This window comes from Polyangium jinanense (genome assembly GCF_028435365.1).
Map to the genome: position 1 here is coordinate 1 of NZ_JAGTJJ010000077.1, position 46,374 is coordinate 46,374.

Annotated in this window: 41 protein-coding genes and 1 tRNA gene; 26 read left to right on the forward strand and 16 right to left on the reverse strand. The window is 68.1% G+C overall.

What is annotated here, in order from left to right; genetic code table 11:
* The coding region (locus KEG57_RS49395) for a DUF1731 domain-containing protein (RefSeq protein ID WP_272459837.1) at positions 1-106 on the forward strand (106 nt) is incomplete at its 5' end.
* Positions 107-432: 326 nt separating this feature from the next.
* On the opposite strand, the gene KEG57_RS49400 is transcribed toward KEG57_RS49395, so the two are convergent.
* Both KEG57_RS49400 and KEG57_RS49405 read right to left on the reverse strand, forming a co-directional pair.
* Positions 433-2,298: a HEAT repeat domain-containing protein gene (locus KEG57_RS49400; RefSeq protein WP_272427100.1), complete on the reverse strand. Its 1,866-nt coding sequence runs from the start codon at positions 2,296-2,298 to the stop codon at positions 433-435.
* The gene (locus KEG57_RS49405) at positions 2,295-3,773 is read right to left on the reverse strand and encodes a hypothetical protein (RefSeq protein WP_272427098.1); all 1,479 of its coding nucleotides are present in this window, start codon (positions 3,771-3,773) and stop codon (positions 2,295-2,297) included. Before KEG57_RS49405 ends, KEG57_RS49400 begins: the two co-directional genes overlap by 4 nt.
* Before the next feature lie 50 nt (positions 3,774-3,823).
* Between KEG57_RS49405 and KEG57_RS49410 the strand changes: the two genes are divergently transcribed.
* On the forward strand, positions 3,824-4,423 hold the full coding sequence (locus tag KEG57_RS49410) for a phosphatase PAP2 family protein (protein ID WP_272427096.1): 600 nt from the start codon (positions 3,824-3,826) through the stop codon (positions 4,421-4,423).
* On the opposite strand, the gene KEG57_RS49415 is transcribed toward KEG57_RS49410, so the two are convergent.
* The 4 genes from KEG57_RS49415 to KEG57_RS49430 are packed head-to-tail and all read right to left on the reverse strand — an operon-like array spanning position 4,344 to position 8,635.
* Positions 4,344-6,545: a bifunctional serine/threonine-protein kinase/formylglycine-generating enzyme family protein gene (locus KEG57_RS49415; protein WP_272427095.1), complete on the reverse strand. Its 2,202-nt coding sequence runs from the start codon at positions 6,543-6,545 to the stop codon at positions 4,344-4,346. The two genes, KEG57_RS49410 and KEG57_RS49415, sit on opposite strands and share 80 nt — an antisense overlap.
* Positions 6,546-6,567: 22 nt before the next feature.
* Positions 6,568-7,368, reverse strand: a complete 801-nt coding sequence (locus KEG57_RS49420) for an HvfC/BufC N-terminal domain-containing protein (protein ID WP_272427093.1) — start codon at positions 7,366-7,368, stop codon at positions 6,568-6,570.
* Positions 7,361-8,236 carry an MbnB/TglH/ChrH family RiPP precursor modification enzyme gene (locus tag KEG57_RS49425; protein WP_272427092.1) on the reverse strand — a complete coding sequence of 292 codons (876 nt, stop codon included), beginning with the start codon at positions 8,234-8,236 and terminating at the stop codon, positions 7,361-7,363. The genes KEG57_RS49420 and KEG57_RS49425 overlap by 8 nt, the downstream gene beginning before the upstream one ends.
* A 3-nt stretch (positions 8,237-8,239) precedes the next feature.
* Positions 8,240-8,635, reverse strand: a complete 396-nt coding sequence (locus tag KEG57_RS49430) for a hypothetical protein (RefSeq protein ID WP_272427090.1) — start codon at positions 8,633-8,635, stop codon at positions 8,240-8,242.
* 358 nt (positions 8,636-8,993) lie between these two features.
* Between KEG57_RS49430 and KEG57_RS49435 the strand changes: the two genes are divergently transcribed.
* Positions 8,994-9,608 (forward strand): outer membrane beta-barrel protein, encoded by a 615-nt coding sequence (locus KEG57_RS49435; RefSeq protein WP_272427088.1) that lies wholly within the window; start codon positions 8,994-8,996, stop codon positions 9,606-9,608.
* Positions 9,609-9,670: 62 nt separating this feature from the next.
* On the opposite strand, the gene KEG57_RS49440 is transcribed toward KEG57_RS49435, so the two are convergent.
* Entirely contained in the window at positions 9,671-10,657 is a 987-nt protein-coding gene (locus tag KEG57_RS49440) for a DUF72 domain-containing protein (RefSeq protein WP_272427086.1), read from the reverse strand.
* 313 nt (positions 10,658-10,970) lie between these two features.
* Here KEG57_RS49440 and KEG57_RS49445 point away from each other — a divergent pair, with 313 nt between their 5' ends.
* The 8 genes from KEG57_RS49445 to KEG57_RS49480 all read left to right on the forward strand — a co-directional run bounded on the left by KEG57_RS49445 (position 10,971) and on the right by KEG57_RS49480 (position 19,980).
* Positions 10,971-11,528 (forward strand): hypothetical protein, encoded by a 558-nt coding sequence (locus KEG57_RS49445; RefSeq protein ID WP_272427085.1) that lies wholly within the window; start codon positions 10,971-10,973, stop codon positions 11,526-11,528.
* A gap of 59 nt (positions 11,529-11,587) precedes the next feature.
* Entirely contained in the window at positions 11,588-12,760 is a 1,173-nt protein-coding gene (locus KEG57_RS49450; protein WP_272427084.1) for a methyltransferase domain-containing protein, read from the forward strand.
* 263 nt (positions 12,761-13,023) lie between these two features.
* Entirely contained in the window at positions 13,024-15,348 is a 2,325-nt protein-coding gene (locus KEG57_RS49455) for a SpoIIE family protein phosphatase (RefSeq protein ID WP_272427083.1), read from the forward strand.
* A gap of 22 nt (positions 15,349-15,370) precedes the next feature.
* A complete protein-coding gene (locus tag KEG57_RS49460) occupies positions 15,371-16,288 on the forward strand; it encodes a slr1658 superfamily regulator (RefSeq protein WP_136928627.1) in 918 nt (305 codons plus the stop codon).
* A 48-nt stretch (positions 16,289-16,336) separates the two neighbouring features.
* Positions 16,337-17,326: a PP2C family protein-serine/threonine phosphatase gene (locus KEG57_RS49465; protein ID WP_272427082.1), complete on the forward strand. Its 990-nt coding sequence runs from the start codon at positions 16,337-16,339 to the stop codon at positions 17,324-17,326.
* On the forward strand, positions 17,323-17,829 hold the full coding sequence (locus tag KEG57_RS49470; RefSeq protein ID WP_272427080.1) for an ATP-binding protein: 507 nt from the start codon (positions 17,323-17,325) through the stop codon (positions 17,827-17,829). Before KEG57_RS49465 ends, KEG57_RS49470 begins: the two co-directional genes overlap by 4 nt.
* A complete protein-coding gene (locus KEG57_RS49475) occupies positions 17,826-18,233 on the forward strand; it encodes a hypothetical protein (protein WP_136928624.1) in 408 nt (135 codons plus the stop codon). Before KEG57_RS49470 ends, KEG57_RS49475 begins: the two co-directional genes overlap by 4 nt.
* 256 nt (positions 18,234-18,489) lie before the next feature.
* Entirely contained in the window at positions 18,490-19,980 is a 1,491-nt protein-coding gene (locus tag KEG57_RS49480) for an ATP-binding response regulator (RefSeq protein WP_272427078.1), read from the forward strand.
* A gap of 8 nt (positions 19,981-19,988) precedes the next feature.
* Here KEG57_RS49480 and KEG57_RS49485 read toward each other — a convergent pair.
* A tRNA-Arg gene (locus tag KEG57_RS49485) sits at positions 19,989-20,062 on the reverse strand.
* A 129-nt stretch (positions 20,063-20,191) separates the two neighbouring features.
* On the opposite strand from KEG57_RS49485, the gene KEG57_RS49490 reads away from it, so the two are divergent.
* Positions 20,192-21,766: a L,D-transpeptidase gene (locus KEG57_RS49490; RefSeq protein ID WP_272427077.1), complete on the forward strand. Its 1,575-nt coding sequence runs from the start codon at positions 20,192-20,194 to the stop codon at positions 21,764-21,766.
* A 30-nt stretch (positions 21,767-21,796) separates the two neighbouring features.
* On the opposite strand, the gene KEG57_RS49495 is transcribed toward KEG57_RS49490, so the two are convergent.
* From KEG57_RS49495 to KEG57_RS49510, 4 genes are read right to left on the reverse strand one after another with little or no spacing between them, the layout of a single operon-like run.
* A complete protein-coding gene (locus KEG57_RS49495) occupies positions 21,797-22,483 on the reverse strand; it encodes a class I SAM-dependent methyltransferase (RefSeq protein WP_272427075.1) in 687 nt (228 codons plus the stop codon).
* 37 nt (positions 22,484-22,520) lie between these two features.
* The gene (locus KEG57_RS49500; protein WP_272427073.1) at positions 22,521-23,537 is read right to left on the reverse strand and encodes a D-cysteine desulfhydrase family protein; all 1,017 of its coding nucleotides are present in this window, start codon (positions 23,535-23,537) and stop codon (positions 22,521-22,523) included.
* Entirely contained in the window at positions 23,534-24,037 is a 504-nt protein-coding gene (locus KEG57_RS49505) for an acyl-CoA carboxylase biotin carboxyl carrier protein subunit (RefSeq protein ID WP_272427071.1), read from the reverse strand. The genes KEG57_RS49500 and KEG57_RS49505 overlap by 4 nt, the downstream gene beginning before the upstream one ends.
* A 12-nt stretch (positions 24,038-24,049) precedes the next feature.
* Positions 24,050-24,424, reverse strand: a complete 375-nt coding sequence (locus KEG57_RS49510; RefSeq protein WP_272427070.1) for a hypothetical protein — start codon at positions 24,422-24,424, stop codon at positions 24,050-24,052.
* A gap of 112 nt (positions 24,425-24,536) precedes the next feature.
* Here KEG57_RS49510 and hutH point away from each other — a divergent pair, with 112 nt between their 5' ends.
* The 5 genes from hutH (at position 24,537) to KEG57_RS49535 (ending at position 32,059) form a co-directional block, all read left to right on the forward strand.
* The gene (hutH, locus tag KEG57_RS49515; RefSeq protein ID WP_272427068.1) at positions 24,537-26,093 is read left to right on the forward strand and encodes a histidine ammonia-lyase; all 1,557 of its coding nucleotides are present in this window, start codon (positions 24,537-24,539) and stop codon (positions 26,091-26,093) included.
* A gap of 88 nt (positions 26,094-26,181) precedes the next feature.
* Positions 26,182-26,496, forward strand: coding sequence for a hypothetical protein (locus KEG57_RS49520; protein ID WP_272427067.1), 315 nt, complete (start codon positions 26,182-26,184; stop codon positions 26,494-26,496).
* A 68-nt stretch (positions 26,497-26,564) separates the two neighbouring features.
* Entirely contained in the window at positions 26,565-29,474 is a 2,910-nt protein-coding gene (locus KEG57_RS49525) for a protein kinase domain-containing protein (protein WP_272427065.1), read from the forward strand.
* A 273-nt stretch (positions 29,475-29,747) separates the two neighbouring features.
* A complete protein-coding gene (locus KEG57_RS49530) occupies positions 29,748-31,127 on the forward strand; it encodes a sensor histidine kinase (RefSeq protein ID WP_272427064.1) in 1,380 nt (459 codons plus the stop codon).
* Positions 31,124-32,059: a response regulator gene (locus KEG57_RS49535; RefSeq protein ID WP_272427063.1), complete on the forward strand. Its 936-nt coding sequence runs from the start codon at positions 31,124-31,126 to the stop codon at positions 32,057-32,059. Before KEG57_RS49530 ends, KEG57_RS49535 begins: the two co-directional genes overlap by 4 nt.
* A gap of 220 nt (positions 32,060-32,279) precedes the next feature.
* Here KEG57_RS49535 and KEG57_RS49540 read toward each other — a convergent pair whose 3' ends face one another.
* Both KEG57_RS49540 and KEG57_RS49545 read right to left on the reverse strand, forming a co-directional pair.
* Positions 32,280-32,813 (reverse strand): hypothetical protein, encoded by a 534-nt coding sequence (locus tag KEG57_RS49540; protein ID WP_272427062.1) that lies wholly within the window; start codon positions 32,811-32,813, stop codon positions 32,280-32,282.
* On the reverse strand, positions 32,810-34,393 hold the full coding sequence (locus KEG57_RS49545; RefSeq protein ID WP_272427061.1) for a hypothetical protein: 1,584 nt from the start codon (positions 34,391-34,393) through the stop codon (positions 32,810-32,812). The genes KEG57_RS49540 and KEG57_RS49545 overlap by 4 nt, the downstream gene beginning before the upstream one ends.
* A gap of 147 nt (positions 34,394-34,540) precedes the next feature.
* Here KEG57_RS49545 and KEG57_RS49550 point away from each other — a divergent pair, with 147 nt between their 5' ends.
* The 6 genes from KEG57_RS49550 to KEG57_RS49575 all read left to right on the forward strand — a co-directional run bounded on the left by KEG57_RS49550 (position 34,541) and on the right by KEG57_RS49575 (position 41,176).
* Positions 34,541-35,158, forward strand: coding sequence for a hypothetical protein (locus KEG57_RS49550; RefSeq protein ID WP_272427060.1), 618 nt, complete (start codon positions 34,541-34,543; stop codon positions 35,156-35,158).
* Positions 35,159-35,219: 61 nt separating this feature from the next.
* A complete protein-coding gene (locus KEG57_RS49555) occupies positions 35,220-36,632 on the forward strand; it encodes a serine/threonine-protein kinase (RefSeq protein ID WP_272427059.1) in 1,413 nt (470 codons plus the stop codon).
* A 91-nt stretch (positions 36,633-36,723) separates the two neighbouring features.
* Complete coding sequence (locus tag KEG57_RS49560; protein ID WP_272427058.1) at positions 36,724-38,898, forward strand: hypothetical protein; 2,175 nt, start codon at positions 36,724-36,726, stop codon at positions 38,896-38,898.
* Positions 38,895-39,530 (forward strand): hypothetical protein, encoded by a 636-nt coding sequence (locus tag KEG57_RS49565; protein WP_272427056.1) that lies wholly within the window; start codon positions 38,895-38,897, stop codon positions 39,528-39,530. Before KEG57_RS49560 ends, KEG57_RS49565 begins: the two co-directional genes overlap by 4 nt.
* A 615-nt stretch (positions 39,531-40,145) precedes the next feature.
* Entirely contained in the window at positions 40,146-40,481 is a 336-nt protein-coding gene (locus KEG57_RS49570; RefSeq protein ID WP_272427055.1) for a helix-turn-helix domain-containing protein, read from the forward strand.
* Positions 40,482-40,840: 359 nt separating this feature from the next.
* Entirely contained in the window at positions 40,841-41,176 is a 336-nt protein-coding gene (locus tag KEG57_RS49575; protein ID WP_272427054.1) for a helix-turn-helix domain-containing protein, read from the forward strand.
* A 105-nt stretch (positions 41,177-41,281) separates the two neighbouring features.
* Here the strand turns inward: KEG57_RS49575 and KEG57_RS49580 are convergent, their stop codons facing one another.
* Both KEG57_RS49580 and KEG57_RS49585 read right to left on the reverse strand, forming a co-directional pair.
* On the reverse strand, positions 41,282-41,704 hold the full coding sequence (locus KEG57_RS49580) for a hypothetical protein (protein WP_272427053.1): 423 nt from the start codon (positions 41,702-41,704) through the stop codon (positions 41,282-41,284).
* 19 nt (positions 41,705-41,723) lie between these two features.
* Positions 41,724-44,216, reverse strand: a complete 2,493-nt coding sequence (locus tag KEG57_RS49585) for a peptidase U32 family protein (RefSeq protein WP_272427052.1) — start codon at positions 44,214-44,216, stop codon at positions 41,724-41,726.
* A gap of 69 nt (positions 44,217-44,285) precedes the next feature.
* On the opposite strand from KEG57_RS49585, the gene KEG57_RS49590 reads away from it, so the two are divergent.
* Genes KEG57_RS49590 through KEG57_RS49600 form a run of 3 tightly spaced genes read left to right on the forward strand, consistent with a single transcriptional unit; the run spans position 44,286 to position 46,251 of the window.
* The gene (locus KEG57_RS49590) at positions 44,286-44,549 is read left to right on the forward strand and encodes a chorismate mutase (RefSeq protein ID WP_272427051.1); all 264 of its coding nucleotides are present in this window, start codon (positions 44,286-44,288) and stop codon (positions 44,547-44,549) included.
* A 46-nt stretch (positions 44,550-44,595) separates the two neighbouring features.
* Positions 44,596-44,931, forward strand: a complete 336-nt coding sequence (locus KEG57_RS49595; RefSeq protein ID WP_272427050.1) for a YciI family protein — start codon at positions 44,596-44,598, stop codon at positions 44,929-44,931.
* A gap of 3 nt (positions 44,932-44,934) precedes the next feature.
* Positions 44,935-46,251, forward strand: a complete 1,317-nt coding sequence (locus KEG57_RS49600; protein ID WP_272427049.1) for a globin domain-containing protein — start codon at positions 44,935-44,937, stop codon at positions 46,249-46,251.
* Positions 46,252-46,374 lie beyond the last annotated feature (123 nt).

Consider the following 46,374-nt stretch of genomic DNA (forward strand, 5'->3'; position numbering starts at 1 on the left):
GGTCACGACGGGGCAACGTGTCGTGCCTGCACGCGCCAAGGAGCTCGGCTACGTGTTTCAGTACCCGTCGCTCGTTCCGGCGCTCGCGTCGATCCTGACGCCGTAGGGCGGCCTCTCGAAGCGCCTCGCGCTTCGCCGGGGAGATGACCGTCTTGGATCGTTCTCCCCGGCGAAGCGCCTCAAAAGACGCCGGCCGCCGGGAGTCGCCGAGAAGTCGACCTTGTCGAGCAGCAACTTCCCGGGGGCCGGGACGGCCTGTTGAGACGCTCCCCCCGAAGCGCGCCGTCCATGAGTCCATGAATAGGCCATCTTCGTCTCCGGATCGCTCGGGACGAGTTGGATTCCCGTGTCCGGTCTTGACCTGACGTCCCCGTACGAGACGTACGCGGGTACTGGAATTCGAGGGCTGGTAGGGCCCGTTTCCATTCGAAATCAGCCGATTCCGCGGCTCCGGAGCACCTCGCGGACGGCGGATTGCGCTGCGCTCGAAAGGCCGGGCAGGGAAGACTTCGCGACGTCCACGAACTTCATGCCACGCGCCCTCTTGAGGGCTTCGATCGCCGCCTGACGCTCGTCGCGACCATCGTGCTCGATCACGCCGAGCAGCATCTCGGCGGCCTCCAGCGTGTCGATACGCGCGAGCGCCTTCACCGCGGAGGCGCGCACCACGGGGCTCTGCGACTCGCGGTAGATGCGCGCGAGCGGATCGAAGGCGTGCGGGAAGCGCAGCTCTTCGAGCGCCTTCGCCGCCTCCTGGACGACGCCACCCTCGGCGTCGACGAGCGCCTCGCGCAGCGTGATGAACGTACGCTTGTAAAGGAATCGCGAGAGCGCGCGGACCACGGCGATCCGCACCTCGCGCTCGGGCCTCCGGAAGAGGGCCTCGAGCGGCGAGAGGATCGTGTAGAGCTCGACGAGCGCGAGCTGCTCGGCGAGCGTGGAATAGAGCTGGCTCTGCGCCGTCCGGCCCGGGGAAGCCTCCTCCTCGGCCTCGATCGCGAGCGCCGTGAGCCGCGCGAGCATGGCGCGCCTTCGCGTCACCTCGGACCACGCAGACGGGTCGAGCACGACGTCGCCCGCGGACTGGCTCGCGCTGCCGCGTTGCTCCCACTCGACGAGATCGACGTGCCAGACCTCGGGGAAGCCGACCTCGTGGCGCAGGTGCGCCGGCAAGGGCTGGCTCTCGATGCGGAGGTCTTGCGCCTCGACGTAGCGCTTGCGCGCGTTCGTGTAGTGCTTGCGCCGCGCCTCTTCGAGATCGAGCGCCGCGAGCTTCTCGTACACCTGGCCGACCTTGCCGTACTGCCCCGCCTCGCCGAGGGCGATCACCGCGGCGAGCAGCGCGTTCTCCGCGATGGAAGGCGGCGCGCCGCGCGCCGTCGACGCCGCGGCGACCTCCTGCCAGAGGCGCGCCTGCGCGAGCGTCCCGAAGTTCGCCACCGCCGGAAGCCCTTCCTTCCGCGCGTACGCGCTCATCTCGCGCGCGAGCGTGGCCGCGGCCGAGACCTCCTTCTGCTTCTCCGCCGCGGAGAGGGCCTCCTCGTACGATTGGAGCGCGTAATATCGCAGGTGATCCTCGCGCAGGATGCGGATCACGTTCACGTAGCCTTCCAGCACGTGCTCGAACTCGCCGCTCTCCCGGCCGATCGCGATGAGCACCTGGTAGCAGTCGAACGCGCGCTCGCGCTGGCCGATCGTCTCGTACCGATCCGCCGCTTCCTCGAGCAAGTGCACCGCCGCCACGACGGCCTCGCGCGCGGCCGCGGGTTCGCCCGTGCGCATCGACGTCCGCGCGAGGTTGAACCGCGCGAGCCCCGCCGCGTAAAAGTCCCCGCCCGACGCGCCGAGGATCTGCGACAGGCGCGACCAGAGCGCGCGCGCCCGGTACAGATCGCCGCCCCGCTCCCGCGCGATCGCCGCCTGCGCCACGAGGCCCGCCGACTCGTACTCGTCCGCGGCCTTCGCATAAAGCGCCTGCTTGCGTGACGCGTCCTCGGCCCGATCGGCCCACGCGAGGTAGGTGCGCGCGCGATCGATCCCCGGCACGCGCCCGCTCGCCACGAGATCGCGCTGCCCCTTCTCGCTGCCCGTGTACCAGTCGAGCGTGAGCGCGCCGCGCAGATCGCCGATCGCGACGAGCACCTCGCGCAGATCGCGGACCGCGCCGGCGTACTCCTCCTCGCGCGCGATCGTCTGTCCGAGCGCCGCGACGAGAGAAATCCTCGCGCGCCCGAGATCACCCCGCGAGCTCGCCGTCCGCGCTTCTTCGCGCAGATCCGACACCGGTCGGCCGCTCACGCTTCCGCCCCTTTCGCCGCGCCCTTGCTCGCCTCGTCCCCGGAGGACGCCGTCGTCTGATCGAGGATCGACCGCGCCGCGTTCGCGCGCGCCGAGCCGCTCGACAAGGTCGCGTGGTCGACGACCCAGTGCGCGTCGAGCAGGTCGAGGTAGTCGAGGTCGAGCTTGCCGCCCGAGGGCAGGATGAACACGGCCGCGATGTGCGCCGAGCGCCGCACCGCCTGCACCATCTCGCGCGGGATGTAGAGCGCCGCGTGCGTGAAGAGGTGCACGACGGGCGAACGTGGATCGCGGTGGCGATGAAGATCGAGCTCCGTCGCGAGCTCCGCGAACACGCGCGCCGGGTTTCGCCCGCGCTCGCCCTTGAACGAGAGCACGTGCGCCGTCGGCAGTTTGTCCCCGTGCGCTCGATGGATCTCGTAGAGCCGCGCGTCGAAGAACCGGAACGCCACGTCCTCGCCTTCGAGCAAGAGCTTCTTCGCCGTGGCGATCGCCATCCCGCGCGCGAACGTTTGCCGGTCGCCGCGCATCGACGCCGACGCGTCGACGAGCAGGTAATGCACCCGCTTCTGCTCGTCGCGGCTCTGCTCCCGCGCGTAGTAGAGCACCTCGTTGTCGAGCAGCCTCCGCGCGAGCTCGAGGTCGTCCCAGGCGAGCTCCGTGAGCACGAGCCCGTCGATCGACCCGCGCGTCCCGATGCCCGAGTAGCCGTGCGCCGCCGTCGTGCCCGCCGCGGGCCGCGTCTTCGTCTCCAGCACGCTCGGCAGGATCTCCAGCGAGAAGTTCACGATGTCGTTCGCCTCGGGCGACTCCAGCGCCGCGAGCAGATCGACCTGCGTGAGCGCGCCGCCCGCGCCCTCGGCGCCGAGCATGCCGAAGAGCCGCAGCGTGTCGAGGTCGAGCGCGTCCGTCATCGTCAGCACGAAGAGCCGCGAGACCTCGAGCGCCGAGAGCGCCGACGCCTCGAAGCCGCGTCGCGCCGTGGAGAAGAGCTGCGGGAGCTGCGGCTCGATCCGCTCGAAGAGCGACGCGTCCATCGGCACCGCCGCGCGATACGCCGGCGGCACGTTCACGCGCGACGCGACCGCGCCGAGCAGCCGCGAGAGCAGCACGATGACGAGGTCGTCGCTCATCTTGAGCTCCGGCGCGCGCCGCGCCGCCTCGCTTTGCCCGAGCTCTTCGAGCATGCGCCGGTAGCCGTCGAGGAGCCGCAGGAGATCCGGCATCCCGCGCGCGATCGACGAAGGCTCGCAGCGCGGACCGATCTCCACGTGGTCCCGCGAGGTCGCGAAGAGCAGACCCACGTCGTGCACGAGCGCGAAGGGCAAGACGACGCCGAGCCGCCCGAGGCCCTCGTGCCACTTCACCGCCCGGAGCGCGAGCACGGTGCTTCCTGGGCGCACCTGGGACAACGCGAGGGAGCCGAGCGGCCCCGTCACCGACGTATCGCCGAGGAGATGGTCCGGGACCGGCACGGCAGACAACCTAGCAGGCACCAGCGCCCAGGGACTATATCCTCCCGGACTTGAGCCCCCTCGACGTGATCTCCGCGGCCGACGAGGCCCTCCTCCGCGCCGTCCGCGGCTCGCCCGCCTGGGCCACGCCCCTCTTCGTCGCCGTCACCTTCGTCGGCGGCGGCTGGGGCATGTTCGCCCTCGTCCCCTTCCTCGCCCGCGAAAAGACCCGCGCCACGACCACGCGCCTCATCGCCGCGCTCGTCGTCACGAGCGCCCTCGTCTCCACCGTGAAGGCCGTCGTCGGCCGCGTGAGGCCCTGCGACGCGCTCGCCGCCTGCGAGCCCGTCTTCATCACCTCGCCCGGCGGACACTCCTTCCCGAGTGGACACGCGGCCGGCTCGTTCGCCTTCGCCGCGTTCGTCGCCTCCGTGCGCCCGGTGTTCGCCGTACCCGCGTTCGTCTTCGCCGCGCTCGTCGCCTGGTCGCGATGCTTCCTCGCCGTGCACTACCCGAGCGACATCCTCGCGGGCGCGCTCCTCGGCATGTCGATCGGCTTCGTCGCGGCGCGGCTCCGTTTTCCCTTGGACCTCAAAGGTTCATCACGCAGCGGAAGCCGATCACCGGCGTCGTCGCGTCCGGCACCTGGTGGAACCGGAACGCCGGATTGAGCCACTGCTGCACGCCGCCGTTGAAGCCGCCGCCGCGGATCGCCTTCCTGTCACCCGCGGGCGCGCCCTTCGGGTTGATCTGCTCGTCCTCGGCCTTGTACGTCTCGTACCAGTCCGCGGTCCACTCCCACACGTTGCCGACGAAGTCGTCCGCGCCGAAGCGCGTCTTGCCCTTCGGGAAGCTGCCGACGGGCGCCGTGCCCGGGAAGCCGTCGTCGATCTCGTAGAGCGTGCCCGTGAGCTTGAGGCCTTGCGCCTTCTCCCACGCCGCCCACTCCTTACCGCCCGCGTTCATGTGCCCCGCCGCGGCCTCGTCCGCGCCCCAGGGGAACTTGCGACCGTCGGAGCCGCGCGCCGCGTACTCCCACTCGGCCTCCGTCGGCAGGCGCTTCTTGCGCCACTTGCAGTACCCGTCGGCCTGGTACCAGCTCACGCAGTTGACCGGGTGGTTCTCGCGGCCCGCCTTGCCGAACGTGCAGAACTCCGCGTACGCCTCGCGCTTCTTCTCGTGCTCGTCGTCCGTGCTCCCGGCCGTCTTCGGCCAGTTCGGCGCGACCTCCGGTCGTTTGCATTCGCCGACGTCCGAGCACTCCTTGTACTCGGCCGACGTCACCTCGTGCAGGTCGACGCAGAACGTGTCGATGATGACCTTGTGCGCCGGTTGCCAGAGCTTGAACGACCCTTCGTCCGAGCCCATGAAGAACTTGCCGCCGGGCACGAGCACCGTCCCTGCCGGGCACTCCGTCGGCCGCGTCGTCGCTGCGATCGCCGACGAGCTCACCACCGGCGCCGCGCTCACCACCGGCGCGGACGAGCCCGTGGTCGACGTTCCGCCCGAGGGCTTCGTGAACATCTTGTACGCCGCGAAGCTACCGCCGAGCAGCGCGATCGCCGCGATCGCGGCGAACGCCATGAGCCCCTTGCCCTGATCCGCGGCCGGCGCATTCACCGGCCCGCTCGGCGCGGCCGGCGGCGTCGCCAGCGATCCCGGCGGATCCTGCGTCGTGCGTTGCTGCGCGCCCTGCGGCCCCGTCATCATCGCGGTGCCACCACTCGGGCGCGGGAGCGTCTCCTGCAGCGGCCCCGGCATGCTCGCGCGTGATGCCGATCGTCCGCTGGGCGACGACGTGATCGACGACGACACGCCGCTCGTCGTCCCCGGGTTCCACTGGATGTCCGGGAACACGGCCTCGTGCAGCGCGGCCCAGAACCGACCCATCGACGGGTACCGGTCCGTCGGCGCCACCGCGAGCGCCTTCTCGAACACCGCCTCGACCTCGGGCGAGACCGGAACGCCGAACGTGCGCGGCGTCGGCCTGCGCATCGGATCGCGGCTCGCGAGGGCGAACTGGATGAAGTCATCGCCTTCGAACGCCGGGATCCCGCCGCGCAGCACCTCGACCATGATGAGCGCCATCGCGAACACGTCGGTCCACGGGCCCGTCGCGCCGTACGATCGGCTGAACTGCTCGGGCGCGCCGTAGTTCGGCGTGAACGCGGTGATCTCCTTGCCCGTCTGCGCGAGCTCGGCCGTCGCCGCCGCGTGATCGGCCATCACCTTTGCGATGCCGAAGTCGAGGATCTTCGTGAACGGCGAGGGCCCTCGCGGATCTCCGATGACGAAGATGTTCGCGGGCTTGATGTCGCGGTGCGCGATGTTCTTCGCGTGCGCGATCTCCAGCGCCACCGCGACCGGCTCGAGCAGCGCGAGCGCCTCGTGGATCTCGCGTGGCTTCTCACCGCTCACGCGCTCCACGAAGAGCACGTGATCGAGCGTCTTTCCTTCGAGCCACTCGAGCACCATGTACGGGATCCACATCCCGTCCGCGGTCGTGAACTTGCCGATGTCGCGCGCCTGCACGATCGCCGCGGATCGGCTCGACAGGCTCGCGAGCAGCCGGCCCTCTTGGATGAAGCCGTCGAGCAGCTCGTCGCGCTTGTTCTCCGGCGCCTGCGCCAGGATGCGGAAGCACTTGATCGCCACCGGCTGCTGCCAGATGAGGTGCTCGGCGCGGTAGACGACGCTGAAGCCACCCTCGCCGATGAGTGCGTCGATCCGGTATTTCTCGGCGAGGATCGTCCCCGTGATGCCGAGCGGGTCCTGTTGCGAGCTCGTCGTCATGGGCAAACGCAGAGGTGTCGGCTCATGTTCGTTCGCCGGCGACTATACCTCGCTCGCTTGCCGCGTGCGTGACGTGATCGTGATTTCCTTGCTCGAAGGCCGCACCGAGGACCACCCCGCGCTCCCCGAGGTCCGCGAGCACCTCGGCCGTGCCGCGCAACACCGCGTCGCCGAGCGGCTCCCCGAGCGTCGCGCATGCCGCCGTCACCGCCTCCCCGAGCCGAGCGCCCCCGAGGAGCCGCGCGAGGATCTCGGCCGCGAGCGGCGATAGCACGAGGCACCGGACCTCGTGCGCCCCGTCCCGGTAGAGCAGCACTGCCGTGGGCTCTTTTTCAGGCTCGCCCGGCGCGCCCTCCGGCAAGCGGTTCACCGCCCACGCATACCGAGCGACCTGCGCCGCGCCGCCGAACTTCACCGCCCGATCGAGCGCGAGCGGAAGTCCGCTCGGCTCGCCCGCCGTCTCCGCCGCCGCCACGTCGAACCGCGCGACCTCGTACCGCGCGAGGTCGGAAATCCATGGCGGAACGGATGCATCCTCCGTCCAGCGCGCCGCGGCCCAACCGACGAACTCGACCGCGGCGTCGCGCAGATACGGCGAGCTCGGCAGCGCTTCGTCGAGCCAAAGGTCCACCGTCGCCTCGAACCGCGCCCCGAGCGTCATCGCCGTGCGTGGCATCTGTGCCCGCACCGCCCCGAGGATCCCCCGACGAACGAGCGACCTGTACACCCCGCGCCGCGTCTCTTCCGGCGGCCCTTGCACGACGGCCGCGAATGCTGCCGCGACCTCGGCGATCGCGGCCCGCCCCTCCTCTTCTTCAACCACGCGCCCGCGCCTCCCGCGCCGCGAGCCCTGCCTGGTAGGCCGCTTCGACCCGCCCTAGCTCCCCGAGCAGCTCGTCGAGCGGCGGGATCGCGTGATCCCGCTCCAGCACCACCGGCACGGGCCCCGTCCGCTCGATCGTCCATGTGAGCAGCGACAGCACCTCGCCGAGCACGTCCGCGCCGTGCGTGTCGATCACGAGGTCCGTCCCGGCGCGCTTCTCGTGCCCCGCCACGTGGATCGCGGCCACGCGATCGAGCGGGATCTCCGCGAGGAACACGAGCGGATCCGTGCCGTCGTTGATCGCGTTCACGTACACGTTGTTCACGTCGAGCAAAAGCTTTGCACACGAACGATCGAGCACCTCCGCGACGAACGCCGCCTCGCTCATCTCCGGCGCGCCTGGCACGACGTACCGCGTGATGTTCTCGACCACCATCGGGAGCCCCAGCCGATCCTCGGCCTCCCGCACGCGCGTGGCCACGTACGCCGCGGCGCCTCGCGTCAGCGGCAAGGGCAAGAGCTCGTGCACCATCCGCCCAGCGATCCCCGAAAAACACAGGTGGTCCGAGTGGAACGGCACGTCGAACCGCCGCGTGAAGGCGGCGAGCTCGCGCATGTAGGCGTCATCAAAAGGATCGACCCCGCCGAGCGACATCGAGAGCCCGTGCGAGAGCAGCGGATACCGCGCCGCGATCCGCTCGAGCGCGGCCGGGACGAACCCGCCCCGGCGCATGTAGTTCTCCGGCGCGACCTCGAAAAACCGCGCGGGGCCGAGCGACATGTCCGCTAAGGCCCGCGCAAGCACGTCATCCAGGAAGTCGAACCTGAGCCCAAGCCCGACCCCCGTGATCGTCGACCGAACCGTCACCCTCTAGCCGCAGGACCCTTCGCCGCAGGCCGCTTCCGCGCCCTTCTTGGGCGCCGCGACCTTCTTCGGAGCGGGCTTCGGCGCGGCCTTCGCCGTCGTCGCCGGGGCCGGAGTCGCCGCCGGCGCGGGCGTTGCCGCGGGTGCGGGTGTCGCCGCGGGTGCGGGTGTCGCCGCGGCTGCCGGGGCTTCCGCGGGCGCGGCGGCTGCGTTCGTCGCGCCTGCCGCCTCCGTACCTGCCGCCGACTCGGCCTTCTTCTCTTCCGGCGCGGCCTCTGCGGGCGCCGCCTCGGCTTGCGGCTCCTCGGCGGCCTTCACGGGCTCCTGCGTCCCGGCACAACCTGCGATCATCGCGCTCGCGCCGAGCGCCGCGAGGGTCTCGTAAATGCTCTTCGCGTTCATCGTCTGCTCCTCGATGCTTGCACCGAAACCTACGGTCGCCACCCCCTCGCGGTTCCGTTGCCCTGGATCCGCGCCCCGCCCCCGCGCCTTCGGCCTCGCTCCTCTACTCTCCGCCCGAAGCGCCCGCGGCGGCAACAACAAAGGCTTGACAGCCCCCCGCGCCCCGGTCTTTGCCGCGTGACGCCGCGCCTCGCGTGGCTGCTGTCCGCCCTCACGGCATGCTTCGGGTCCGGACCGCCCGTCTGGACGTGCAGGGTCCGACCTGCACAGCCTCCATGGCCCGCTGCATGCACCGGGACGCACGCAAGGCGAGACTCGTTCTCGGTAAGGACCTCGAGCATTCGCTGAGGAGGAAGCAATGACCACCGGACGAATCGTGGCGGCCCTCGTGGCTTTCGCCGCACTGGGAGCGCCGTCGTTGGCCCACGCGCAGAACACCCGGGCAGGCCTGCCTCCTGCCGATCAGCCCGCCATCCGCGAGATCCCGCGGCCGACGTCGTTCTCTGTGGAGGGCGGCGCCGGCATCGTCGGGTTCCTGGGCGGCGTTGGCGCCCTCGGCCCCGGCTGGAACGTGCGCGTCACCGGCGCCATCAACGATCGCTGGGCGATCGAGGGTAACTACCTCGGCAGCACCAACACCCGCGCCGACACTCGCACCCAGCTCGTGATGACGTCGCTCGACGCCGGCGCTCGTTACAACCTCGCCGCTGCGGACCGCCTCCCGCTGCAACCCTTCGTCGTCGCGGGCGTCGGCTACGCCGGCTTCGCGGGCAGCTACGGCGACGGCTTCACGCTCATCGTCCCCGTCGGCGTGGGCGCGGACCGCATGCTCACCGAGAACATCAAGGTCGGCGCGCGCTTCAACTACCGCCCGGCCTTCTTCGACAACCTCGGCTCGCCGATCACGCCCCCCAACGACGAGCCCGGCGGCGACACCTGGACCCTGCTCGCCCAGATCGGCGGCGGCTTCTGATCTGATCATAAGGAGGAGGCGGACCCGCGGAGGTCCGCCTCCTTCCGCCTGGGACGTACGACTCAGCAGCCTGCCGCGATCCGCCGCCCGAGCGCGCGCACCGTGAGCGGCGCCGATCCTTCCACCTTGTTGTTCACCAGCACCATGAGGCTCCGCCCCTCGCGGGCGCATCGGGCCGCGACTTCCACGACGTCGGCACGGGTCTCCTCGTCCGTGGCCACGATCTTGTCGAACGGCGCGCAGATCCGCCGCCGCTCCTCGTACCTCTCGCCGGGCCGTATGGACAACCGGCACACGACGAGCGGCGCCGTCAGGATCTTCGGCACCGCCAGTTGCCGGCCGAGCGTGGGCATTCGTTCCCACAGCCCGAGCACGTGCGTCACCCCGTACCGCGCGAGCACGTCGAGGTACGCCCTCGAAAGCAGCTCTGGGTTCCGGAGCTCCACGGCGTAACGAAACGACCGCGGCGCGGCTTCGAAGAACCGATCGAGCTGCTCGGCGAGCTGCTCGGCATCCATCCGATCCTCGGCGCGCATCGGCGACAGCACGAGCAAGAGCACGCCTACGTTCCGGGAAAAACTCTTCTCGATCGGCGCGAGCACGCGCTCCTCGAAGGCGCGTGGATCGAGGAACCAGGGCGAGCGTTGGTTTGTGCTCGGATCTCTTCGCGCCACGATTCCGCTCCACACCTTCATCGCGCAGCCGTAGCCGTCGGGCAGATCGTCGCGGTACCGCGCGAGCTCTTCGACGCGGAGCGGCGCGTAGTAACTCCGATCGATCCCTACGGTGCGGAAGAGTGGGTTACGCGTGTAGAGTCGTAGCCCGTGCGAGGTGATTTCCCGCTCGGGGATATCTTTGGGGTAGAAAATTCCTCGCCATCCCGGGAACGTCCAGGTGGACGTCCCGAGGAGAACGGTTGGGGCGAGCTTCGCGGCGATCGCGCGGTCCGCTTCGATCTCGGGGAGCTCGGGCTCCGGCCGGCCCGAGAACAACACGAGCTGCTTCATGTAAAACACCTTCGGCCGGGCGAGCCGCGACGAACCTAGCATGCGAAGCTCGTTTCGTCTCGACGCGGACAAACCCTGGGGTTTGGCGCCGGCTTTCGGGTGAACTGCGCTACAATAGCTTTCTGCTTCTACCGTTCTCCGCCGTCCAACGTGGGCTTCGTGCTTTACTCACAGCCGCGATCTGGAACGTGATAGGGGTGGCATGGTAGCTGCTACCCGCGCGTGCGCGAACGGCCGCTTTGGAAGCATGTTGAGACACGTCGCGAGCCACCACGGTTGGACAGACGGCACTCGACGTCGACGTCGGGACCGGCTAGCCTTTCTAGGCCGACGGTCGGCCGCCTTCGAGGTCCCGATGTCGATTGTCAAGACCATCACACCGGCTCCGCCCATGGAAGCCGAGTTCGCCTCGAGCCGATACAGGATGATCATGGCGGCTCGCTTTACGGTGGGCGGCTTTGCTCGGGAGTGGGGTCACTGCCATCTGCTCGCGAACTACCTCGCTCGTTACGTAAGCGCGAACGAGGGGGACCCCGAGCGTCATGCGACGCTGCTTTCGACGTTCATAAACGAGCTGCTCGAGGTCATCTTTCGCAACCACGCGGTGGAGGGGCAGATCGAGCTCATCTTCCGCAAGCGGGGCCGGCACGTGATCCTGCAGATCACGCTTCCGGTCACCGAGCAGAATCGAGTATTCTATCGTATGGCCGTGCAGATCGTGAACCAGCCCGATCTGAAGAGCTGGTATCGCGCCCGGCTGGAAGATCCGGCGGATGGCGAGGATACCATGCTTGGTTTGCTGGAGCTCGCTGCCGTATATGCCTGCTCCCTCACGATATCCGAGCCACCGGGTCAAGACAGGCTGAGCCTCTTCCTGGAGCTGCCAGAGGTCGACGATATGGGGGAGGTATGAGCAACTCCATCGCTCCTGCGTCTTCGGGTACGCCCTCTTCCGGCGTTCCTCCTTCATGCATGCCCGTGGCCCTCAACATGCGGCTCACGGGGAACGAGGAGCAGGAAGTCACGCTCACGGGGACGCTGCGGCCGTTCGTCGCCGAGGAAATGGCCTCGGTACGCAGCTCGCTCGAGCAGGCGGCGCGGTCGACGCGCGGCACGTTGTGCGTGAACTTGAAGCGCCTCAAGTACATGAACAATGTGGCGTTCCTCGAGCTCAACCGCTTCGTGCGGTGGGTGGCGCATACGCGCCCCGGGCTCCGGGTGAAGTTCGTCATCTCCAGCGTCATTCCCTGGGCGGTCCGCAAGTTCCAGGTGATCGCGGAGCTTTACCCGTTCGTCACGATCGAGGTCTACGACAAGGCCTTCTATCCTATCCAGCAGGTGATCGAGGACGACGACTTCATGAACGTCCTCCGCACCCAGCAGAAGATCATCTGGGAGCACGAGCGGGAGAAGCTCGCCTGGCATGGTCTTCGTCCTGGGCTGCGTATCGCCGACATCTGCTGCGGCCTCGGGGATTTCGCGATCCTCCTGCAGAGTGATTTCCGGCCGGAGTACCTCATCGGCGTCGACCATTCGAAGCCGTTCCTTCGGTATGCCTGGCAACTCGTCTCGGACTTTGGCCTCGAGAACATCGAGTATCAATACGGCGACGCGGCGGCGCTGCTCTTGCCGGACAACTCGTTCGACTTCGTCTCTTGCCGGCTATCGCTGCAGGTGTTCCACGAGCCCGATCACATCGTGAACGAGCTCTATCGCATCTGCCGACCCGGGGGTCGGATCTACCTGACGAACGAGATGATGTCCGGCGTGACGGGCTATCCGAACGAGGAGGTCATACGCCACGGATACATTCGGTTCCTCGAGCTTTGCCGGCGGGTCGGTATGGATCTGGATATCGGGTTGAAGACCCGGACCATCCTGCACGAGGTGGGGCTCGAGGACATCAAGATATGCCTCCTCGGTATCACGAACATGAACACCGCGCCGCATGACTTCGCCCGCGTGGTGGAGAGCTGGCTCCGCACCGCGAAGCAGATGGCCGCGACGGCGAATGCCGAGCCCGAGCTCTACGAGGACGTATCGGCCGGCCTCACGGCGCATATCGAGGCCATCACCCGCGACAACGGCTTCGCCATGTGGCCCATCTTTGCGGGTTCCGGGCGTAAACCTTTCCGTACTTCATAGCGAGTGGTAATGCAATTCACGCGTTGGATGTAAACCGTCGATTCTTTGGCGGAGGCATCACGAGGCGGAGGCAGGAGAGGAAGCGAAGAGCGTAGTGGCGTCTCCCTTCCGCCTCGATGTTTGGTGTGGCGGTCGGAGCGTAGACGGTTTAGCGTCGCAGGCTGTCTGGGCCACACGAGGCCGTTGCGAGGAGATGCGTGGACGTGTCGTCGGAAGCGCGTGGAACGAACAGGGGGGTGCGGCCGACTGGCCTGCTCGCACGGATGAGCAAGTTCAACACCAAGTTCATCCTGGTGACGGGCGTCAGCGTGCTGCTCGGCGCGATCCTCAACGTCCTCGTGGCGCGGCAGGGCATCCACAAGCTCAGCCGGGAGGCCACGGACGAGATCGAGCAAGGCCTCGACCAGGCGACGCGCGAGTATCTGACGAACCACCTGCGCGACACCGCGCAGCACACGAACAGCTCCCTTGCCCACGCCTACACGGACCTCGAGATCCTGGCCGACATCGTGCAAACGATGGTCGACCACGACGAGGACCTGACGCCGCTCTACGACCACGCCAAGACGCTGCCTTTCCTCCAGGACAAGCTCGTCTTTCACGAGAAGGGCGGCTGGTACGAGAACCAGAACGACGAGCCGACGGCCGTCGCGGCGTGGGGCTACCTCGGCGACAAGCAAAGCCGCGTCCTTTTGCCCGAGGCGCAGCGCGACATCGATCGCACGATTTTGCTCGACGTCGTGATGCCGTCGTTCAAGAAGCGCGGCGCCGACAAGCTTCAGCTCTATTTCGTTGGTCCTCCAAAGCATCCGTACGTGCGCCTCGCGCCCTGGGCCGACATGGCCGCGGAGTTCGATCGCACCTCGCCGGGCCACAACGAGAAGAACTTCTACGACTTCTTTTACACGGGCCTGAGGCAGGGCTGGGAGGCGTGGCTCAACGAGCCCGGGGGCCTCGAGCAGCGCAACTCCCAGGTCACGTTCTGGCCCCCCTACGACGACGCGAGCGGCGGCGGGAAGATCATGACGATCTTCCACCCCGTGTGGAGCAAGGACCGCAAGGCGCTCTCGGGGGCGCTCGGCCTCGATCTCACGCTCACGCAGATCGTCAAGTACATCCAGGATGTGAAGCTGAAGGAGACGGGCTTCGCGTTCCTCACGCAGGGCGACGGAAACGTCCTCGCGGTGAGCGAGGACGGCGCGAAGCGGCTCGGCCTCCAGGCGAAGGCGGAGCGCCAGGGGCTCGAGTACCTGAAGCGGGTCCTCAAGGACAGCAACGAGCCGCAGATCGCCTCGATCGAGCTGCCCAAGGATGCAAAGGTCCAGTACCGCGACAACGTGCAGATCAACGGGGCGCCGCACTTCCTCGTCCTGCAGCGCCTCGCGCCCTTCCACATGGGCGGCGGCGGCGACAAGATCGTGGAGGACACCTGGACGATCGGGTTCGTCGTCCCGAAGAGCGAGATCTACGCCTCGCTGACCAAGGCGCAGGCGGCGATCGACACGAGCCGCACGAGCATCCAGACGAGCCAGGCGTTCGTCTCGTTCGGCTCGATCCTGGTGCTCATGGCGGGCGTCTTCCTCGTCTCGCGGAAGATGACGGGCGCGCTCGTGGCCCTGTCCGAGGGCGCGACGCGCATGCGCCAGGGCGACTACGGGGTGCGCGTGGCCGTGACGAGCGAGGACGAGATCGGGCAGCTCACGGGGGCCTTCAACGAGATGGCCGCCGAGATCCAGGCCCATACGACCAATCTCGAGGAGCTCGTCAAGGCGCGCACGAGTGAGCTCGAGGACGCGAACAAGGAGATCATGAGCCTCAACGCCCAGCTCGCGCAGGAAAACCTGCGGCTCGGCGCGGAGCTCAACGTGGCGCGGCAGCTCCAGCTCATGGTGCTCCCGCCCGCGCAGGAGCTGCAGGAGATCAAGGATCTCGACATCGCGGGGTACATGTCGCCCGCGGACGAGGTCGGCGGTGATTATTACGACGTGCTCCGCGGCAACGGCGTCATCAAGATCGGCATCGGCGACGTGACCGGGCACGGCCTCGAGAGCGGCGTGCTCATGCTGATGGTGCAAACCGCGGTTCGGACGTTGCTCGCCAGCAACGAGACCGATCCGACGCGGTTCCTCGGCATCGTCAACAAGGTCATCTACCAGAACATCCAGCGCATCAGCTCGGACAAGAACCTCACGCTGTCGCTGATGGACTACAGCGATGGCAAGCTTCGGCTCACCGGGCAGCACGAGGAGGTCATCGTCGTGCGTGCTTCGGGCGAGCTCGAGCGTGTGGACACGACCGGTCTCGGGCTCCCGGTGGGCATGGACGAGGACATCACGGATTTCCTCTCCAACACCGAGATCGATCTGGAATCGGGGGACGTCGTCGTTCTCTTCACGGACGGGGTAACAGAGGCGGAACGCACCGACACGGCGCAGTACGGGGTCGAGCGGCTATGCGAGATCGTCTCTCAGAACCACAAGAAGACGTCGCAGGAGATCAAGGACGCGATCATCGAAGACCTGATGAACCACATCGGCACCAACAAGGTCTACGATGACATCACCGTGTTGGTCATCAAGAGGCTATGACGCGTAGGAGACCGGCAACACTATGAGTGAGATCATTGGCGTCTATTCGCTGGACGATTCGTTCAGCGAGCACATGTCGTTGACCCTGTACCCGGATTCGTTCGCGGTGCGGTGGAGCCTCTGCAACCTCACGGCGAACTTCATGGCGGAGTACTTCGCCGAGCTCTTTCCGGACGCGGACAACGACGGGAAGCTCATCAGCCGGGCGGAGGTCAGCGGCGCGGTGAGCTACGTGCTCAACGAGCTCGTGGAGAACGCCGTCAAGTTCAACCGCAGCGGTGATATCAACGTCACGGTTGGGATTGGCAAGGAAGATCTGGTGTGCCTGGTGAGCAACCACATCGCCAATGGCGAGGTTCCTCCGCTGCGGGAGAAGCTGCTCGAGCTCTCGCGCGAGGATCCGGGGGAGCTCTTGCGCCGCCAGGCCGAGGCGAACGCGGAGGACGTCGAGGCGACGGGCTCCGGGCTCGGGTATCTCATCATCATGAGCGATTATGGCGTGAGCCTGGGGTGGAAGCTCGATCCGGTCTCAGCGCAGAACACTTGCATCAGGACGATGGCGCGGCTGCCCATCTTGAAGGAAAGGGCCAGAATGGAAATCAAAGGTGGAAACTATCGAGTCTGGTACGACCCCGCGGAGGTCACGGTCTACTTCGAGGGTATCTTGCGCCTCGGCGGGCCGCAGGAATACCAGCCGATCGAGGATCTCCTCGAGAAGGTCCTCCTGGGCAATGCGAAGTCGATCACGATCGACATGCGCACGCTGAACTTCCTGAACAGCTCTGGCATCAACGTGCTCTACAAGTTCGCGATTGCCATGCGGAAGAAGGGCGACGTGCAGCTTGTCGTCCGGGGCTCGAAGGCGATTCCGTGGCAGGGCAAGTCGCTCCCGAACCTCAAGAAGTTCAACCAGAACTTCGAGATGATCTTCTGTGACTGATAGGAGAGGGGAACGTAGGGCGCCCGCGGCGGAGGATTTCTTCGAACGATGACCGCATCGAAGGACAACTCGTCGGATCCGGTGGACGAAGGTCGGTCGGAGCAGACGGATCTCGAAGCCGTCAAGGCGCTCCTATCGGACGACGCTGCTTGCAAGGCTTTGCTCGCGCGCGAGGGTGGGGCTCTCGAGCTCCTTGCTCGCTGTCGGGGCCTGGTCGAGCAATGCGAGCGTGTTCGGGCCGACATCGACGAGATGTCCGTTGTGCACGAGCTCACGCTCGAGCACGCGACGCGCATCGAGAACGAGCTCGAGCTTCAGAACCGGATCGTGAGCGAGGACCTCGAGGTCGCCCGAGGGATCCAGCAGGCGCTCTTGCCAGACCCGTCGATGCTCTCCGCGGAGCTGGAAATCGCCATTTACCACAAGCAGCTCGCGGAGGTTGGAGGAGACTACTACGACTTTTCCCAGCTACCCGGGGAACGCTTTGCGGTCAGCGTGTTCGACATCTCCGGTCACGGGGTATCGTCGGCGCTCATCATGTCCTTCTTGAAGGCACAGATCGAGAATGCGACACGGCGTTCCGACAGCCCGAGCGCGATCGTGGATTGGGTGAACCGAGCATCGTATGCCTTCCTCCGCGGAGTGAGGCGGTATGCCACGGTGAACTTCGTGGTCTTCAGCGATCGGTTCATCCGGTACGTTTCTGGTGGCGGATATGGGCTCCTGGTCCGGCACGGGATGCAGCGAACGTTCAATAGGGTGGGCAATTACATCGGTTTGAGGACCAAGCCATTCCGTGAGTTCGAGCTGCCGTTCGAGCAGGGAGACGTCCTGGCGCTGTACACGGATGGTATGGTCGAGGCTTTAGATGCAGAGGGAAAGGGTTATACCGTGCAACGTCTCAACGACATCATCGCGCGGCATAGCGAAGAACCCGTCCAGGATATCCTGAAGAGATGTGTGGACGACTACACGTCCTTCAGGGCCGAGGACATCGACGACATCACGCTCCTCATCATGCGAAGGTGCGCTAAATGAGCGCCGGGGGCAACCGGACGCAGACGGCCGTCGGAGCGTCGATTTCCATCGCGCCGCTCGATCACGTGGCCGGAGACGTGGCAGGCCTGCTCGGGAACTTTCTCTTCGACCTTTTGGGGATGTTTTACCCGCGGCAGATCTGCTCGAAGGCGAACGTGGTCGTCATCGAGCTGGTCACCAACGTGATGGAGCACTGCTCGATCCGCGACGGCGCATTGCGCGTCGACCTCAAGATCGACGGTGATGAGCTCATGATCACCGTGGCGAATCCGGCCACGGAAGACGAGTTCAAAGCCGTGAGCGATCGCTTCACCATCATCGCCAACGCCGAGGACCCGAGGAAGCTCCTCGCGGATACGGTCTATCGCCGGCGTATCGACAAGGCGAAGGGAGGCCTCGGCCTCATGCGGCTCACTGCGGAGAGCAAGTTCAAGCTCACGGCCGAGTACGAGCAGGGGTTCCTCGTTGTCAAAGCGCTATTCCCGATGAGAGGTTTCGCATGAAGGTCCTCACCTACGGTGAAATCATGGACGGCGGCCTGAGCGTGTTCCACTCGGTCGCGAAGCTCGATGATCATCACCTGATCCTGACGTTCGAGGGCGTCATCCGGGTGGACAACCCCTACCGCTACCTCCACACGTACCTCGAGGAGCTCGCGAAGGTCCTCCCCCGGCAGTCCGTCACCGAGACGACGATGGACTTCGTCAAGATGCGCTTCTGCAACTCGAACGGGTTCTACGTCATCATGGATATCGTCGACGCGGTCTACAACCTCGTCCCCGGCCGCGTCACCGTGCGTCGTATTGCCGACGACGACTGGCAATGCGAAACGCTGCCCATCCTGCTCAACCTGAGCGAGGAGCACATTGCCGCGAGGACGAACTTCGAGGACGTCAAAGCGCCCTGACCGCCTGACCGACCGATCGCTCGATACGCCGCGTCCCGCCCGCCTCCCCGTCATCCGTTTCTGTTCAAACGGATTTCCATTCCATCCATCTCACGTCGCATCTTTGCTCGTGCCAGGCCGCCGTTCCTCCAGAATCGCGCGGACGCGAGATCCGTAGTACGTTCGTTCCGACCGCCTGAACATCGTGGAGCTCAGAGGTACGGCATTGGACCGCTCGGACGCGCCATCGGCACGTACGGTGTGGAAACGTTACGCGGTGGCGCTGCTTTCAGCCGGGCTCGGGCTGGGCTCGCGCTTATTGCTGACGCCGATCGTCGGTAATGAGGTTCCGTTCATCACGATGTTCCCCGCCGTGGTGCTGAGCGGCTGGTATGGAGGATTCCGTGCCGGAATGCTCACCACGCTCGTCGGCGGTTCCAGCGTTGCCTGGTTTTTCCTTCGATACGATTTCACGCCCGTAGGTGGCCCGGTTGAAAAGGTCACGAGCCTCGTCGTGTTTCTCCTGATGGGTGTGCTCATCAGCTGGCTCACGAACGAGCGCAACGTGGCCATTGCGCACCTGCGCAAGGCCCACGAGAGCGAGCGCGTCGCGCGGCGACGAGCCGAAGAATTGAGCACGCGCGAGGAGGCGCTGCGTAGCCAGGCCGAGTCCGCCAACCGCGCGAAGGACGGGTTTCTGGCGATGCTCGGGCACGAGCTCCGCAACCCGCTCGCCCCGATGGTCACGGCCCTCGAGCTCATCCGCATGCGCAGCGGCGGAGCGCTCGGCCGTCCAGAGCAGGTGATCGAGCGGCAAGTGCATCACCTCGGCCGGATGGTCGACGATCTGCTCGACGTCTCGCGCGTCGCGCGTGGGCTCATTTCACTCGCGAAGCGATCCACCGAGCTCGAACCGATCATCACGCGCGCGCTCGAGATGGCGAGTCCGCTGCTCGAAAAACGTCGCCACCACGTGACCGTGACCGTGCCGAGAACCGGGCTCGCGGTGTACGCGGATCCCGACAGGCTCGCGCAGGTCTTCGCGAACCTCTTCACGAACGCGGCGAAGTACACCGATCCCGGCGGGGTCGTCGAGGTCTCGGCCGAGCGGCGTGGCGGTACGATCGTGGCCACGGTGCGCGACACGGGCGTGGGGATGAGCCCGGAGCTGCTCGCGCGGGTGTTCGAGCCATTCGTGCAAGGCGCGCAGAGCATCGAGCGCAGCGCGGGCGGGCTCGGCATCGGTCTCACGCTCGTGAAGAGCCTGGTGTCGCTGCACGGCGGAGAGGTCTCGGCGCACAGCGACGGCGCAGGTCACGGAAGCACGATCGAGGTGCGATTGCCCGGGCTCGATCGCGCGTCGCTGCCCGCGATCGAGGAGGTGAACGGACCCGCGGCGGCGCTCCCCGCGCATCGCGTGCTCGTCGTCGACGACAACGAGGACGCGGCGACGTTGCTCGCGGACGTGATCCGCGCGCAGGGCTGGCCCGTGGCCGTGGCCTTCGACGGGCCGCAAGCGCTTTCGATGCTCGAGTCGTTCGCGCCGGACATCGCGGTGCTCGACATCGGGCTGCCCGTGATGGACGGCTACGAGCTCGCCGCGCGGATCCGCGAGCGTCTCGGGACGCGGGCGCCACGCCTGCTCGCGGTGACGGGGTACGGGCAGGAGGAGGACCGGAAGCACGCAAGCGAGGCGGGCTTCGCGCACCACCTCGTCAAGCCGGTCAGCACCGACGCACTCCTCGCGGCGATGAACGAGATGCGGTGATAACGCTGCGCGCCACAGTGGATTCGAACCACTGGCCTTCGGCTCCGGAGGCCGACGCTCTATCCAGCTGAGCTAGTGGCGCACGCCGCGTTTTCGGACGCGGGGGCCAGCAACCTAGCGGGAAGTTTGCCCCTGCGCAAGCCCTTCGAGTGTCGTTCCGGTGCGACCTCAAAACTTGGCCCTCTTGGCCGACATCCGGCATCCGGGCCCCATGGACGCACGCAAGCGGCTCTCCCTCCTGGCCCTCGGTGTGCTCGCGCTCGCCGGGTGCAAGGGCAAGGGCTCTCCTGAGGGCATCGTCAGCTTGTCCGCGCCTGCGGAGCAGGTTGCGGCCGATCCGGCGACGGTCCCCAAGGAGGGCGGCCCCCGCATCGGCGCCGTGGAGATGGCGGCGCCCATCTATCTCAAGCCTGATCGCAGGTCGCCGAAGATCGGCTACCTGCGCGCGGGCGCGACCGCGGTGCGGGGGGAGAAACCCGCCGCGTTCGACGACTGCCAGGGCGGGTATTACCGCGTCCTGCCGGCCGGCTACATCTGCGCCGAGGGCAGCGCGTCGATCGACATGAAGCACCCGATCTTGCGGGCGCTGACGAAGCGGCCGGACCTCTCGAAGCCGATGCCGTATCCGTACTCGTTCGTACGAGCGATCGCGCCGAACTACTACCGGCCTGCGACGAAGGCCGAGCAGTTCCAGTACGAGATGCGGCTCAAGGAGCACCTCCGCAGCTACAAGCGCCTCCAGAAGAAGTGGGATGCGATCGAGGTCGGCGCGAACGACGTACCGCTCGACGCCGAGGGCAACGCGATCGGCGAGCCGCCGAGCGAGCCGCCGGACCTCTCGGATCAGGAGCTCTACGGCGGCGACGGCAACGACGCGATCCCCTGGTTTTTCCAGGGCGGCCGCAAGATCCCGAACATCTCGTCGTTCAAGGTCCCCGACTACGCGATCATCACGAACCGCGTCGCGCGGCATGCGGGGCTCGCGCTCATCGGCACCTTCGTCGGCGACAACGATCGACGCTTCGCGATGACCACGGACGCGCGCCTCGTGCCGACGTCGAAGCTCAAGCCTGCGCGCGGATCGACGTTCCACGGCGTCGACATGCGCAAGGGCTGGGAGCTGCCGCTTGCGTTCGTGCGCGTGCCGGATGCGTACAAGTACGACACGAGCAAGCGCTCGCTCGAGAAGACGGGCAAGCTCGCGTTCCACACGCCCATCCAGCTCACGGGCAAGAGCATGCGCATCGGCGAGACGCGCCTCGTCGAGGCCAAGGACGGCACGTGGATCAAGGACAGCGACGTGGCGATCGCGGTCAAACCGTCGGAGCTCCCGAGCTTCGCGGCGAAGACGAAGAAGTGGATCGACATCTCGATCCTGAGCCAGATCCTCATCCTGTACGAGGGCACGAAGCCGGTCTACGCGACGGCGGTGGCGACGGGCCGCGACGGGCTCGGCGATCCCAAGAAGACGTACTCGACCGTGCGCGGCACCTTCAAGATCCGCGAGAAGCACGTCACGACCACGATGGACTCGCACGAGGTCGGCAACAAGTTCGAGCTGCGCGACGTGCCGTGGGTGCAGTACTTCGAGGCGGGCTACGCGCTTCACGCGGCGCCGTGGCACGACGAGTACGGAAAGCCTCGGAGCCACGGCTGCATCAACCTCTCGCCGATCGACGCGCGCCGCGTCTTCATGTGGACCGATCCGCCGCTGCCCACGGACTGGCACGGCGTGCAGGCGAGCGAACCCACGGGCGAGGGAACCGTGGTGCACATCCACCCCTGAAAAACCGAGCGCGCAGGGCGCTCTTCGTCGTCAGGGTTTGACGGCGGAGAGCGTCCAGTGCCGATCGCTCGTCATCCGCACGGCCGACGCGGGGATCCCGAGCGGCGCCACGAACGCGACGATCTCGTCCACCGTGAGCGCCGCGGCAAGCGAGGCGTGGAAGAGGGATCGTTGGTGATCAAAGGAGAGCGCGGCCGCGGGATCGGCTGGACGCTCGCCGCTGTAGAGCGCGACGAGCCGATCGATCTCGGCTTCGGCCTCGGGGCGGTAAAGGTCACGCACGAAGAGCAGGCCGCCCCGGGAGGTCACGCGCCACATCTCGGCGAGGACCTCTGCGGGCTCGGGGATGTGGTGGACGATCGAGTTCGAGAGGACGACGCCGAAGGCGCCGTCGGGGTAGGGCAGGGCCTTCGCGTCGATCTTCGCGACGGTCACGCGCGAGCCGAGGCCCGCACGCTCGATGTTCTCTCGGGCGAGCGCGAGCATGTGCTCGGCGAGGTCGATGGCCACGACCTCGGCGTTCGGCGAGAGCGAGCAGAGCTCGATCGGGATCCGCGCCGTGCCCGTGCCGACGTCGAGCACGCGCCCCGGGGTCGGGCGGACGGCGAGCATGTCCTCGCAGAACGCGCGATTCACCGCGGCGTGATCCATGGCGTCGTAGTCACGGGCCTCCTCGGGGGTGTCCATGACCTCGGGTTCGAGGACACGCGGTAGCATCGGTCGGCCTCTCTTCGTTGGAGGTGAAACGGGTCGCTCAGTCCAGACCGAGCGCGTCCTGGAACGTCGCTCCTTGCGCCAGGAGCCCCGGCAGCCCGCCCGTGTGCACGAACAGGATCCGCTTGCCGGCGAGCGGCCCGCCCGCACCCGCGAGGTCCATCAGCGCCGAGAACGCCTTGCCCGTGTAGACCGGGTCGAGCACCATCCCGGACAACCCCGCCACGCTCGCGATGAGCCGGCGCTGCTCGGGCGTGCTCACCGCGTAGGCCGGCCCCTTGTGGGCGTCGTCGACCGTCACGCGCGCGGGCTCGGGCAGACGCGGATCGAGCGAACGCGCTTCCCGCACGATGCCCTCGATCCGTGCCTGGAACGTGGGTGCGTCGTCGCAGACCGCCACGGCCACGACCTCCTTCGCCACGCCGTGGAACGCCGCGCCGAGCGCCGCGCCCGCCGCCGTGCCGCCCGAACCACACGCGACCACGACCGCGTCGAACGGCTTGCCCCCGCCGAGCCCGAGATCGAGCTGCCGCCGCACCTCGCCCATAGCCTCGACGTACCCGAGCGCGCCGAGCCCGTTCGATCCTCCCTCGGGGATCACGTAGGGCTTCTGCCCCTCGGACCGCAGCTCCTCGGCGGCCTCGTCCAGGATGCGATCCCGATCCCGGTACTGCTCGGGCGTGATGAGCCGGATCTCCGCACCGGCGAGGCGATCGATCAGCACGTTGCCTTCGAGCGGCGCGCGGGACGGATCGAGCGAGGGATCGTTCGTCCTCAAAAAGAGCACCGCGCGCAGGCCGAGCGAGGCGGCCGCGAGCGCGGTCGCGCGGGCGTGGTTCGATTGCAGCCCGCCGCAGGTGACGACCGTATCGCACTCGAGCGAGAGGGCCTCACCGAGCAGGAGCTCGAGCTTGCGGATCTTGTTGCCCGCCTCGGCGCCCCCGGTCATGTCGTCGCGTTTGACCCAGAGGTCGATGCCTGTCGCGACGGCGAGCCTTCGCGGGCGCTGGAGGGGGGTTGGCAGGTGAGCGAGCGGAAGGCGCTTTCGAAGACTCATTCGATCTCGACGAGCTTGGCACCCCCCTCGACGGTCGCGCCAGCGGTCACGTAGACCTTCTTCACCCGACCGTCGCGCGTGGACGCGAGCTCGTTCTCCATCTTCATCGCTTCGACCACGACGAGCGGCCGCCCTGCGTGGATCTCGTCGCCCTCGGCCACGAGCACCTTGAGCACGCGGCCGGGCATCGGCGACCTGACGAGCCCCTCGCCGCCGCCGCTCTTGCCGCCCTGCACGCTCGAGAGCGCGCGCAGCCGTTCGTTCTCGACGCGCGCGTAAAACCGCCGCGACGACGCGACGACACCGACCTCGGGCGGCGTGCCCTCCATCCAGAGCTCGACCGAACGCCCGCCGATGTCGAGGTGCACCGCGCCTTGGTGGTCGTAGGCGTCGATCGCGAACGAGCGACCCTCGACCTCGGCGCGGATCTCGCCCGAGGGCAGCACGGTCAGATCGACGGGGACCTCGCGACCGGAAGGGAATTTGACGAAGTACCGCATGAGATTCGTGGATCAGTTGGGCTTCGGCACGAGGGCGCAGCGGCCCTCGTGACATACGCAGGGGTTCGCGTCGACGCTCTTGCAATCGAGCATCGTGGAGCAGACCGTGTCGGGCGTGCGCGGCTTCGCGTGGGCGACGGCGACACAGGCGTGCGCATGGCAAGGCTCCGCGGGCGCGCACTCGGCGTCCTTCGTACACGGGTCCTCGCTCACCACGGGCGCGGGCAGGCCGCAGGTGATCGGGCCTTCCGCGGCAGGAGGCGGCGGCTCGTTCGGAGCGGACTGGATCGCGCCGGGCTCGGTCGACCCCGGCCCCTCGGCTGCGGAGCCGGCACACGCGACGAGCCCCAGCGCGAGCGCCGTGAGGGACCAACGTAGGGTTTGCATGGGGCGGGAGCTTAGGCGATCGCCCCCGACCGTCAAAGCCGCTTTCGCCCGTCCTCCCGCGGCGTGCGTCCGCGCGGAGGCACGCGGCTGGGGATGTACTAACGTGGCGCCCGTGCACACCCTTTCGCCTCTTCTCGTTGGGCGCCCGATCACCCTCGCCGATCTCGAGGACGTGAGCCGTCGCGGCCGCCCCGTTGCCCTTTGCCCCGAGGCCCGCGCTCGCATCATCGCCTCGCGCCGCGCCGTCGACGCCATCGCGGAGGCCGGCGACTCCGCGCCCGCCGTGTACGGCATCAACACGGGCTTCGGCGCGCTCGCCGAGACGCGTATCGCCGAGCGCGACGTCATCGCCTTGCAGAAGAACCTCGTGCGCAGCCACGCGACCGGCGTCGGACCGGATCTCGGCGAGCCTGAGGTCCGCGCCATGATGGTTTTGCGCGCGCAGGTCGTCGCGCTCGGCTACTCCGGCGTCCGCGCCGAGGTCGTCGATCTTCTCCTCGCCATGCTCAACGCCGGCGTCGCGCCGCGCATCCCCTCGCAAGGATCGGTTGGCGCTTCGGGCGACCTCGCGCCGCTCGCGCACCTCGCGCTCACGCTCATGGGCGAAGGCGAGGCCTCCTTCCGCGGCGAGCGCATGACGAGCGCGGAAGCTCTCGCGCGCGCCGAGCTCCGCCCCGTGGTCCTCGCGGCGAAGGAGGGCCTCGCGCTCATCAACGGCACGCAGTACATGGCCGCCCTCGGCGCGCTCGCCGTGCGTGACGCGCTCGCCCTCTGCACGATCGCCGACGTTGCCGGCGCGATGAGCCTCGAAGCGAACAAGGGCTCGAAGCGCCCCTTCGACGAGCGCCTCATGGCCGTCCGCCCGCACCCGGGCCAGGCCGCGTGTGCCGCGAACCTCCGCGCGATGCTCGACGACAGCGAGATCATGCAGAGCCACGCCGACTGTCCGCGCGTGCAGGACGCCTACTCGCTCCGCTGCATGCCGCAGGTCCACGGCGCCTCGCGTGACGCCCTCGGCTGGGCTGCCGACGTCCTCACCCGTGAGATCAACAGCGTCACCGACAACCCCACCATCTTCCTCCGGGACGACGGCGGCGCCGATCTCCTCTCGGGCGGCAACTTCCACGGCCAGCCGCTCGCGCTCGCGCTCGACCTCGCGGCGATGGCTGCGGCCGAGCTCGCGAACATCAGCGAGCGCCGCGTCGAGCAGCTCGTCAACCCCGCGCTCTCGAGTGGCCTCACCCCGTTCCTCGCGCCGCAGAGCGGCCTGCACTCCGGCTTCATGATCGCGCAGGTCGCGAGCGCCTCGCTCGTCAGCGAGAACAAGGTCCTCTGCCATCCGGCCAGCGTCGACTCGATCCCTTCGAGCGCCGGCCGTGAGGATCACGTCAGCATGGGCAGCGTCAGCGCCCGCAAGCTCGCCCAGGTCATCGAGAACGTCCGCACCTCGCTCGCGATCGAGATCCTCACGGCCGCCCAGGGCATCGATCAGCGCCGTCCCCTCCGCTCCTCGGCCGCCGTCGAGCGAGCGCACGCGGCCGTCCGCTCCGTCTCCCCCACGCTCGACGAGGACCGCCCCCTCTATCGCGACATTGCCGCCGTCCGCGACATCGTCCTTTCGGGCGCCCTCTGCCGCGCCGTGGAAGAGGTCACCGGCTCTCTCCGGTGACCCCTGAAAACGCGCCGGCTCGCCATTTCGATACGAATCCGATACATTCGTTCAGGTGATCTCCGGGCGTGAAGATCCCTTTCCCGCGGTGGCCGTGCGCGACCTCATCGGCATCGTGCGGGCAATGTATGCGGCCGCCAAACTTTCCGGGGCGGGCCGCGCCGAGCTCCAGCGCATCGAGCGTGTCGGCCGGGACCTTGCATCGGCGCTCGAGCTCGCGCAGCGGAGCGGGCCGAACACGATCGGCGCGTCGGCCGCGTGGAAGCGGGCCGAGGAGGCGGCGCTCCGTGCGGGCGACCTCGTCGACGCGTTGACGCCTGCCGAGCCGCTCATGCACGCGGCCCGCGCGCGCATCGCGGGCAAGGCCGTGGGTGAGGGGAAGAAGAAGGCGAGCGCGCGGTGAGCTCGCCGCGGCGCGAGCTCTGATATCCTCGCAGCTTCCCCGAGGTACCCCTGGACCAAGATCAAGCGATGCCCCGTTCGCGGCTCCGGCGCACCGTGGTTGCCGGAACGCTCGCCCTCGCGATGCTCTCGGCCTCGCCGATCACGCGCGCGGACGTGCCTGCCCCTGTCACCCCCGAGGCGTTTGCCCACGCGTATCAGGGCGCGTGGGAGTACCGCTGGGGCGACTCGCCGCGTGATCCCACGGGCGCGCCCGTCTGGGCCACGCCCACCGTGAACGACGGATGGCGCGCCTTGCCGCCGAAGACCGTGCCCGAGGGCCGCGGCGGCGAGCACTTCCTCTGGATGCGCACGCGCCTCGTCGGCGCTGCCGAGCGCGAGCCCGTCCTCTACCTCCAGGGCGTCGATCAGCTCGTCGAGGCGTACGTCGACGGCGCGCTCGTCTACCGGTTCGGCTCGTTCGAGGGGAACGGCGCGCTCCGCTTCCAGGGCTACAAGACGCACTTCATCCCGCTCGGATCGAACTTCGCGGGCAAGACCCTCGCGCTTCGCGTCTACTCCGATCACGTCAACATCGGTCCCTACGGCGAGGTCCTGCTCGGCTCGCGTGCCGACCTCGCGCTCGAAGCCGTCCGCGACGACCTGCCCACGCTCGCGATGGGCATCCTCCTCGTGTCCGTGGGCCTCTTCGTCCTCGGCCTCTTCCTCTCGGAGCGTCGCGACAAATCGAACCTCGCCTACGGCCTGCTCGCGCTCTCGCTCGGGATCTACCTCCCCGCGGCCGTGCCCATCCGGGGCCTGCTCCTCGACGCGCCGCTGTTCTGGATCCACGTCGAGCTCGCGAGCCTCTACCTCACGCCGCTCTTCTTCGCCTCGTACTTCGAGCACGTCTTCGGCCCGGGCCGCTTCCGCTTGCTCCGCGGCTTGCAGTGGGTCCATGGCGCGTACTTCCTCGGCTCGGCGCTCGTCGTCGCGCTTGGGCTCGTCCCCGTCCTGCGCACGCTCCTCCCGTTTCAGATCCTCCTGCTCATCACGATCGCGCTGATGACGGCCCGCGCGATCCTCAACGCGACGCGCGGCAACCTCGACGCGCGCATCTTCACGGCCGGGTTCATCCTGGCCGCCACGGCGGTCTCGCACGACGTGCTCCAGGCGATCGGCCTCGTCCCGCGTGATCACGTCTCGTTCGGGCACGTCGGCACGTTCGCCTTTGCCCTCTCGCTCGGCATCATCCTCGCGCGCCGCTTCGTCGAGGTGCACGAGCGCATGGGCCGCTACTCGCGTGTCCTCGAGCTCAGCCTCGCCTCGGCGCAGGTCCTCGATCGTGGCGGCCAGGCCCGCGTCGCGCTCGACGAGATCGTCCGCCTCCTCGGCGCGCGCGCCGCGCTCCTCTTCGTCACGCCCGAGGGCGGCGCGGTCGCGGGCGCCGAACTCGAAGTCGCTGCGGGCCGCGAGGCTGGCGGCGTGGAGATCCCGCTCGCCTCCGTCATCGCTGGCTTCGCCTCGAACCTCGACGACCTCGTCGAGCAGGTCCGCCTGCGCCGCGAGGCGCGCGTGTGGAAGCGCATCGAAGACACGCGCCGCAGCGCCATGGCTGCGCCGCTCCTCGTCCGCGACGAGCTCCTCGGCGTCCTCTACCTGGAGAGCGACGAATCACGCCGCCACTTCGACGCCGCCGACCTCTCGCTCCTCAACGCCCTTGGCGAAAAACTCTCCATCAACATCGTCTCCACGCGCGCCGTCCGGGCCGAGCTCGAAAGCTCGCTCCACCAGAAGCGCATCGCCGAACAAGCCGCGCTCCTCGAAGCCGCCGCGCGCCTCGCCTCGGGCGACATCAAGACCCCGATCCCCGTCGACGAGAAGAGCGAGTTCGCGGACCTCGCGCGTGGCCTCGACCAGATGCGCCGCGACGTGCAGCAGAAGATCCGCACCATCGAGGCCAAGAAGACCGAGGTCGAGGTCCTCAACGAGGAGCTCCGCCGCAAGATCCAGCAGCACACGTCGAGCCTTCTCTCCTCGCTCCGCACCGACGTCGACGTCGACGAGGACGATCTCGTCACCGCCGCGCCGAGCTTCGCGGTCGGTGCCCTCATCGCCGAGCGCTACCGCGTCATCGAGGAGCTCGGGCAGGGCGCGATGGGCGTCGTCTACGAAGTCGAGCGCGTCCGCGACACGCGCCGCTTCGCCATGAAGGTCCTCACGAGCCGAAGCGACAAGCTTGCGATGGCGCGCTTCGTGCGCGAGGCGCAGATCCTCTCCCGCCTCGACCACCCGAACCTCGCCTCGATCGCCGACGTCGACGTCACGCCCGAGGGCTTGCTCTACCTCGTCATGGAGCTCTGCAAGGGCAAGCCGCTCCATCGCTGCAAAGAGCGCTACCGCGACGTCGCCTGGTGCTGCTCGGTGCTCGGCCAGATGGCCGCGGGACTTGCGGCCGTGCACGCGCAGGGCGTCATCCACCGCGACCTCAAGCCGGGCAACGTCATGGTCGCCGACGACGCCGAGGGCCATGCGCAGGTCAAGCTCGTCGACTTCGGCATCTCCACGCTCACGGGCGAAGTTCAGGAGCGCGCGCCCGCCTCCGAACGGCCCCGCGAGCTCGACACGCCGCCGTCCACGCGCCGCAGCATCGCGCCGCCTCCGCAGGAGGTCACGCGCACGGGCATCCTCGTCGGCACCCCGACCTACATGGGCCCGGAGCTCGCGCAGGGCTCACGCCACTGGAAGGCGCACTCCGACGTCTTCAGCCTCGGCGTCATCGCCTACGAGATCCTCACGGGCAAGCGCCCCTTCAACGTCCCGCCGATCTTCGTCGGCATGCAGGGACAAACGCTCCCGCGCCCCACGGGCCTGCGCCGCGTGGAGGGCCTCCAGGGCGGTCTTGCGCTCCTCTTCGAGCGCTGCATGGACCCCGACCCCGCCGCGAGGCCGACCGCGCAAGAGGTCGCGGAGATGGTCGGCAAGTACGGGTATCGCTGACGTTCGCTCGTCTGCCCGCAGCCTTGACGCCATCGATCCGCTGGGTCTAGGAGCCCTTCCATGGGGTTCCTGGAGCAGCTCCGCGGCTACCTGGAGCGGGTCGGGCGAGCGCCCGAGGGGCTGCCGTACACGAAGATAGACGTCGGAGCGCACCGGCGGTTTCTCTTCGAGGCGCTTGAGCGTCAAGGGGCCGGGGATCCTGCGGCCGCGGAGCGCATCTGGGAGCGCTGGACGGCCGGTCGAAGATTCGAAGCGCTCGTCCAGTCGTTGGCCATGGCGATCCTCGAAGAGGTCGAGCCCGATGCACGAGGTCAGCGGCTCGCGGTTCTGATCGACATCGGCTTCGGGATCCTGTTGGGGGCAAGGAGCAGCAATGCGGCTATCCCGACGACGGGATCCAAGTTCAAGGACGACCTGCTGTACGACGCCGGCATGAGCGCCTTGTACGCCGAGTCGATAGCGGGAATCGCCGACCGCTGGCACTTCCTACCGGACTACGCTTTCGAGACAAGGCTCGTCCAGCGCCGCGGTGAGAACGTCGTGCTCTCTCGTTGCGGTCGAACGCTCCTCGAGACGCCGGGGCTCGATGCCCTCCGCTGGTTGCTGGCCCTGGAGGCGGCACAGTCGCTGGGGCGTGAGGACGACATGCGCTTGTCGCCCGAGCTGGCCGCGCTGCTCTCGAACAACCCAGAGCGCCATGAGACCGTTGATGATGACGCTGAGCCGCACGAGGAATGGCAGATATCGTGGGCCACGGTTCGCCGTCTCGGCGCGCTCGGCCTCTTGAAGTACCACGACGATCCTGACCTGGAGTCGCCCTACATTCGGGGCTACGAGGTCATTGAGCGTCACCGATCCCTCCTCGACGACATCGCGCAACGACGGTCCACGCCGTTCGCGGTCCTCGCAGACGCGCTCCTACGGGATGAAGTGGCAGGGATCGTGGAGCGTATCCATCCCGATGCCGCACGTGTTTCGCAAGAAAACGCGGCTGCCGCCTCCGCGCTCCAGGCGCGCATGGTCGCCCACGAAATTCGGAACGCGCTGATCCCCGTCCAGGTCACGTTTTCATCCCTGATATCCGATCTCGTTTCCGGTGATTCGACCGGCCCGAGACACCGGCAACGAGCGCGAATCGAGGCGGGCATCCAGCGAGCCCTCGACTTCGTCGACGGGATGCTTCGGGTCGCCAATCTGGGCCTCGAGGGGCCCTCCACGTTCGACGTCGACAGCGCCTTGCGTGATGCCTGCGCCGCCCTTTCTCGCGAGCTGAACGGCAACTTTCGGCAAGCGTTCAATACCTCGGGTGCGACCCTCATGGGGCCGCGTGCGCGCTTCATCCTCGCCGTGGCGAATTTGCTACGGAATGCCGCACAAGCGATCACGGGTGTCGTGGACGGGAGGGTGTCGATCGCGACTGAGGTCGGCGCTGATCACATATCGATCCACGTGGATGACAATGGCTCCGGAGTTCCCCAGGAGCAACGGAGCGTCGTCTTCGAGCCCGGCTTCACGTCCCGGTCGGGAGGGAGCGGACAGGGCCTCGCGCTCGTCCGGCAAGTCGTGGAGGGCGAGATGCGTGGTACGGTCACGTGCACGGAGAGTCCGCTCGGCGGCGCGCGGTTTTCGTTACGGTTTTCGAGGTCGACATGAACGGCGGCGGACGGCTCCTCATCATCGACGACGACAACCTCTTCCTGGAGACGTACGAGGATCTCCTGTCCGCCTGGGGGTACAAGGTCGAGAGCGCCACGACCCGGACGAAGGCCCTGGAGCGCCTCGACGAACCGGGCTGGAGCGTCGTCCTCGTCGACCAGAAGCTCGACGGGCCTGGCGGAGGCGATGACGGGCTCGACCTCATCGCCGAGGTGGGGATACGCGCGCCTGGCGCGAAGGCCATCCTCGTGACTGCATACGCCTCCAACGAAGCGGTCGAGCGCGCGTTCAAGGATGGCGCATATGATTACCTCGAAAAGCGCTCCGTCTTCGCCGCGCTCCTCCGCGTGAAGGTCCGCAACGCCATGGAGGCCGTCCGCGAACGATGGCTGGGCGCGCTCGATCAGGGGGAGACGGAGAAAGCTATCCGCGCGACGTGGGAAGCCGTCCAGGCAGAGAAAGACCGCAACAGAAAAGGGCTCCTCCTCGAGCAGCTCATGGAGCTGCTCCTCAAGACGATTCCCGGCTTCCAGCGTCTCCGCGCGCGCATGAAGAACGAGCTCGAGGAGCTCGACATCCTCGTGCAGAACAATGCGCCCGACCCGCTCTGGCAAAAGGAGAGCCCCTACATCCTCGTCGAGTGCAAGAACTGGTCGAGCCACGTGGGGACGAAGGATGTGAGGGATCTCCTCGGCAAGCTCGAGGGGCGTTACAAGCGGTGCCGGGTGGCCCTCTTCGTCGCAGCCGGCGGTTTCGCCGATACGGTTCGACTGGAGCTTCGTTCGCGGGCGCGTGAGGAAAATCTCGTCCTCCTCCTCGGTCCAGGCGACCTGGAGACCCTTGTCAATTGCTCGGATCGCAGCGCCGTCCTGAAGGAGATCCACCAGCGCGCCGTCGCCGCGACCTTCGACCATGGGCGGGATGAATGAAGACGCCGATCGATGAGCGCCTCTGACAGACCGCCCCTGTCCGCGCTCCCCCTCGACCCCCAGCGACGCCGGACCGCCCTGTAGTCGCGCCGACATCGACCCCCAGCGACGCCGGACCGCCTCCGCCCGCGCCGCGCCTCGACCCCCAGCGACGCCGGACCGCCTCCGCCCGCGCCCACCCTCGACCCCCGCCTCCGCCGGACCGCCTGTACCCGCGCCGCTACTCCGGCCTCATCACGCGCACAGGCCTTCCATCCGGCCCCATACGAACCTCTCCCGGCGGCTGCGTCAGGCTTGGCGCCTCCGCGTTCACCGTGAACGACTGCACCCGCTCGCGCACCCGCCCATCGAACGTCCCGCGCACCCGCACTGCGAGATCGGCCCGCGTCGCCGGCGCCGTGAACGACACCTCCACGGAGGCCTTCTCGCCCCTGCCGAACTCCCGGTTCTGCACCGGCTCCTTCGCGCTCGTCACGACGAGCCCGTCCACGCCCCACACCTCCACGGACACCTCGCTCGCGGACTCCTCGAAGTCGATCGTCAGCACCGCGCTCGACGACGCGAGCCTCCCTTCCACCTTCACGGGCGCGCCCGGCTTCTGCGTCCGCACCTCGCCTCCCTCGTCGACGTTCGCCTCGGCGGCGCTCGGCGTATCGGGTCCGACGTGATCGGGCTCCTTCCGCTCGACCGTCCCGCACGCGGCCACGACACAAGCGAGCATCCAGAGCGCGCGCATCTCGTTCCCTCTCTTCATGGCAGGACCTCGATCTTCACTTCGTACGGCCCCGAAATTTCTCCGTACCCTTGCACGTTGACCACGTAGTCCTCGCCTGCGGCCGTGGAGAACGACACCGTCTCGTCGCCGCTCTCCGACGCCGCGCTGTCGAGCTCCTTGCCCCGCAGGTACACGTAGAGATCCACGTCGCTCGTCGCGCTCGAGCTCACCTGCATCGTCCCGCCCGTGCCCTTCACGCGCAGGAATCGGTTTTGCCCGAGCAGCGCCTGATCGAGCCCGCCGATCAGCGTCAACGTCACCGACTCGTTCGCCGCGACCGGCACGAACACCGGCAGCGCCCCCGGATCCTCGGCCGCGTGCGTCTCGCCCGTGCCCCACGCGTCCGTCACCGGATCGATCCCGAACGAGCTGCCCGACCCGTGATGCCCGACCAGCGCGTCGATCGCCGTCGCCGCCTCCGGATGCGCGCTCTTCAGCCCCGCGACGAAGGGGAACAGCGTCGTCATCGCCGGCGTCGCCTTCAGATCGCCGATCATCACCGCATACACGCCTTGTAGCTTCAGCTCGACGCCGTCGAACGCCTCGGCGTACCCGTCGTACGCGTCGAACACCACGTTCTGCACCGTCGTCTCCGAGTACCAGCCGGGCTTCGCGGATGAGCTCGTGTCGTTCTTCTCGATGTCCTCCGAGAACCCGTCCTTCTGCCCGGGGCCCATCGAGTCCGTGTAGACCGTGTCCGGGTCGAGGATCATCGCCGAGAGCGCGTTGCAGAACCCCTCGCTGAATGCGAGCCGTGGATCGAGCACGTCGCCGAACCCGTGCGACCCGCCCCAGCTATCCGAGCGCGTGATGTGCTCCTCGAACGAGTGCCCCCACTCGTGCACCAGCACGTGCGTGTCGAACTCGTCCGTGTCCACGTTCTCCTTGCCGAGCACGTAGATCTGATCGCCGTCCCAGTGCGACGTCCCGATCTGGCCGGACGAGACGGGCCCGTCCTCGGGCCGATTGTCCACGCTCCAGTTGATCTCGAGCTTGGGGAACACCGGCGGCGGCGTCGTCTCGTCGAGGAACCGCCGCGCCGCCGTGTAGGCCGCGTCGAGCACCGAAAACGGCGCCGCGAGCCGCGGTTTGCCGTACGAAATCCCCGTCCACCCCGTCGTCGCCACCACGTCGAGGGACGTCGGCTCCTCGGCCACGACCTCGGCGCTCTCCAGCACGTACGTCGCGTCGCTCGCCGTGTTGTCCACGACGAGGATGGAGGGCTCCATCGTCTCGGCGTAGACCCACACCTTCACCTGCGCCGTGCCTTTCCAGTCGAAGCCATACCGGCCCATCGCGTCGGACGTCGTCTCCGCGAGGAGCGTCTCGTTCGCCGCGTCGAGCAGCGCCACGCGCGCGCCGCGGATCGGCTTCTGGTCCACCTTCGTGTAGTCGAGCCCGTCCGCCACGCGGTCGTACGCGACGGTCTCGTACAGAAGCGTCCCCGAAAGCCTTGGATTCTCGGGCGGCGGCTCGCCCGTCCCGCCGGGCTTCACCGCGGGTTCGTCGCTGCCGCAACCTGAAAAGGGCAACGCGCCCAGCACGAACAGCGCTGCCAACCGAATTCTCGAACGTGCGGATCCCGCGCCGAACATCCCCCGAAAGTATCGAAGGGTCATCCGCCCCGTCAACGCCCGGAGTCGCGCGACGTACGCGTCTGTCCCCGTCGTTTTCGGGCATCTCGATTGCAGAGGCCGCAAGACATCATGCAATCGACGATGCTTCGGCCGTTCCTGCTGTCCCAAGCTGCGCTTTTGCTGCTCCTCGCCGCCGCGGGTTGTCAGGAACGAGGAGATCACGACGACGCGATGAAAGGCGATGGGGCCTCGCTCGGCGCATCGGATGACTTCGATCGCCGGGACGGAGGATCCGACGCGGGCGCATGCGACGAACGTCCGAACCTCGAATCCGGCACGGCTGTCGACCCGAACGATCCGTGCGGTACGCTCCTCGGCGAGGGCGAGCCGCTCGCGCGCGCTGCGTGGGTGAGCGCGCCGGAACCGAACTTCCAGATCTCCCAGGCTGTCGGCGTCACGTGGTTCGCCGAGTATGCGTCCCGCGTGCCCGTCGAGCCGCGCGACGGCTACGCGCTCGAGCTCGAGCGCTGCGACACCCCGGCGCACAAGGCGACCATCTGCACGACGGCGCCGCTCGTGCTCCCCGCGAACGAGTGCGGCACGGGCATCGTCCGCTTCGGCGTCGATCCCACGCAGTACCGGCGCGGGACGAACCTCTACACGTTCACCGTTCGTCTGCGCCGTGGTTGTGTCGTCGACAGCGTCGACACGTTTTCCCTGACGGTCGATTACAACCCAGGTCCTTAGGGGCGGAAAAAAGCGCGGATTCCTCGTGCTGCCCCCCCGACCTCGGCTAGCATCGCGGCCGATGGACTTCGTCCCGGGGGCGACTATTGGGGGCAAGTACCGTCTCGCGCGCAAGATCGCCGAGGGCGGTATGGGCGAGGTGTGGATCGGCGCGCAGGTCTCGGGCGCGCTCGTCGCGATCAAGCGCCTTTTGCCGGACGCCGCGCGTGATCCCCACCTCGTCACGCGCTTCCGCCGCGAGGCGCTCCTCCTCGGCAAGATCGAGAGCGACCACGTCTCGCGCGTCATCGAACAGACGACCGATCCCGAGTTTGGCCTCCTGCTCGTCATGGAGTACGTCGAGGGCTTGTCCCTCGCGGATCTGCTCGAAAAGCAGGGCACGCTTTCCGTCGAGGAGGTCCTCGACATCGGCGAGGGCGTCGCGCGGGCCATCGCGGACCTGCACCGCGCCAGCATCATTCATCGCGACGTCAAACCCGAGAACGTCATCCTGCGGCGCCTGCCGAGCGGCGAGCGCCGCGCCGTGCTCATCGATTTCGGCCTCGCCCGCCTCCTCGATCCGGCCGAGGACCAACGCGGCAAAGAGGAGACGCTCACGGGCATCACCCGCGCCGACATGGCCGTCGGCACCATCCCGTACATGGCGCCCGAGCAATTCCTGAACTCGCGCGAAGTCAGCGGTACGGCCGACGTCTACGCGCTCGGCGCGATCCTCTATCGCGCCGCCTCGGGCCGGAATGTCTTCGGCGAGCAGGACGACCTCGCTTATGCGCGCCAGAAGCTCAGCGACGAAGCCCCGCCCATCGCGCTCACCCGCAAGGACCTCGTGGCCGAGCGCCTCTCCGCGATCGTCATGCGCGCCGTCAAGCGCAGGCCCGCCGAGCGATACGAGGGCATCGAGCCCATGCTGAAGGACCTCGCCGAGGCCCGCGCGCTCGCGCGCCCGCAAAGCTCCGACACCGACGCGCCCACGCAGGCGGCGCCCGTCTCCTCGCTCCTCGGCTCGGCCCCCACGCAGCTCCCCTACAACACGTCCGCCGCGGCTCCGCCTCCTGCCTCCTCGCGCCTCGGCCCTTCGGCCTCGCTGCAGCGCCCGTCCCCTGCGCTCACCGTGCCGATGCCGGCCGTCTCCGACATTCCCGACCCGGGCCCACCGGCGGCCCTCCGCCGTCCGTCGCCCGCGTTTGGCGTTCCCGCGGTCGCGCCGCATGCGGCCACGCCGCAGGTGATCATCACGCCGCCGGCCGTCGCGCCGACCGTCGCCGCGCCGCCGCCCATCGCCCCGCCGCTCGGCCGTCCTCCCGGCGTCAGCTTCGGCGAAATGCCGCATGCCTCGAGGCCCGCGCCGGCCGTCGTCATCCCGGCCGACGCCGTCCCGCGCCGCGCCGCCTTTGCATTTGGCCTCGTCGCGCTCGGCGTCGGGTTCGTCCTCGGATTCGTCGCGCACGCGATCGTCGCGGGCGGGGCTCCCTGACAAACCCGTTTCCCCCGCGCGGCCCTCGCGGCCGGCCGTAGCCCTCGGGTGGAATGTCGCGGTATCCTGGAGCGTAACCCGGGTCCCGCCGATGCGAACCACCGCGTCCACCTTCTTCCTCGCTGGCCTCACCTCGCTCGCGGCCCTCGCCGCCTGCAAATCCGGCGAGCAAACCTCGCCGACCGACGCCACCCCCCAACCCGCCTCGAACGCGGCTCCGGCCGCCGAGCCTGCGCGCGCGCGCAAGCCCCCGCTCGTGCGCGAGGGCGGCGCGCTCATCCGCTCGCCCTCTGAGCCTGCGCTCTGGCTCGCGGACGAGGATCAACAGGTCGTCCGGCGCATCGCGCTCCCCGCCGACGCCCAGAACCCGCCCGTCGCCGTCAAGATGCCCGGGCCACCGGCGGCCGTCCTCGCCCTCGACGACCGCGTCCTCGTCACGGTCCGTGGCATTCGCAAGACCGACGATCCCGCATCACCTTACGAAGGCCCGGGCCTCTTGCTCGTCATGCGCCCCGATCCCGCGGCGGGCCTCGTCGAGATGGGCCGCGTCGAGCTCCCGGCCGACGCCTGGGGCCTCGCGATCACCCCCGACGAATCCACCGCGCTCGTCACCTCCCCGTGGACGCACGCGGTCTCGGCCGTCGACCTCAAAACACTCGAGAAACGCTGGACCCTCGACGTCCCCCGCGAGCCGCGCGCCGTCGTCGTCTTGCCCGACGGGAAAACCGCGTACGTCACGCACATCGACCGCGCCACGCTCTCGCGCATCGACGCCGTCGATGGCCAGGCCCGCGTCAAGGACCTCCCCTTCCCGGCGGCCCCGTTGCGCACCCCGCCCGATCCGGCGCGGCGCGAGGCCGCGACGCTCGCGTATTCGGCCGTCCTCTCGCCCGACGGCGCGCGCCTCTTCGTCCCGCGCCACGCGCTCGGGGCCATGGGCGAGAGCGCGTGGAATGGGCAAAACACCGTCGACATCCTCTCGACGGTCGACGAGAGCCCGCTCGCCGTGCGTGCGCCGCGCTGGTTCGTCATGCAATCGAAGCCGTTCCAGAAGACCCTCGGCGAGTTCGGTCTCGAAGAGGCCGATCCGCACCTCACGGGACCGGCGCCTGCGCAGATCGGCGAGGTCTTCGTCCAGCCGCGCGCCGTCGTGTATCGCAAGAAGACGCGCACCTTGCTCGTGGCCAGCGAGGGCACCGATATGCTCGTCGAGCTCGACGCGCTCTCCCTCGAGCCCTCGCTCGGCGCCCTTCGCAAATACGACCTCGGCGTGGACACGAATACCGAGGACGACAAACCCGGCGCCACCCGCTGCGGCGCGCCCACCGGAATCGCGCTCTCCGAGGACGAGGGCACGGCCTTCGTCTTCTGCCGATCGAGCCACGACCTCGCGATCGTCCGGCTCGACGCCTTCGACAAGCGTGCTCCCTATGAATCCTCGCCCCCTGGCATATTCTCCCTCGGCCCGGATCTCCTGCCCGAGCAGGCCGCCATCGGCCGCCGGCTTTATTACAATGCGCGCGACTGGCTCATGAGCGGCTCGTTTGCTTGCGCCGGCTGCCATCCCGAGGGACGTGACGACGGGCACGTGTGGCACGAGGACATCCGGGAGAACTACGAGCAAAAGGGCAAGTACGAGCCCAATGCGATGCATGCCTTCGAGGACAAGCAGGCGTTCGAGGGCTTCCTGAAGGGCGCCCCGCGCCAGACGCCGATGCTCGCGGGCCGCGTCGCCGCGTTCGGACCTTATGGCTGGAAGGGCGAGAGCCCGAACCTGAAGCACCGCGTGATCGTCGGCTTTGGCCTTCACCGCTGGCTCGGCGGCGGTCCCTTGAGTTATTCCGCGGACAAGACGCTCCCGCGCGCCGAGGCCATCATCGCCTTCGCCCGCCAAGGCCTCGTCCCGCCCCCGCGCGACCATCACGAAAAGACCGCCGAGGAGAAGCGCGGCGAGGAGCTCTTCAACGACGCCAACGTCGGCTGCGCGACCTGCCATGTGCCGAAGACCGATTACACGAACCGCGCGCTCGTGGGGCTCGGCCCGTGGGCATTCGACAAGGCACGTTTCGACACGGAGATGGAGGACGACTGGAAGTTCAAGACGCCCTCGCTGCTCTACATCGCCGGCAGCGCGCCCTATTACCACGACGGCAGCGTGGCCACGCTCGAGGAGCTCATCGAGCGCAATGGCAAGCGCATGGGCCATACGGATCATCTTTCCAAGGAGGATCGGGCGGCGCTCGTCGCCTTCCTGAAGACGTTATGAACACCTCGAACCTGCGCCGCGCCGTGGCCTTTGCGCCGCCGTTCCTGCTTCTCTTCGCGTTCTTCTCGCTCGCCGTGGCCGAGGAGGCGCCCGCGCCCGCGGCTGCGCCCGCGCCCGCCTCCGCTGCCGCTGCCGCGCCCGCGCCCGCCTCCGCGTCCGCCGCTGCGCCTGCGGACCCGAGCGCGCCTTCCCTCGGGGAATGGTCTCCGCCCGAGACGGCGTCCGAGAAACCCACGGCCGAGGAATGGGAAAAGGCCACGCCGCTCGAGCTCCTCCGGCCTCACGAGTTCTGCACGGCGTCCGCGGTCCGCGAATGGCTACGTGTCTCGTGTCGGGACCCGCGGGACGAATTCAAGGGTCTCCGCGTCGTCGGCGGCTCCGAGCAGGACGTCTCGATCACCGACTTCAAGGTCAAGGGCAAGAGCAAGGACTTCGAGGGCAAGGAGATCGACAAGACCTTCGACGGCCTGCACGTGGTTTTCCCCGTGCGCAAAGGGGATCGGCGCGTGATGAGCCTCGTGAGCTGGGCTTCCTGCGGCTGGAAGTGCTGGTACATGCGAGAGGACACGTTCGTGACCATCTCCGAGCTCTGGCTGCCCGGCGAAGAGCGCCCCACGATCGTCCTGCACTGAACGCGGTCTTGTCGCAGACCGCCGCGCCGGGGCGCTGCCCCGGGCCCCGCGGGGGCTGTTCGCCCCTCGACCCGAACCAGGGCAAGCCCTGGACTCGTGTTGGAAGAACTGCGCGGTGCGCAGTTCTTCCAAAAGGCCGGTGATGGCCTTGACTTGGCCTGTTCGATGAACTGCGCGGGAGCGCAGTTCATCGACCCCGGGTCCAGCGCTTGCGCTGGTCCAGGTCCAGGGGCGGATAGCCCCTGGTGGGGCCTGGGGCAAAGCCCCAGCGCGGCGCCTCCCTTCTTCTCCCTCGCGCTCGGCGCAATCGTCCGCCGTCGCCGCAAATGAAGACGAGCTAGGACAAAACCCGTCCGATCGCGCTCGCGTTTTCCCTCCTCTCACTGCCGCGTCTGTGCTTGGTGGGACAATTGCTGTCCTACCCGGATCACGTTTTTCGGTGCGGGTTCGTCCAATGCGGTGCATATTCGCTCCTGGTCGTACCGAGCCGAGAGCGCGGTGAGCGCGGAGAGGCCGGACGATCGAGAGCTTCACCAGCGATAAAGACCCTTGGAATTCCGGCGAGAAGGAGGCCGGTCGGCGCGTCCGCGAGGGCGAACCGAGAACCACATCCACATGCCCCGACGTTCCACTCCCGATGCGTTTGCACTTCAGGTTGGCGCCCGTATCCGCGAGCTCCGTTACGAGATGAACATGTCCCTCGCGGCGCTTGCCGACGCGAGTGAGCTTTCGAAGGGCCATCTCTCGAGCGTCGAGCATGGCCTCGCCGCGATCACGATCGGCACGATCGCCCGGCTCGCGCAGGGCTTCGGCGTGCCGCCGATGTACCTGCTCACGTTCGCGGCGGAGGACGAGCGCGCTCACGCGGCCGAGCTCCTCCGCTACCTGCCCCAGAGCGAGGTGAGGAAGCTGCGCCGCCAGATCCAGGCGCAGGTCGCCGCCCGCAAGTAATCGCATCCCACAACAAAACTACCTGGAGAGCGCTGATCGGCGGGTCCGATCGGCGCTCTCGCTTTTTGTCCACCACGAAAGAAGCTAGGACAGTCAATGTCCATCACGCCCGTCGTTTTCCCTGGCCTCGATACGGGGGCCATGCTGGGTAGGACATTGAAGGTCCGATCCGCTTTCGGTTTTTCGTGCAGGTTCGTCTGAATGGGTGCATATTCGTTTTCGTGGTCGCCGCGGTGGTCGCGGGCAGTGCGCGACGCGAGGCGACGAGAGCTTCCGAAAACGACAGACGAACCGTTTTTCCCCGGCGCGAAGGAGGCCGGTCGGATTGCCCGCGAGGGCGAACCGAGAACCATATCAAAATGCCGCGACGTTCCACCCCCGAGCCGTTTGCCCTCCAGGTCGGTACCCGTATTCGCGCGCTTCGCAAGGAGCGCAATATGTCCCTCGGCGCCCTCGCCGACGCGAGCGCGCTCTCGAAGGGCCACCTCTCGAGCGTCGAGCACGGCCTCGCCGCGATCACGATCGGCACGATCGCGCGCCTCGCGGAGGGCTTCGGCGTGCCTCCGATGTACCTCCTCACGTTCGCCGAGGAGGACGAGCGCGCCAAGACCGCCGAATTGCTCCGCTACCTCCCGCAGACCGAGGTGCGGAAGCTGCGCCGCCAGATCCAGGCGCAGGTCGCCGCGCGCAAGTAATCGATTCCTCCGCCCTGGGACGTCCCTCCCGCTCCCGGGGTGTTCCAGGGCCGCACCACTTCCTTGTCTTTCGATCGGGGGTGCACGGAGACGTGCGCCTCCGGTCTACCTTTTGTCTGCGGCGAGGTGCTTCTCTCGGCACGCGATCAGCCACGCCTTGGCCGATTCGTGATCCTCGAAGAAGGCCGAGACGTTCTTTTGGCCCTGCAACAAATTCGCCGCGCGCATGAACAGCGCGACGACCACGCGCATCTTGAAGGTCGCGCCCACGTAGGCCGAGTAATACGTGCCCGCCGGCCGCGGCCGTTCGGCGCCCATCTTGCGCGCGGTGGAGTCGAGCCCGCCGAACGCCTGCATGTCGAAGAGCGCGAGCTGAAATTTGCCTTCGTGCTCATCCATGTCCGGGAGAGCGACGAGGATGCGCATGTCGTCCACGGTGATCGGTCCCCGGTAGATGTGTACGGCGATCCCGGGTTCCTCGAAGGTAAGGGTATGCTTTCCGAACTGAATCGGGTCTCGCTGCTTCATCCCTCGTTCTTGGCCTCCCTCACGCCGGGAGCACCCGGAGTGAGCCCTTCACCACGCCGTATCCCCCCTCCGTCCTGAGCGCCCGAAAAACCTCCGGCGCGTGCATCTTGCCTTCGAGCAGCCGCCGGTATGTCCCGACGATCGTCGCCACGTCCTCCGCCGTCTCGCGCACGAGCTCGATCCGGAATCGCCGCACGCCGCCTCGCATCGCCGCCGCCGCGAGGCTCGCCGCGCTCTGCGCCGCCGCGTGGAACACCGTGTTCCGGCAGCCCACGTCCGCCTCCACCGGGTGCTCCATCCCGGCGCGATCCCGCAAAGACACCTTGTGTTTTTCGCACGGCCTGCCGCAATCCCGAAAATCCTTCCCCGTGGAGAGCAGTGCCGCGATCACGCAATGCTCCATGTGGAAGAGCGGCATCGGGTGGTGCAGGACCACCTCGGCGAACGGTCCGAACGGCGAATCGAGCATGCGCTCGAGCTGCGCCGCGTCGAGGTCGAACGAGGGCGTGAACGCCGAGAGCCCGTGCGAGAGCACCTCCGCCGCCGTCAATCGGTTCGTCACGTTCAGCGAAAAATCGCCGATCCGCGGGATCGACAGCGCCGCGCCTTCCCGCAGCGCGCCGAGCCCCCGCACGAGCAAGAGATCGGGCGAGAGCGAGAGCAGGTACCGATCGATCTTCTCCTCGCCCGGCTTGCGAATGCGCGGCGGCGCGACGCCGATCGTCACGTTCGGCCGCGACGCGCGCAGCGCGCGCAAGGCCGCGCCGGTGCCCACGAGCTCCAGGAAATCGAGGTAAACACCGTCCGCGCCTGCGTCAAGCGCCGCCGCGGCTTGTGCCTCCGTCCGGCAGAGCACGAAAAGACCGGCCGGCGGCGGGCTCCGATCGGGCGGGCTCGACGCGCGCACGAGGTCCTGGAAATGCACCGACGTCGTCTCCAGTTTCCGCGCGGCCGACGCGAAGAGACCCTCGACGAGCGCGCGGCGCGCCCGGTTCAGCGACGACGGCGGGATCATCACGCCCGCGGGCAGGTTCGCCTCGATCTCCGCGATCTCGAACGGCGTATCGCCGAGCCGCCCGAGTTTGTCCTTCAGAACCGCGGCGACATCCGCGCCGCCCCGCGCTTCGCCGATCGGCGCGTCACCCGTCACCGCGGAGCGTAGCCCCGACGTCGTCCACGCCTCGAACCGCGGCATCTCCCCGATCGCGCCCGACACGCGGATCGAGAGCGGCACCTTCCGCGGCGACCGCTCAATCTCCGCGAGGATCGCCTTTTCCGTCGCGGGATCGTCTGTCTTCCACACGCGCCGGCCCGGCTTCGCCACGTCGACCCGACAATCGGGCCCGAGCCAGACGGAGACCTCCTCGCCCGCCTCGGCGCGCGGCGTGTCCGCGCCGTTCGTCGCGATCGTCCAGACGCGCCCGCCGATCTCGCCCGCGCCCGCGAATCCTCCTTCCACGAGCACGCCGTCGCCGCGCGAAAGCGCCTCCGCGAGCCGGACCCGCAAGAACGTTTTTCCTCGCGCGCGCGTGGTGCCGACGAGCTCGCCCACCGGCAACCCGCGATGATCACAGGCGCGCCCCTCCACGAGCCGCTGATGATCCACGCCGGCGAGAAACCCCGGACCCGATCCCCGTGAATACGTTTGCAGCGCGGTTTTTCGGATCGAACCGAGCGCCTCGCTCGGGCCCGCGCTGCTCGCTTCGAGCGCCGCGCGGTAGAGCCGCGTCGTCGCGGCCACGTAGTCGGGGCCCTTCAGCCGCCCTTCGATCTTCAGCGACGACACGCCGAGCTCGGCGAGCTTCGGCACGAGCGCGCTCGCTTCCAGATCCTCGGGCGACAGGAGATACGCGTGATCCCCGAGCTCCCGCTTTTCTCCGTCGACGACGAGCTCGTACGGCAGCCGGCATGCTTGCGCGCATGCCCCGCGGTTCGCGCTGCGACCTCCGATGGCCTCGCTCGTCAGGCACTGCCCCGAATACGCGATGCAGAGCGCGCCGTGCACGAAGACCTCGATCTCCACGTCCGTCGCGCGCCGGATCGCCGCGATGTCGTCGACCGACAGCTCGCGCGCCAGGATGACGCGGCTCGCGCCGAGCTCGCGCGCGAGCTCCACGGCCCCCGCGTCGGTGCACGTCATCTGCGTCGAGGCGTGGATCGGAAGCGCCGGCGCGATCGCCCGCACGAGCCGCGCGACCCCGAGGTCCTGCACGATGACCGCGTCCACGCCCGCCTCCGCGCACGTGCGTACCGCGTTCTCGACGTTCTCGAGCTCCTCGTCGAAGACCAGCGTGTTCAGCGTGACGTACCCGCGCACGCCGTGCTCGTGCAGGAACGCCATCGTCCGCGCGAGCCCTTCGGCGTCGAAGTTTTTCGCGCGCGCCCGCGCGTTGAAACCTTGGAGCCCGAAATAAACCGCGTCCGCGCCGGCCAGCACCGCGGCCCGGAGCGCAGCTTCGTCACCGGCGGGGGCGAGGATCTCGGGGCGCCTCGGCTGCGCGGGGGTGCTCATGGTCGGACCCTATAACGCAACCCGAAAGCGGTGGCACGCAAGCTGCGCGGTTGTACTCTTTGGCCCGCCATGCCTCCGGCCGACGTCAGCGAGACCCGCAGAGACCTCGATGAGCTCGACCATGCGCTGCTCGACCTCGTCGCGCGGCGGAGGGCGCTCGTCGGCGCGCTCTTCGCGAAAAAGCGGGCGCTCGGCCTGCCGCGCGTGGATGCGGCGCGCGAGGTGGAGCTCCTCGCGGATCGTCGCGCCTACGCCGAGCGCCTCGGTGTCCCGGCGGAGCTCGCCGAGGTGATCTTCCGGGCCATCCTCGAGGACAGCCATACACGAACGTAGGTTCGAGTGGATTTATCGCGCGGCGATGGACCATGATGCGAAGCCCATGAGTGAACAACCTGCTTCTCAGCCCACGAACAAGTGGATTTACGTCGTCCGGGCCGTGCGGCCGGACCTCCTGCAGACCGGCCCCACGGAGACCGAGATGGCCACGCTCGGTCGGCACGGCGCGTACCTTGAAGAATTGAAGGCGCGGGGCGTGCTCGTCTTCGTCGGCCGGACGCTCACGACCGGCCCGGAGACGTTCGGCATGGCCGTCGTCGAGGCCGCGGACGATGCCGCCGCGCGCGCGATCGTCGACGCCGACCCGGTCGTGTCCGAGGGCCTGATGCGGGCCGAGCTTTATCCCTTTTTCATCGCCGGCATGCGCGCTCTGGGTTGAGACATGAGCAGGAAGACCCTCTCGGCCGAGACTGTCGCGATCGTGAAGGCGACGGCCCCGGTGCTCGCCGAGCATGGCGCGACGATCATTCGTCATTTCTACCGCCACCTGCTCCACGATCACCCCAAGCTCGAGTTGCTCTTCAACCCGGCCAACCAGGGCACGGGCGAGGAGAAAACACGTGGCTCGCAGCAGGAGGCGTTCCGGGGGGATTTCTTCGGCCAAGAGGGCGCCCGAGGCGCCGCGCTGACGAACGTGCTCAATGGCTCCATGACGAGCCTCGACGACCTGCCCGCGCTCAAGGCCACGGTGATGCGCATCGCGCACCGGCACGCCTCGCTCGACATCCGGCCCGAGCATTACCCGATCATCGGGCAATACTTCCTCGCCTCGGTGAAGGCCATCCTCGGCGACGTCGCGACGGACGAGATCATGGCCGCGTGGCGGGAGGCGTATGGCGTCCTCGCGGATCTCTTCATCGAGGTCGAGCGGGATCTCATGCAGAAAAACGCCCACGCGCCGGGCGGATGGGAAGGGTTCCGGCCGTTCGTGGTCCGGCAGAAGGTGAAGGAATCGGAGGACGCCGCCTCGTTTTACCTCTCGCCCAAGGACGGCGGCCCCGTGCCGCATTACGAGGCCGGCCAGTACGTCACGTTCCGCCTCGAGGTGCCCGAATTTTCGCGCCGCGGCGGCAATACCGTGTATCGCAATTACTCGCTCTCCACGGCGCCGGGGAAGGGGTATTTCCGGGTCACGATCAAGCGCGAGTTCGGCGCGAAGGGGAACCCCGACGGCGTCTGCTCCCGGTTTTTCCACGAGCACGTGCGGGAGGGGGACGTGCTCGACGTCTCCACGCCGTTCGGCGAGTTCACCCTCGTCGACTCGCCGCGCCCGCTCGTCTTCATCGGCGCGGGAATCGGCATCACCGCGGTGTTCAGCCTTTTCCAGAGCGCGCTCGATCGCGGCATCGACCGGCCCATTTACTTCTTCCTGATGATGCGCGACGGGCGCCACCACCCGCTCCGGCGGGAGATCGAGGCGCTCGCGCAGCGCCACCCGAACGTGACGCTCCACCGCTGCTATTCGCAGCCCTCGGCCGAGGACGAGCTCGGGCGAGATTACGAGACGCATGGTCGGCTCGGGCTCGGCACGCTCGGGCGGAACCTTCCTGGAAACGATTGCGAGTTCTATTTCACGGGCCCCATTCCCTTCATGCGCACGATCCGCGGGGCGCTGCACCTCTTTGGGGTGGCGGCCGATCGCGTCCACTACGAATGCTACGGGCCTCACGGACCGGAGATCGAGGCTGACGTGCGCTAGTACATCATCCCCAAAGTTCGTAGTCGTTCCCATCCCTCCGCGCCCTCCTCTTTGGGTTCGTCCGAGAGCAACGGGGGTTCGTCATGGAAACATCCTTCCCTGTTGTTCTGTTCAGGGGCACAT

What these genes read in the sequence shown, in the direction of transcription:
- KEG57_RS49415 (WP_272427095.1), bottom strand. Translation starts at nt 6,545, where the DNA reads ATGACGACGAGCTCGCAACAGGACCCGCTCGGCATCACGGGGACGATC.
- KEG57_RS49430 (WP_272427090.1), bottom strand. Translation starts at nt 8,635, where the DNA reads ATGAACGCGAAGAGCATTTACGAGACCCTCGCGGCGCTCGGCGCGAGC.
- KEG57_RS49435 (WP_272427088.1), top strand. Translation starts at nt 8,994, where the DNA reads ATGACCACCGGACGAATCGTGGCGGCCCTCGTGGCTTTCGCCGCACTG.
- KEG57_RS49440 (WP_272427086.1), bottom strand. Translation starts at nt 10,657, where the DNA reads ATGCTAGGTTCGTCGCGGCTCGCCCGGCCGAAGGTGTTTTACATGAAG.
- KEG57_RS49445 (WP_272427085.1), top strand. Translation starts at nt 10,971, where the DNA reads ATGTCGATTGTCAAGACCATCACACCGGCTCCGCCCATGGAAGCCGAG.
- KEG57_RS49450 (WP_272427084.1), top strand. Translation starts at nt 11,588, where the DNA reads ATGCCCGTGGCCCTCAACATGCGGCTCACGGGGAACGAGGAGCAGGAA.
- KEG57_RS49455 (WP_272427083.1), top strand. Translation starts at nt 13,024, where the DNA reads ATGAGCAAGTTCAACACCAAGTTCATCCTGGTGACGGGCGTCAGCGTG.
- KEG57_RS49460 (WP_136928627.1), top strand. Translation starts at nt 15,371, where the DNA reads ATGAGTGAGATCATTGGCGTCTATTCGCTGGACGATTCGTTCAGCGAG.
- KEG57_RS49465 (WP_272427082.1), top strand. Translation starts at nt 16,337, where the DNA reads ATGACCGCATCGAAGGACAACTCGTCGGATCCGGTGGACGAAGGTCGG.
- KEG57_RS49470 (WP_272427080.1), top strand. Translation starts at nt 17,323, where the DNA reads ATGAGCGCCGGGGGCAACCGGACGCAGACGGCCGTCGGAGCGTCGATT.
- KEG57_RS49475 (WP_136928624.1), top strand. Translation starts at nt 17,826, where the DNA reads ATGAAGGTCCTCACCTACGGTGAAATCATGGACGGCGGCCTGAGCGTG.
- KEG57_RS49490 (WP_272427077.1), top strand. Translation starts at nt 20,192, where the DNA reads ATGGACGCACGCAAGCGGCTCTCCCTCCTGGCCCTCGGTGTGCTCGCG.
- KEG57_RS49495 (WP_272427075.1), bottom strand. Translation starts at nt 22,483, where the DNA reads ATGCTACCGCGTGTCCTCGAACCCGAGGTCATGGACACCCCCGAGGAG.
- KEG57_RS49500 (WP_272427073.1), bottom strand. Translation starts at nt 23,537, where the DNA reads ATGAGTCTTCGAAAGCGCCTTCCGCTCGCTCACCTGCCAACCCCCCTC.
- KEG57_RS49505 (WP_272427071.1), bottom strand. Translation starts at nt 24,037, where the DNA reads ATGCGGTACTTCGTCAAATTCCCTTCCGGTCGCGAGGTCCCCGTCGAT.
- KEG57_RS49510 (WP_272427070.1), bottom strand. Translation starts at nt 24,424, where the DNA reads ATGCAAACCCTACGTTGGTCCCTCACGGCGCTCGCGCTGGGGCTCGTC.
- KEG57_RS49525 (WP_272427065.1), top strand. Translation starts at nt 26,565, where the DNA reads ATGCCCCGTTCGCGGCTCCGGCGCACCGTGGTTGCCGGAACGCTCGCC.
- KEG57_RS49530 (WP_272427064.1), top strand. Translation starts at nt 29,748, where the DNA reads ATGGCGATCCTCGAAGAGGTCGAGCCCGATGCACGAGGTCAGCGGCTC.
- KEG57_RS49535 (WP_272427063.1), top strand. Translation starts at nt 31,124, where the DNA reads ATGAACGGCGGCGGACGGCTCCTCATCATCGACGACGACAACCTCTTC.
- KEG57_RS49540 (WP_272427062.1), bottom strand. Translation starts at nt 32,813, where the DNA reads ATGAAGAGAGGGAACGAGATGCGCGCGCTCTGGATGCTCGCTTGTGTC.
- KEG57_RS49550 (WP_272427060.1), top strand. Translation starts at nt 34,541, where the DNA reads ATGCAATCGACGATGCTTCGGCCGTTCCTGCTGTCCCAAGCTGCGCTT.
- KEG57_RS49555 (WP_272427059.1), top strand. Translation starts at nt 35,220, where the DNA reads ATGGACTTCGTCCCGGGGGCGACTATTGGGGGCAAGTACCGTCTCGCG.
- KEG57_RS49560 (WP_272427058.1), top strand. Translation starts at nt 36,724, where the DNA reads ATGCGAACCACCGCGTCCACCTTCTTCCTCGCTGGCCTCACCTCGCTC.
- KEG57_RS49565 (WP_272427056.1), top strand. Translation starts at nt 38,895, where the DNA reads ATGAACACCTCGAACCTGCGCCGCGCCGTGGCCTTTGCGCCGCCGTTC.
- KEG57_RS49570 (WP_272427055.1), top strand. Translation starts at nt 40,146, where the DNA reads ATGCCCCGACGTTCCACTCCCGATGCGTTTGCACTTCAGGTTGGCGCC.
- KEG57_RS49575 (WP_272427054.1), top strand. Translation starts at nt 40,841, where the DNA reads ATGCCGCGACGTTCCACCCCCGAGCCGTTTGCCCTCCAGGTCGGTACC.
- KEG57_RS49580 (WP_272427053.1), bottom strand. Translation starts at nt 41,704, where the DNA reads ATGAAGCAGCGAGACCCGATTCAGTTCGGAAAGCATACCCTTACCTTC.
- KEG57_RS49585 (WP_272427052.1), bottom strand. Translation starts at nt 44,216, where the DNA reads ATGAGCACCCCCGCGCAGCCGAGGCGCCCCGAGATCCTCGCCCCCGCC.
- KEG57_RS49590 (WP_272427051.1), top strand. Translation starts at nt 44,286, where the DNA reads ATGCCTCCGGCCGACGTCAGCGAGACCCGCAGAGACCTCGATGAGCTC.
- KEG57_RS49595 (WP_272427050.1), top strand. Translation starts at nt 44,596, where the DNA reads ATGAGTGAACAACCTGCTTCTCAGCCCACGAACAAGTGGATTTACGTC.
- KEG57_RS49600 (WP_272427049.1), top strand. Translation starts at nt 44,935, where the DNA reads ATGAGCAGGAAGACCCTCTCGGCCGAGACTGTCGCGATCGTGAAGGCG.